This window comes from Streptomyces sp. NPDC002306, assembly GCF_053593435.1.
This window is the reverse complement of the sequence record NZ_JBSFCK010000007.1, coordinates 1-56,411: the sequence shown is the minus strand read 5'-3', so window position 1 is coordinate 56,411 and position 56,411 is coordinate 1. Positions and strand designations below refer to the sequence as shown.

Annotated in this window: 51 protein-coding genes (1 of these 51 running past the window's edge); 27 read left to right on the top strand and 24 right to left on the bottom strand. The window is 71.3% G+C overall.

Going from position 1 to position 56,411, the window contains the following annotated elements; genetic code table 11:
• Nucleotides 1-132: the start of a gamma-glutamylcyclotransferase family protein gene (locus tag ACWCQK_RS16080; RefSeq protein WP_451155760.1), read on the bottom strand. The gene continues 303 nt to the left of window position 1, outside the view; only the first 132 of its 435 coding nucleotides appear in the window; the start codon lies at nt 130-132; the stop codon falls past the left edge of the window.
• Nucleotides 133-334: 202 nt separating this feature from the next.
• Between ACWCQK_RS16080 and ACWCQK_RS16075 the strand changes: the two genes are divergently transcribed.
• The 3 genes from ACWCQK_RS16075 to ACWCQK_RS16065 all read left to right on the top strand — a co-directional run bounded on the left by ACWCQK_RS16075 (nt 335) and on the right by ACWCQK_RS16065 (nt 4,031).
• Nucleotides 335-1,993, top strand: a complete 1,659-nt coding sequence (locus ACWCQK_RS16075; protein WP_451155759.1) for a M4 family metallopeptidase — start codon at nt 335-337, stop codon at nt 1,991-1,993.
• A gap of 709 nt (nt 1,994-2,702) precedes the next feature.
• The gene (locus tag ACWCQK_RS16070) at nt 2,703-3,230 is read left to right on the top strand and encodes a hypothetical protein (RefSeq protein WP_451155758.1); all 528 of its coding nucleotides are present in this window, start codon (nt 2,703-2,705) and stop codon (nt 3,228-3,230) included.
• 183 nt (nt 3,231-3,413) lie between these two features.
• The gene (locus tag ACWCQK_RS16065; protein WP_451155757.1) at nt 3,414-4,031 is read left to right on the top strand and encodes a class F sortase; all 618 of its coding nucleotides are present in this window, start codon (nt 3,414-3,416) and stop codon (nt 4,029-4,031) included.
• A 51-nt stretch (nt 4,032-4,082) separates the two neighbouring features.
• Here the strand turns inward: ACWCQK_RS16065 and cpt are convergent, their stop codons facing one another.
• The 3 genes from cpt to ACWCQK_RS16050 all read right to left on the bottom strand — a co-directional run bounded on the left by cpt (nt 4,083) and on the right by ACWCQK_RS16050 (nt 6,703).
• Nucleotides 4,083-4,616 (bottom strand): chloramphenicol phosphotransferase CPT, encoded by a 534-nt coding sequence (gene cpt, locus ACWCQK_RS16060; protein WP_451155756.1) that lies wholly within the window; start codon nt 4,614-4,616, stop codon nt 4,083-4,085.
• A complete protein-coding gene (locus ACWCQK_RS16055; protein WP_451155755.1) occupies nt 4,613-5,545 on the bottom strand; it encodes an oxidoreductase in 933 nt (310 codons plus the stop codon). Before ACWCQK_RS16055 ends, cpt begins: the two co-directional genes overlap by 4 nt.
• Nucleotides 5,546-5,815: 270 nt before the next feature.
• Nucleotides 5,816-6,703, bottom strand: coding sequence for a serine hydrolase (locus ACWCQK_RS16050; RefSeq protein WP_451155754.1), 888 nt, complete (start codon nt 6,701-6,703; stop codon nt 5,816-5,818).
• A gap of 329 nt (nt 6,704-7,032) precedes the next feature.
• On the opposite strand from ACWCQK_RS16050, the gene ACWCQK_RS16045 reads away from it, so the two are divergent.
• The 4 genes from ACWCQK_RS16045 (at nt 7,033) to ACWCQK_RS16030 (ending at nt 9,608) form a co-directional block, all read left to right on the top strand.
• Nucleotides 7,033-7,500 (top strand): excalibur calcium-binding domain-containing protein, encoded by a 468-nt coding sequence (locus ACWCQK_RS16045; RefSeq protein ID WP_451155753.1) that lies wholly within the window; start codon nt 7,033-7,035, stop codon nt 7,498-7,500.
• Nucleotides 7,501-7,689: 189 nt separating this feature from the next.
• Nucleotides 7,690-7,941 carry a hypothetical protein gene (locus ACWCQK_RS16040; protein ID WP_451155752.1) on the top strand — a complete coding sequence of 84 codons (252 nt, stop codon included), beginning with the start codon at nt 7,690-7,692 and terminating at the stop codon, nt 7,939-7,941.
• 195 nt (nt 7,942-8,136) lie between these two features.
• Entirely contained in the window at nt 8,137-8,574 is a 438-nt protein-coding gene (locus ACWCQK_RS16035; RefSeq protein ID WP_451155751.1) for a DUF4259 domain-containing protein, read from the top strand.
• Between the two features lie 518 nt (nt 8,575-9,092).
• On the top strand, nt 9,093-9,608 hold the full coding sequence (locus ACWCQK_RS16030) for a hypothetical protein (protein WP_451155750.1): 516 nt from the start codon (nt 9,093-9,095) through the stop codon (nt 9,606-9,608).
• 184 nt (nt 9,609-9,792) lie between these two features.
• Here ACWCQK_RS16030 and ppdK read toward each other — a convergent pair whose 3' ends face one another.
• Nucleotides 9,793-12,540, bottom strand: coding sequence for a pyruvate, phosphate dikinase (gene ppdK, locus ACWCQK_RS16025; RefSeq protein ID WP_451155749.1), 2,748 nt, complete (start codon nt 12,538-12,540; stop codon nt 9,793-9,795).
• A 415-nt stretch (nt 12,541-12,955) separates the two neighbouring features.
• Nucleotides 12,956-14,185 carry an ROK family protein gene (locus ACWCQK_RS16020; RefSeq protein WP_451155748.1) on the bottom strand — a complete coding sequence of 410 codons (1,230 nt, stop codon included), beginning with the start codon at nt 14,183-14,185 and terminating at the stop codon, nt 12,956-12,958.
• Between the two features lie 121 nt (nt 14,186-14,306).
• Between ACWCQK_RS16020 and ACWCQK_RS16015 the strand changes: the two genes are divergently transcribed.
• From ACWCQK_RS16015 to ACWCQK_RS16005, 3 genes are all read left to right on the top strand, one after another.
• Nucleotides 14,307-15,737, top strand: a complete 1,431-nt coding sequence (locus ACWCQK_RS16015) for an MGH1-like glycoside hydrolase domain-containing protein (protein ID WP_451155747.1) — start codon at nt 14,307-14,309, stop codon at nt 15,735-15,737.
• A complete protein-coding gene (locus ACWCQK_RS16010) occupies nt 15,734-17,668 on the top strand; it encodes an amylo-alpha-1,6-glucosidase (RefSeq protein WP_451155746.1) in 1,935 nt (644 codons plus the stop codon). The genes ACWCQK_RS16015 and ACWCQK_RS16010 overlap by 4 nt, the downstream gene beginning before the upstream one ends.
• Nucleotides 17,669-18,426: 758 nt before the next feature.
• The gene (locus ACWCQK_RS16005) at nt 18,427-19,989 is read left to right on the top strand and encodes a CDP-alcohol phosphatidyltransferase (protein ID WP_451156027.1); all 1,563 of its coding nucleotides are present in this window, start codon (nt 18,427-18,429) and stop codon (nt 19,987-19,989) included.
• On the opposite strand, the gene dusB is transcribed toward ACWCQK_RS16005, so the two are convergent.
• Complete coding sequence (gene dusB, locus ACWCQK_RS16000; protein ID WP_451155745.1) at nt 19,990-21,132, bottom strand: tRNA dihydrouridine synthase DusB; 1,143 nt, start codon at nt 21,130-21,132, stop codon at nt 19,990-19,992. It abuts the gene before it with no gap.
• 117 nt (nt 21,133-21,249) lie between these two features.
• On the opposite strand from dusB, the gene ACWCQK_RS15995 reads away from it, so the two are divergent.
• From ACWCQK_RS15995 to ACWCQK_RS15985, 3 genes are all read left to right on the top strand, one after another.
• Nucleotides 21,250-22,701 (top strand): MFS transporter, encoded by a 1,452-nt coding sequence (locus ACWCQK_RS15995; RefSeq protein WP_451155744.1) that lies wholly within the window; start codon nt 21,250-21,252, stop codon nt 22,699-22,701.
• Nucleotides 22,702-22,951: 250 nt separating this feature from the next.
• Nucleotides 22,952-23,170 (top strand): hypothetical protein, encoded by a 219-nt coding sequence (locus ACWCQK_RS15990; RefSeq protein ID WP_451155743.1) that lies wholly within the window; start codon nt 22,952-22,954, stop codon nt 23,168-23,170.
• 127 nt (nt 23,171-23,297) lie between these two features.
• On the top strand, nt 23,298-24,446 hold the full coding sequence (locus ACWCQK_RS15985) for a serine hydrolase domain-containing protein (RefSeq protein WP_451155742.1): 1,149 nt from the start codon (nt 23,298-23,300) through the stop codon (nt 24,444-24,446).
• A gap of 87 nt (nt 24,447-24,533) precedes the next feature.
• Here ACWCQK_RS15985 and ACWCQK_RS15980 read toward each other — a convergent pair whose 3' ends face one another.
• On the bottom strand, nt 24,534-25,124 hold the full coding sequence (locus ACWCQK_RS15980) for a TetR family transcriptional regulator (protein ID WP_451155741.1): 591 nt from the start codon (nt 25,122-25,124) through the stop codon (nt 24,534-24,536).
• A gap of 29 nt (nt 25,125-25,153) precedes the next feature.
• Entirely contained in the window at nt 25,154-26,161 is a 1,008-nt protein-coding gene (locus tag ACWCQK_RS15975; protein ID WP_451155740.1) for an aldo/keto reductase, read from the bottom strand.
• A 214-nt stretch (nt 26,162-26,375) separates the two neighbouring features.
• Here ACWCQK_RS15975 and ACWCQK_RS15970 point away from each other — a divergent pair, with 214 nt between their 5' ends.
• Entirely contained in the window at nt 26,376-27,428 is a 1,053-nt protein-coding gene (locus ACWCQK_RS15970) for a chitinase (protein ID WP_451155739.1), read from the top strand.
• 90 nt (nt 27,429-27,518) lie between these two features.
• Here ACWCQK_RS15970 and ACWCQK_RS15965 read toward each other — a convergent pair whose 3' ends face one another.
• On the bottom strand, nt 27,519-28,901 hold the full coding sequence (locus ACWCQK_RS15965; RefSeq protein WP_451155738.1) for a glycine--tRNA ligase: 1,383 nt from the start codon (nt 28,899-28,901) through the stop codon (nt 27,519-27,521).
• Between the two features lie 183 nt (nt 28,902-29,084).
• Here ACWCQK_RS15965 and ACWCQK_RS15960 point away from each other — a divergent pair, with 183 nt between their 5' ends.
• From ACWCQK_RS15960 to ACWCQK_RS15945, 4 genes are read left to right on the top strand one after another with little or no spacing between them, the layout of a single operon-like run.
• The gene (locus ACWCQK_RS15960) at nt 29,085-30,044 is read left to right on the top strand and encodes a metal ABC transporter substrate-binding protein (RefSeq protein ID WP_451155737.1); all 960 of its coding nucleotides are present in this window, start codon (nt 29,085-29,087) and stop codon (nt 30,042-30,044) included.
• A 20-nt stretch (nt 30,045-30,064) separates the two neighbouring features.
• Nucleotides 30,065-30,832 carry a metal ABC transporter ATP-binding protein gene (locus tag ACWCQK_RS15955; protein WP_451155736.1) on the top strand — a complete coding sequence of 256 codons (768 nt, stop codon included), beginning with the start codon at nt 30,065-30,067 and terminating at the stop codon, nt 30,830-30,832.
• Nucleotides 30,832-31,734, top strand: a complete 903-nt coding sequence (locus ACWCQK_RS15950) for a metal ABC transporter permease (protein ID WP_451155735.1) — start codon at nt 30,832-30,834, stop codon at nt 31,732-31,734. Before ACWCQK_RS15955 ends, ACWCQK_RS15950 begins: the two co-directional genes overlap by 1 nt.
• Before the next feature lie 59 nt (nt 31,735-31,793).
• Complete coding sequence (locus ACWCQK_RS15945) at nt 31,794-32,225, top strand: Fur family transcriptional regulator (protein ID WP_451155734.1); 432 nt, start codon at nt 31,794-31,796, stop codon at nt 32,223-32,225.
• Between the two features lie 12 nt (nt 32,226-32,237).
• Here ACWCQK_RS15945 and ACWCQK_RS15940 read toward each other — a convergent pair whose 3' ends face one another.
• The 4 genes from ACWCQK_RS15940 to recO are packed head-to-tail and all read right to left on the bottom strand — an operon-like array spanning nt 32,238 to nt 35,851.
• A complete protein-coding gene (locus ACWCQK_RS15940; RefSeq protein ID WP_451155733.1) occupies nt 32,238-32,771 on the bottom strand; it encodes a YcxB family protein in 534 nt (177 codons plus the stop codon).
• A gap of 35 nt (nt 32,772-32,806) precedes the next feature.
• Complete coding sequence (locus tag ACWCQK_RS15935; protein ID WP_451155732.1) at nt 32,807-34,144, bottom strand: histidine-type phosphatase; 1,338 nt, start codon at nt 34,142-34,144, stop codon at nt 32,807-32,809.
• Between the two features lie 60 nt (nt 34,145-34,204).
• Nucleotides 34,205-35,044: an isoprenyl transferase gene (locus ACWCQK_RS15930; RefSeq protein WP_451155731.1), complete on the bottom strand. Its 840-nt coding sequence runs from the start codon at nt 35,042-35,044 to the stop codon at nt 34,205-34,207.
• Between the two features lie 60 nt (nt 35,045-35,104).
• Nucleotides 35,105-35,851: a DNA repair protein RecO gene (gene recO, locus ACWCQK_RS15925; RefSeq protein WP_451155730.1), complete on the bottom strand. Its 747-nt coding sequence runs from the start codon at nt 35,849-35,851 to the stop codon at nt 35,105-35,107.
• A 150-nt stretch (nt 35,852-36,001) separates the two neighbouring features.
• Between recO and bla the strand changes: the two genes are divergently transcribed.
• Nucleotides 36,002-36,901 (top strand): class A beta-lactamase, encoded by a 900-nt coding sequence (gene bla, locus ACWCQK_RS15920; protein WP_451156026.1) that lies wholly within the window; start codon nt 36,002-36,004, stop codon nt 36,899-36,901.
• Nucleotides 36,902-37,012: 111 nt separating this feature from the next.
• Here bla and ACWCQK_RS15915 read toward each other — a convergent pair whose 3' ends face one another.
• From ACWCQK_RS15915 to ACWCQK_RS15890, 6 genes are read right to left on the bottom strand one after another with little or no spacing between them, the layout of a single operon-like run.
• Nucleotides 37,013-37,999, bottom strand: coding sequence for a hypothetical protein (locus ACWCQK_RS15915; protein ID WP_451155729.1), 987 nt, complete (start codon nt 37,997-37,999; stop codon nt 37,013-37,015).
• A 36-nt stretch (nt 38,000-38,035) separates the two neighbouring features.
• Nucleotides 38,036-39,016 (bottom strand): SCO2521 family protein, encoded by a 981-nt coding sequence (locus ACWCQK_RS15910; protein WP_451155728.1) that lies wholly within the window; start codon nt 39,014-39,016, stop codon nt 38,036-38,038.
• Nucleotide 39,017: 1 nt separating this feature from the next.
• The gene (locus ACWCQK_RS15905) at nt 39,018-40,001 is read right to left on the bottom strand and encodes an SCO2522 family protein (RefSeq protein WP_451155727.1); all 984 of its coding nucleotides are present in this window, start codon (nt 39,999-40,001) and stop codon (nt 39,018-39,020) included.
• Nucleotides 39,998-40,915, bottom strand: coding sequence for an SCO2523 family variant P-loop protein (locus tag ACWCQK_RS15900; RefSeq protein ID WP_451155726.1), 918 nt, complete (start codon nt 40,913-40,915; stop codon nt 39,998-40,000). The genes ACWCQK_RS15905 and ACWCQK_RS15900 overlap by 4 nt, the downstream gene beginning before the upstream one ends.
• A 3-nt stretch (nt 40,916-40,918) precedes the next feature.
• Nucleotides 40,919-42,757, bottom strand: a complete 1,839-nt coding sequence (locus ACWCQK_RS15895; protein ID WP_451155725.1) for an SCO2524 family protein — start codon at nt 42,755-42,757, stop codon at nt 40,919-40,921.
• A gap of 40 nt (nt 42,758-42,797) precedes the next feature.
• Nucleotides 42,798-43,604 (bottom strand): SCO2525 family SAM-dependent methyltransferase, encoded by an 807-nt coding sequence (locus ACWCQK_RS15890; protein WP_451155724.1) that lies wholly within the window; start codon nt 43,602-43,604, stop codon nt 42,798-42,800.
• A gap of 157 nt (nt 43,605-43,761) precedes the next feature.
• On the opposite strand from ACWCQK_RS15890, the gene ACWCQK_RS15885 reads away from it, so the two are divergent.
• The 3 genes from ACWCQK_RS15885 to ACWCQK_RS15875 all read left to right on the top strand — a co-directional run bounded on the left by ACWCQK_RS15885 (nt 43,762) and on the right by ACWCQK_RS15875 (nt 45,883).
• Nucleotides 43,762-44,214, top strand: a complete 453-nt coding sequence (locus ACWCQK_RS15885) for an N-acetyltransferase family protein (RefSeq protein ID WP_451155723.1) — start codon at nt 43,762-43,764, stop codon at nt 44,212-44,214.
• Between the two features lie 185 nt (nt 44,215-44,399).
• Entirely contained in the window at nt 44,400-44,948 is a 549-nt protein-coding gene (locus ACWCQK_RS15880) for a SigE family RNA polymerase sigma factor (protein WP_451155722.1), read from the top strand.
• The gene (locus ACWCQK_RS15875) at nt 44,945-45,883 is read left to right on the top strand and encodes a hypothetical protein (protein WP_451155721.1); all 939 of its coding nucleotides are present in this window, start codon (nt 44,945-44,947) and stop codon (nt 45,881-45,883) included. The genes ACWCQK_RS15880 and ACWCQK_RS15875 overlap by 4 nt, the downstream gene beginning before the upstream one ends.
• An 18-nt stretch (nt 45,884-45,901) precedes the next feature.
• On the opposite strand, the gene ACWCQK_RS15870 is transcribed toward ACWCQK_RS15875, so the two are convergent.
• Nucleotides 45,902-46,627, bottom strand: coding sequence for a FadR/GntR family transcriptional regulator (locus tag ACWCQK_RS15870; RefSeq protein WP_451155720.1), 726 nt, complete (start codon nt 46,625-46,627; stop codon nt 45,902-45,904).
• Between the two features lie 317 nt (nt 46,628-46,944).
• On the opposite strand from ACWCQK_RS15870, the gene ACWCQK_RS15865 reads away from it, so the two are divergent.
• Genes ACWCQK_RS15865 through ACWCQK_RS15845 form a run of 5 tightly spaced genes read left to right on the top strand, consistent with a single transcriptional unit; the run spans nt 46,945 to nt 53,587 of the window.
• Nucleotides 46,945-48,576, top strand: coding sequence for an ABC transporter substrate-binding protein (locus tag ACWCQK_RS15865; protein ID WP_451155719.1), 1,632 nt, complete (start codon nt 46,945-46,947; stop codon nt 48,574-48,576).
• A gap of 19 nt (nt 48,577-48,595) precedes the next feature.
• Nucleotides 48,596-49,555 (top strand): ABC transporter permease, encoded by a 960-nt coding sequence (locus tag ACWCQK_RS15860; protein ID WP_451155718.1) that lies wholly within the window; start codon nt 48,596-48,598, stop codon nt 49,553-49,555.
• Complete coding sequence (locus ACWCQK_RS15855; protein ID WP_451155717.1) at nt 49,552-51,636, top strand: dipeptide/oligopeptide/nickel ABC transporter permease/ATP-binding protein; 2,085 nt, start codon at nt 49,552-49,554, stop codon at nt 51,634-51,636. Before ACWCQK_RS15860 ends, ACWCQK_RS15855 begins: the two co-directional genes overlap by 4 nt.
• Nucleotides 51,633-52,655: an oligopeptide/dipeptide ABC transporter ATP-binding protein gene (locus ACWCQK_RS15850; protein WP_451155716.1), complete on the top strand. Its 1,023-nt coding sequence runs from the start codon at nt 51,633-51,635 to the stop codon at nt 52,653-52,655. The genes ACWCQK_RS15855 and ACWCQK_RS15850 overlap by 4 nt, the downstream gene beginning before the upstream one ends.
• Entirely contained in the window at nt 52,652-53,587 is a 936-nt protein-coding gene (locus ACWCQK_RS15845; protein WP_451155715.1) for a dihydrodipicolinate synthase family protein, read from the top strand. The genes ACWCQK_RS15850 and ACWCQK_RS15845 overlap by 4 nt, the downstream gene beginning before the upstream one ends.
• Nucleotides 53,588-53,611: 24 nt before the next feature.
• On the opposite strand, the gene ACWCQK_RS15840 is transcribed toward ACWCQK_RS15845, so the two are convergent.
• The 3 genes from ACWCQK_RS15840 to ACWCQK_RS15830 form a co-directional block, all read right to left on the bottom strand.
• A complete protein-coding gene (locus tag ACWCQK_RS15840) occupies nt 53,612-54,793 on the bottom strand; it encodes a sialidase family protein (RefSeq protein ID WP_451155714.1) in 1,182 nt (393 codons plus the stop codon).
• 129 nt (nt 54,794-54,922) lie between these two features.
• Nucleotides 54,923-55,618: a TerB family tellurite resistance protein gene (locus ACWCQK_RS15835; RefSeq protein ID WP_451155713.1), complete on the bottom strand. Its 696-nt coding sequence runs from the start codon at nt 55,616-55,618 to the stop codon at nt 54,923-54,925.
• A gap of 187 nt (nt 55,619-55,805) precedes the next feature.
• On the bottom strand, nt 55,806-56,411 hold a 606-nt coding region (locus ACWCQK_RS15830; protein ID WP_451155712.1), incomplete at its 5' end, for an alpha-isopropylmalate synthase regulatory domain-containing protein.

Sequence of the window (56,411 nt, the reverse complement as noted above, 5' to 3'; positions counted from 1 at the left end):
CACGGCGCCCGCGAGCCGGGCCGGGTCCTCGGACCGTGTCCGGCCGCGCAGGAACACGTCGTGGTTGACCTCGCCGGGCCGGAGCGTCCCGTAGACGAAGAACGGCAGCCGGCCGCGCACCCGCGCTCCCACTCGTACTCCCCCTCCCCCCTGCGCTCTCACTCGCTCTCCCACCTGCACATCTGCACTACCGAAGCGTCGCAGAAACGATTCTCACCCCTCACACACAACCGCGTAGGCGCTATGGACATGACATGTCATGGCCCCTTAAATCTTCGTCAGCATCCCGCGCAGCCCCCCACACGCGCCCGATGGCGCCTTCCCGAGGAGTCCGATGCATCGGATACGGCAGCACGTCAGCACGGTCCGCAGGTCCCGCCGTCTCGCCGCCGCCTGCGTGGCCGCCACCACCGCGACCCTGCTGGCCGCCGCGCTCTCCCCCACCGCCGACGCGGCCGACAGACCGACCCGGGCCACCGCGATCGGCAACGCCGCCTCGGCCGTCGCGGACCACGCGGCCGCACTCGGCCTGACCTCCGTCCAGGGCACCACCGTCCGGGACGTCGTCGTCGACAAGGACGGCACCCAGCACGTCCGCTACGACCGGACCTACCATCAACTCCCGGTTCTGGGTGGTGACTTCGTCGTCCACCTGGCCTCCGACGGCGCGTACCGCAGCGCGGACCGGGCGACGCGGACCGCGATCGCCCTCCCCACGATCACCCCGGTCGTCACCGCCCCGAAGGCCGCCGACGTCGCGGTGAACGCGCTGCGCGCCGCGAACCTCGGCGAGACCCTGAAGAAGGTCACGGCCAAGCCCCGGCTGGTCGTGGACGCCCTGCACGGCACGCCGAGGCTCGCCTGGCGCACCGACGCGGTCGCACTGGACTCGCTCGGCAACCCGGTGGCCCGCGCGGTACTGACCGACGCCCGCACCGGCGCCCAGATCGACGCCTGGGACACCATCGAGACGGCGACGGGCGACGGCAGGTCGCTGTACGGCGGCACGGTGGCGCTGGAGACGACGGCGTCGGGCTCGACGAACCAGCTGAAGGACCCGACCCGCGGCAACACGTACACGGGTGACGCCGCGAACAAGACCGACCTGTGCATCTTCGGCATCTGCATCAGCCGGGCACCCTCGACGGTCTTCACCGACACGGACAACCACTGGGGCACCGGGGCCACTTCCGACCGCTCCTCGGCCGCGGTGGACGCCCAGTACGGCACGAACGAGACCTGGGACTACTACAAGAACGTCCACGGCCGCAACGGCATCGCGGGCGACGGCAAGGGCTCGTACAACCGCGTCCACTACGGCAACAACTACAACAACGCCTTCTGGGACGACAGTTGCTTCTGCATGACGTACGGCGACGGTGACGGGACGACGTTCGGCCCGCTGGTCGCGCTGGACGTGGCCGGCCACGAGATGTCGCACGGCGTCACCTCCAAGACCGCCGCACTGACGTACTCCGGCGAGCCGGGCGGCCTGAACGAGGCGACCTCCGACATCTTCGGCACGCTGGTGGAGTGGTACGCGAACAACTCCTCGGACCAGGGCGACTACCTCATCGGCGAGAAGATCGTCCGCTCCGGCTTCGGCAAGGCGGCCCTGCGCTTCATGGACCAGCCCTCGAAGGACGGCAACTCCGCGAACTGCTGGAGCTCGTCGGTCGGCAACCTCGACGTCCACTACTCCTCGGGCGTCGCGAACCACTTCGCGTACCTCCTCGCGGAGGGCAGCGGCGCGAAGACGATCAACGGGGTGAACTACAACTCGCCCACCTGCAACGGGTCCACGGTCACGGGCATCGGCCACGACAAGCTGGGCGCGATCTGGTACCGCGCCCTGACGGTGTACATGACCTCCTCGACCAAGTACGCGGGCGCCCGCACGGCGACCCTGAACGCGGCGAGGGACCTCTACGGCGCGACCAGCCCGGAGTACGCGGCGGTGGCCGCGGCTTGGAGCGCGGTGAGCGTGGGCTGACCTCGGGCTCCGCGTTTCGCGGGGCGTGAGTCGCGTTTCGCGGGGCGTGAGTCGCGGTCTGCGGCTCGCGGCTCGTAGTTCGCGGCCGGGGCGTCCGACGGACGGACGGAGGAGGCCGGTGCCCGCACCCAGGGCATCGGCCTCATCCGGACCGCTTCGGGTGGGTCGGACCGCCCGGCCCGCCACGGTCACCGGCCACGACGGTCGCCCGGCCCACCGCTGTCGCACGCCCCGCCGGATCGCCCCCGCCCGAGACGGCTGTCTCCCCCGAGACGGCCGCCCCGAGCGATCCCGCCACCCCGGCCGGTCCACCGCCGTTCCCCGGCCCGCCCCTCGGCCCGTTCCCCACCCCCGACTCGGCCGCCGCCCGGCCGCGATCCGCGGCACCCGGTGCGCCGCGCCCCACTCCCGTCCGGAGGCCGTCCTCGGTGGGCCCGCTCCGGTCGCCTCACCCGTTCACCCCCGCGCCGCGTGCCCTTCGGGTTTCTTCCCTCGGGGGTCTTCCGCACGCCTGTGACCTGGCAAAACGGGTCGACACAGGTTTCCGTGGCGGCCCTTCTGACACCCATTCATCCCAAATCTGACACTCCCTCAGGGAGCGGGCTCGGCTCGCTGCCACTTACCTCGGAAGAGCAGGGGCACGACCGACGCAGCGGCACTTGGGAGTGTCGCCGGCCGTCGCCCCACCGCTGAGCTCGAGGGAGCACCGATGCGACGTACGGCCCGTCTGCTGACCGGCACCGCGCTCGCCGTCGTCGCCGCGGGCGGGATCGCCGCGCCGGCGTACGGCGACACCTCCGGCAGCCTGGAGGTGTACCCGTCCACCACGGTGCCGGGTGGTCACGTCACGGTGAACACGTCGGCCTGCGGCGGCGGCACGGCGATCGGCGACGCCGGCTCGTTGGACGCCGGGCGGTTCACGCTGGCGCCCAGCACGCACGAGAACGACGCGATCGGCCAGTTCCAGGTACCGCGGACCGCGCAGCCGGGAACGTACGAGATCGTCGCGGCGTGCGCCGAGGGCAGCCGGCAGGTGAAGGGTGACCTCACGGTCACCATGACCGCCCTGTCCGGCCCGCAGGGGCAGGTGCAACCCAGAGGAAGCGTAAAGACGGGGGTCGGCGGCGCACTTGGCGCCGACCCCGTGCAGACCGCGGCCGGCGTGGCGGCTCTCGCCGTCGCCGCCGCGGGCGGTACCTGGCTCCTGCATCGCCGGGCGAGAGGCGACGGGATCTGACGGACACCCTCCGCTGTCCGTCCGCCGGTACCGCATGTCCCCTCCCCCTCCGGGTCCGACGCCCCTCGCGGCCCGGAGGGGGCACGGGGATTATTTCGGAAGAAAAGCTAGAAAAGTTGTAATAGCTGTAATAGCGGGAAAAGAGGGAGAAGAAGCGGGGAAGAGGGACAAGAGGAGGCTGGCATGCGCAGGGTCGGCAACACCGCCATAGCCACGGTCAGCGCCGTCGCGCTCTGTTCGGGCGTATGGCTGCTGCACGGCACCGGGGTCCAGGCTCCGCCACAGCCGTCCGCCGCGCAGGCGCACGCCGACCTGGGCGACACGCGCGCCGCCGCCCCCGCGCTGCCGCCGTCCCCGCCCGACCGCATCCGCATACCGTCGATCCGCGTGAACGCCCCCCTCGTGGGACTCGGGCTCACCAGCACCGGCAGCCTCGACGTCCCGCCCGCCGGGGACAAGAACCTCGCCGGCTGGTACGAGGCGGGCACCACCCCCGGCGAGACCGGCACCGCGATCGTGGCCGGCCACGTCGACAACACCGACGGTCCCGCCGTCTTCTACGACCTCGGCGCCCTGAAGAAGGGCAGCACCGTCGAGGTGGACCGGCGGGACGGCAGCGTGGCCCTCTTCTCCGTCGACACGGTCGACGTGTACGAGGCGAAGGACTTCCCCGACGAGAAGGTGTACGGGGCCGCGGACCGGCCCGAGTTGCGGGTGATCACCTGCGGCGGGGGCTACTCGCGCGCCACCGGGTACCAGGGGAACGTGGTCGTCTTCGCCCACCTCACGGGGACCCGCTGACCCCGCTGACCCCACTGAACCCGCTGACCCCGCTCAACCCACTGCACCCGCTCACGTGACCCGCGCCGCGATGGCCCGCGCGCACACCAGGGACTCGGCGCGTGTCGTGTCCACCTCGAAGTCGTAGACCACTCCCTTGTGGACGATCTCCGCCTGTTCCGCGGCCATCCCCGGGACCCGGTCTCCGCGCACGATCTCCCGGCCCTCCGCGACCTCGCCCGCGCAGCGGACGCCGACCCACAGGACGTCCAGGCCGTCCAGGGCCCGCCGCCACCGTTCCTGGGAGGCGGCCCCGCCGAGGAACACGTCGTCGACGATGATCCGAGCGCCCGCGCTGACCGTCGCGGCGATCCCCGTCATCCACGCCGCCTCCAGCGCGCGGAACCGAGGGCCGACGCTCACCCCGCCGTCCGGCGCGAAGTCGATCCCGGCGGGCGAGGTCTTCAGGGACGCGGGCATCGAGTCGACCAGCGAGTCGATGCCGACGCTCAGCCAGGGCTCCGGCAGAACGGCCTGAAGGCACCGGGCGATACCGGACTTGCCCGAACTGGAACCGCCGTTCAGCACGATCACCTGCGTGCTCACCGCTGCGCCTTCAGCCCGGCGTACGTCACCCCGGTGAGCTCCTCGGACGCCTCCCACAGACGGGCGCTCACCCGGTCGTCGCGGGTCCAGCGGGCCCGCCGGGACGGCGCGGGGGCCCCGCGCCACATCGCGAGGGACGGGCCGGTGAAGGAGTCGGGGCGCACGCCGGGTGCGGTGGCGGCGTGGAGGCTGGGCAGGGCGCCCGCCTCGGCCGGCTGGGCGATCACACGGTTGCCGAGCTCCATGAGCCGTTCGGCGCCCCGGCGGCCCTCGGCCCGTGGGCCGGCGGTCTGGAGGTTGGTGGCCGCGTAGCCGGGGTGGGCGGCCGCCGCGACCACGTCCGAACCGGTGGCCTCCAGCCTGCGCGCCAACTCGTGCGTGAACAGCAGGTTGGCGGTCTTGGAGCGGGCGTAGGCGATCCAACGACGGTAGCGGCGTGTGCTGTTGAGGTCGTCGATGTCGATGTTCGCCAGCACGTGCATCATGCTGGAGACGGTCACGACGCGCGCGCCGGGGGTGGCGAGCAGCGCGGGCAGCAACAGCCCGGTGAGGGCGAAGTGTCCGAGGTGGTTGACGCCGAACTGCGTCTCGAACCCGTCCGACGTCGTCCCGTGGGGCAGCGCCATCACCCCGGCGTTGTTGACGAGCAGATCGAGCCGCTCGTACGGCAGTCCAGCCGTGAACTCCCGCACGGATTGCAGGTCTCCGAGGTCCAGCCGGGCGAACTCGGCCTGCGCGTCCGGCACTTCGGTACCGAGCCGCGCCACCGCCGCCCGTCCCCGCGCCTCGCTCCGGCAGGCCACGACCACGCGTGCGCCCTTGCGCGCGAGTTCCCGCGCGGTGACGTACCCGAGCCCGCTGTTGGCGCCGGTGACGACGGCCGTACGACCGGTCTGATCGGGAATGTCGTGCGCGCTCCAGCCTGACATGCGGTGTCCCTCCACGGATGCCCTGGGTGTCGGGACCCACCCTAGGTCCGCGCGGGGTTCCCGGGGATCTCCGGGGAGCCGCCATGGGGACCGGGACGGTCGGGGCCTCTGGGGAGAGTGGGGAGCCCGGTGAGAGCGCAGGTCCCCGCTCGGCCCCGCCCCGCACCGCCCCGAACCCCCGCCGTCATCCCGCCGCCGCCCCCGGTCATCCCATCGCTGGGAGCGGTCTCGCCATCGCTGGGGGCGGCCTCAGTCCGTCGCCGGGGCGGCTCAGTCCGTCGCCGACGGCTTCAGGTCGCGGTTCACGACCCGGGACGCGGCCTCGATCGTGGCTATGCCCTCGGCCATCGTCTTGCTGCCGCGCGAGAGCACGGCCATCCCGTAGTCGCGTCCACCGCCGGTGAAGACACCCACGCTGTGCACCCGCCAGCCGTCGGTCGCCAACGGCAGCCAGCCGTTCTTGACGTGCACCGTGACCGCCGCGGGCGCCCCTGCCGGGGTTCCCCACCGCTGGTCGGCTTCGACCCGGTTCATCAGTCCGAGGGCATAGGCGCGGGCGCTCCGGTCGAGGACCGTGTTGTCCGAGGTGAGCAGTCGCAGCAGCTTCAGCTGGTCGGCCGCCGTGACCTGGGTGCGTCCCCAGTGGCCGTTCACCGGGGGAACGGTGTCCCGCATACCCGCCAGGGCGAGGAAGTGCCGGATGCCGGTGAGCCCGACCTCATGCCACAGGGCACTGGTCGCGTCGTTGTCCGACTTGGTGATCATGGCGGTGGTGAGCTTCACCTCGCGCGCGGTCAGCTCACGATGCTCGTCCGCCACCTGCCGCAGCAGCGACCCCAGTACCGTGACCTTGATCACGCTCGCCGAGTCGAAGGGCGTACCCGCCCGCAGCGTGCACGAAGTGCCGGTGGAGCGGTCGTACAGGGCGAGCGCCGAGACGCCCTCACGGCCGCGCAGGGCGCCGGCGATGTCCCGCGACAGCCGGTTCGCGAGCCCCGGGCTGTTCGAGGTGCACGTCACGGGTGAGCCGCCGACGGTCGTGCCGCCGGTGCTCGCCCCGGCCGGGGCCGCGGTGGCGAGTGCGGCGAACGCCGCCCCCGCGGCCACGGCCGCGGCAAGTCCCCGTCGGGTGCGGCGGATGGTGTGCGTTGCGGGCATGGAGGCTCCCGTCCTGCTCGGTGTCTGTGGTCACATCGGCAACCCGCCCGCCTGGGCTGCGGGGTGCGACGAATGACGGCGACGCTACAGGGGCGAAGAGACCCATGACGTGGAGAAAGTGTCGCTATGTCTGAATTGCGCAGTTTCTATGCGTGTGACATTCATCAAGGCATTCGCCGGAAGAATTCCGGACCGCACCCCCTGCCCTGCCCCAGGTGGCGCCTGGATCCCGCCCCCTCCCTTCCGTCACAAAACCATCACTCTGCCTCCACACACGGTGATCCGGCATTACGGTCATCCCCGCATCTGGCACACCTTGGGGGATTGCGATGACCAACCCGTACGCCGCTCCGTCCGCCTCGCCCGCCCCGCGCTGGGCGCGCAAGCGCTACCTGCTCCCGGCGCTCGGCCTGGCCCTGTTCATCGGCGTCGGCATCGGCAGCAGCGGTCAGGAGACGTCGACCGCCGACGCCAAGTCCGCCGCGGCCGAGCCGCGCCCGACGCTCACCGTCACGGCCACGGCGACCATGACCGAGACCGCGACTCCGGAGCCGGCCGCCACGGTGACCGCCACGAAGACCGTCAAGGTCACGAAGACGGTCACGGCCGAGCCGGCGGCGGACAACGGCTCCGACGACAGCGCGGATGTCACGGGAGGCTCCGGCGGGGGCGACGACAGCGCCTACTACGCCAACTGCACCGCCGCCCGGGCCGCGGGCGCCGCCCCCGTCCGCGTGGGCGACCCCGGCTACGGCCGCCACCTCGACCGCGACGGAGACGGCGTCGGCTGCGAGTGAGGACGGAACTCACACGCGGGCGTACGGCTGACTTCCGGTCGCGAACGGCTTCGAACGTGCGGGTCGCCTGCCGAAGCACCCGGTCCAGGCGCCGAATGTCGGGCTTGCTCATGTGCGGCCCCCGCAAAGGAAGTTGATCGGGGCGGGTGGTGAAGTGCGTGGCCCGCGGAACGCGCTAACCTCGCGCGCATGGGTGGGGAGATCAAGGCGCAGAGCGCCACCGAGGCTGCGGGCCGCACGTGTCTGAGATGCGACGACGTACTGCGGGAGCGGCGAATACCGCGCTTGTTCTGCTCCCCCGGGCACGCGGCCCAGGCGGCGTTCGCGGCGGTCCTGTTCGTCTTCGCCGCCGAGCGGTTCGGCCTGCGCTTCATCCTGCACGTCGTCCGTGCGGTCCGATACGTCGGACACCTGCTGGGCTGGCTCGGATCCCCGGACTGAGCTGGTGCTCCTCGGATCGAGCGGGAACAACGGGGAATCACGGTGAACGCGGCCGAGCCGGACGAGGCACACCTCGACCATTCGCCCGGATCAGCGCCCGATCTCGCCCCAAATGCCCGTGGCTTCCCAAGCTGATACACCTCGTTGTCAGTGGCCACTGCGAAGATCCCGGTCAGCCAACTGAGTGGGGGATCCATGGGCACATGGAACATTCATCCGTTCGACAACGACACAGCCGCGGACTTCGCCAACGACCTGGACGACGCCGTCATGGCGGAGCGTGAAGCCCTTATCCGCAGGGCCCTCATACGCGCTGCCGACAATCAGGACTACCTCGAGGCCCCGGAAGCCGAGGAGGCAGTTGCTGCTGCCGCCTTGGTCGCCGCCCAATGCTCGGGGAGCGGGCCGACCAGCATTCCGTACGGCCCTGAAGAGCCGATCCCGGCCCTGCCCGCGGACCTCAGACCGCTGGCCGTCGATGCCCTGGACCGAGTCCTCGCGGACGAATCCGAGCTCTCCGACCTGTGGGAAGAGTCGGAAGGCGGCGGAACATGGCGAGAAGGTATCGGCCGACTGCGCCATGCACTTGATCCGGTGCCTCAGATACACGGGAACACGCTGTTCGAGATCTGAGCCGCGCCCGTCGCCGCCGTGTGGCTGACGTGACGGCATCTGGAGGGGTGAACCGACTGCCGAGCCTGGGCGGTCTCTGGGGCGTCCGACTGGCACTTTCGTTCCGGAATGCAGGAGGCTCGCGCGGCCTGTTCGACTTCCAAGGCATGCGCACCCGCGCGGCACGGTTGGCCGCAAGTATCAACCCCTATCGCGCCAGCGAGACGCCCTACTGCTGTCGTCACGGTCCGGCCATCGCGGCTCGCTCCGGACGACGACAAGTCCGCCCTTCGGGCCCGCACCCGGTTCATCCCTCCTCAGGAGGACGAACCACATCTCATTTACAACGACGCTACTGCGGCCGAGATTGCCGCTCCAGTAACTTCTCACCTCTGACATTCGACGGGGAATCAAGAGGCTTCCGGTGGGCCGCAGGTCCTCCAACGCTTGCCTCGCTAGATCATGAAGACCGCGCCGGGGCGTATACTTCGAGGACATTGCGGAGCCTGGGCATCTGCTTGGCAGTGGATTGGTGATCGATGACCGCTCTTGATCTGGGTCCCCTCGAACTCGTTGCAGACGAGTGGATCATCGGCGACCCGACGGCCCGCAAAAGCAAGTACTTCAAGCTTCAGCAGCAGGGACTGAGTTACTGGGTCCAAGGGGTGCAAACCCAAGTCATTCCCTGGTCGCGGTTTATGAATCTCCTCCTCTCGGTCCACCCCACCAGGCTCGGCAACTCCCGCGCGATGGTGATTCTCTCAGCCATTAGTCTGGCTCCGACCGGCGGAGCCAGGGAGGCATTTCTCGGGGCTACCCTCAGGAATCCCTACGAGGACTGGAGCGAGATTTTCACGCATCCTGCGAGGAAGTTCGGAAGGCGGGATATCCGCAAGGCCGAGGAATTCCTCCAGCAGACCGTTGAATTCGGACGGGCGGGAAAGCTCGGTGATCCACTGTGGGTGTCCCAAGCGGTTGAAAAGATCGCAGGCCTCACAGGGAAACCCCGAGACATGAAAGCCGCCATCGGGGAAATCGTGAAGCGTGAGATCTGATGACGACGGTCCATCACGACCGCTCACTCTGCTCAGAGGCCAGGAATTCCTGGCAGCCCCGACAACGCACGCCCGAAGGGGCGGCACCCCCGCACAGGGTGTCGCCCCTTCTCTTTCGAGCACCGGTGCCGCCGCCGATCGGTGAGGGTCGGGGAACAGCGGCGGCGCCGGATCCACGGGAGGGTCAGCGGTGGTCGCTGCCCGCCGACTGGGTGGCGGCCCGGCCCGCTTCCAGCCGGGCCACCGGGATACGGAACGGGGAGCAGGAGACGTAGTCGAGCCCCACCTCGTGGAAGAAGTGGACCGACTCCGGGTCGCCGCCGTGCTCGCCGCAGACGCCGAGCTTGAGGTCGGGGCGCGTGGCACGGCCGGCCTGCGCGGCGGACTTCACCAGGGAGCCGACACCGTCCCGGTCGATCGTCTCGAAGGGGCTGACGCCGAAGATGCCCTTCTCCAGGTACGCCGTGAAGAACGAGGCCTCCACGTCGTCCCGGCTGAAGCCCCACACCGTCTGGGTGAGGTCGTTCGTGCCGAAGGAGAAGAACTCCGCCGCCTCGGCGATCTGGCCGGCGGTCAGCGCGGCGCGCGGCAGTTCGATCATGGTGCCGATCGCCAGCTTCAGCTGCACGCCGGTGGCCGCCTCGACCTCGGCGATGACCTGGTCGGCCTCCTCGCGGACGATCTCCAGCTCCTGGACGGTGCCGACGAGCGGGATCATGATCTCGGCGCGCGGGTCGGCCTTGGCGTTCTTGCGCTCGGCGGCGGCCTCGGCGATCGCCCGTACCTGCATGGTGAACAGTCCGGGGATCACCAGGCCGAGGCGGACACCGCGCAGGCCCAGCATCGGGTTCTGCTCGTGCAGCCGGTGGACGGCCTGGAGCAGGCGCAGCTCGTTCTCGTGCGGGTCCTTGCGGGCCTCGGCGAGCGCCACGCGCACGGACAGCTCGGTGATGTCGGGCAGGAACTCGTGCAGCGGCGGGTCGAGCAGCCGGACCGTCACCGGGAGGCCGTCCATCGCCTCGAACAGCTCGACGAAGTCCTGCTTCTGGAGCGGGAGCAGCTCCTTCAGGGACTCCTCGCGTTCGAGGTCCGTGTCGGCCAGGATCAGCCGCTCCACCAGCTCGCGCCGGTCACCGAGGAACATGTGCTCCGTACGGCACAGGCCGATGCCCTGGGCGCCGAAGCGGCGGGCGCGCAGCGCGTCCTCGGCGTTGTCGGCGTTGGCGCGCACGCGCAGCCGGCGCTTGCGGTCGGCGAACGCCATGATCCGGTGCACGGCCTCGACCAGTTCGTCGGCGTCGTCGGCGCCCGCGTGCATCCGGCCCTCGAAGTACTCCACGACCGGGGAGGGCACGACGGGTACCTCGCCGAGGTACACCTTGCCGCTGGAGCCGTCGATGGAGATGACGTCGCCCTCCTCGACGACGTGCCCGCCGGGGACCGTCATCCGGCGGCGCTTGGTGTCGACCTCGAGCTCCTCGGCGCCGCACACGCACGTCTTGCCCATGCCGCGCGCGACGACGGCCGCGTGGGAGGTCTTGCCGCCGCGCGAGGTCAGGATGCCCTCGGCCGCGATCATGCCGTCCAGGTCGTCGGGGTTGGTCTCCCGGCGGACCAGGATGACCTTCTCGCCCGAGCGGGACCACTTGACGGCCGTGTACGAGTCGAAGACCGCCTTGCCGACCGCCGCGCCCGGCGAGGCCGCGATGCCCCGGCCGACCTGTTCGGTCTTCGCCTGCTCGTCGAAACGCGGGAACATCAGCTGGGCCAGCTGGGCGCCGGTGACGCGCTGGAGCGCCTCGGTCTCGTCGATGAGGCCCTGGTCCACCAGCTGGGTGGCGATGCGGAAGGCGGCGCCCGCCGTGCGCTTGCCGACGCGGGTCTGGAGCATCCACAGCTGGCCGCGCTCGATGGTGAACTCGATGTCGCAGAGATCCTTGTAGTGGTTCTCCAGGGTCTCCATGATCCGCATCAGCTGGTCGTACGACTTCTTGTCGATCGCCTCCAGCTCGGCCAGCGGGACGGTGTTGCGGATGCCCGCGACCACGTCCTCGCCCTGGGCGTTCTGGAGGTAGTCGCCGTAGACGCCCTGGTGGCCGGAGGCGGGGTCGCGGGTGAAGGCGACGCCGGTGCCGGAGTCCGGGCCCAGGTTGCCGAAGACCATCGAGCAGACGTTGACGGCCGTGCCCAGGTCGTGCGGGATGCGCTCCTGGCGGCGGTAGAGCTTGGCGCGTTCGGTGTTCCAGGAGTCGAAGACCGCGTGGATGGCGAGGTCCATCTGCTCGCGCGGGTCCTGCGGGAAGTCCCGGCCGGCCTCGGTCTTGACGATCCGCTTGAACTTGGTGACCAGCTTCTTGAGGTCCGCGGCCTCCAGCTCGGTGTCGACCGTGACCTTCTTGGCGTCCTTGGCCTTGTCCAGCGCGTCCTCGAAGAGCTCGCCGTCGACGCCGAGGACGGTCTTGCCGAACATCTGGATGAGGCGCCGGTAGGAGTCCCAGGCGAACCGCTCGTCGCCGGCCTGCTGGGCGAGGCCCTGCACGGACTTGTCGGAGAGGCCGATGTTCAGGACGGTGTCCATCATGCCGGGCATGGAGAACTTGGCCCCGGAACGGACCGACACGAGGAGGGGGTCGTCGGCCTGGCCGAGCTTCTTGCCCATCGTCGCTTCGAGGGCGTCGAGGTGCGCACTCACCTCGTCACGCAGTGCCGCGGGCTCCTCGCCACTGTCGAGGTAGGTCTTGCAGGCCTCGGTGGTGATCGTGAAGCCCGGGGGGACCGGAAGGCCCAGGTTGGTCATCTCGGCGAGGTTGGCGCCCTTGCCGCCGAGAAGGTCCTTGAGGTCCTTGTTGCCCTCGGTGAAGTCGTAGACGAACTTCACGCCCTCAACGCTGGTGCCGTGTCCGGCTCCCAGGAGATCTTTGTTTTCCGACACGGGTCTCGACTCCTCGAGGACGCGGTGGCTGCCCTGACGGCCAGGAACATACCCAGATCGAAGGCGTCTGGGTACGTCCACTCGTGCGTCATGCGCCTGTAACGCAACGTCCGCCAGCGGATCGAAAGTCAAAGCTTGGCAAGCGTCAGGCAGCGGATGTTTTCACTTGTTGAACACATCGGAGCGGCCAGACCCCTCAAAACGCTCACCTGAGCGACTCAGGGCACGTCTGATTTCGATCGATGAACGATCAGAGCGTGGCACTCAGTGCCACTCCTTGGAGAAGTGCAGTCGCCCAAGATCCGCTCATCTGAGCGGATCCCTTATCAAGGGTGGCGAGAATCACGCTTCCACAGGCGACCGGATTTCACCATCCGGACGTCCGCCCGGACCGGAAACACGCTTGTCATCCGCTTCACATACCGAGCGCGAGCAGGCGTTCCTCCACCCGCTCCGGCGCGTACAGGTACTCGACGACCATCGCACCGGCCCCCACCAGCCCGGCCCGCTCCCCGAGCCGCGAGGTCACCACATCGAGCCGGGCCGTGGAGCGTGGCAGCGCGCGCTGGTACAGCAGCTCCCGCACGCCGGTGAGGAAGGCGGTTCCGGCCAGATCTCCGGCGATCATCAGCACGCCGGGGTTGAGCAGGGTCACGACGGTCGCGAGAACGTCCCCGACCTGGCGCCCGGCCTCGCGCGCCAGCGCCGCCGCCTCCGGATGCCCGGACGCGAGCAGGTCGCGCACGTCCGAGCCCGACGCCGTCGGCAGGCCCGCCTCGGCGAGCCGCCGGGCCACCGCGCCACCGCTGGCGACCGCGGCCAGACAGCCGTAGGAGCCGCACCGGCACAGCGCCTCGGCGCCCACCCGGATGTGCCCGATGTCGCCCGCGCCGCCGTCGACGCCCCGGTAGACCGAGCCGTCCACCACGACACCCGCGCCGATCCCGGTCGACACCTTCACCAGCATGAACGCCGAGCACTGCGGGTATCCGGTGCGCTGTTCGCCGTACGCCATGAGGTTGGCGTCGTTGTCGACGAGCACCGGGACCGGCGGGGCACCCGTGTGCTCGGTGAGGGCGCGGGCCAGCCGGCCCCTGATGTCGTAACCGTCCCAGCCGGGCATGATCGGCGGCTGGACGACCCGGCCGGTCTCGCTGTCGACCGGGCCCGGCACCGCGAGCCCGATGCCGCAGACCTCGCCCGCCGGGCGCCCCGCCGCCTCCAGCAGGTCGGCGAACCACCGGCCCAGCTCGCCCAGCACCGCGTCCGGGCCGTCCTCGACGACCAGGGTGCCGGAGTGCTCGGCGAGGAGCTCGCCGGTCAGCGTGAGGACGGCGGCGCGCGCGTGCCGGGTGTCGAGATCCGCGACGAGGACGACCGCGTGGGCGTCGTCGAACTCCAGGGTGATGGAGGGGCGGCCGCCCAACGGGGAGTCCACGGGGCCGCCGGCGCCCTCGCGCAGCCAGCCCGCGCGGAAGAGGCGTTCCAGGCGCTGGCCGACGGTCGCGCGGGACAGCCCGGTCACCTGCTGGAGGGCTCCGCGGGTGATGGCGCGGCCCGTGCGCACCAGTTCGAGCAGCTCGCCGGCGCTCGCCTGGCCGCCCGTCCTCGTGGCCCTGCCCGTCCTGCCCGGCCGTCCGGTCATGCGCACCCCCTTGTGTTTCTCAACCTTGCATTACATATTGAGTTTTGCGTGTTAAATAGACGTAACCCTACGGTAGCCACTGCCGAACCGGTCCGCCCTACGACGTCTTCGGGGAGCCCGAGTGGATCGCACCGTCCAGCTGACCGCCCGTCCCGCGGAGCGCGCCGTTGCATACGATCCGCCGTCCTCGGCGCGTTCGCTGCACCTCAGGGCCGCGCGCGTGCTGGACGGCAACTGGACGGGAACGTCGACGGTGCCCTCGCGCGGCCTGTATCCGCACCAGTGGTCCTGGGACTCGGCGTTCATCGCGATCGGCCTGCGGCACGTCTCGCCGCTGCGCGCCCAGACGGAGCTGGAGACGCTGCTGGCCGCCCAGTGGGGTGACGGACGGATCCCGCACATCGTCTTCAACCCCTCCGTACCGCTCGACGCCTATTTCCCGAGCCCGGACTTCTGGCGCTCCTCGACCGCGGGGCGCGCCGCGGGCGCCCCGCGCACCGTACAGACCTCGGGCATCGTGCAGCCACCGGTCCACGCGCTGGCCGCGTGGCTGGTGCACTCCGCCGACCCCGGACTGTCCCGGGCGCGCGGCTTCCTGCCCAGGGTCTACCCGGGTCTCGCGGCCTGGCACCGCTACCTGCTGCACCGCCGGGACCTGGGCGGCGGCGGGCTCGTGTCCGTCGTGCACCCCTGGGAACAGGGCATGGACAACAGCCCCTGCTGGGACGCGCCCCTCGCCCGCGTCACCCCGGCCCCGGCCCGCTCCTTCCGCCGCGCCGACCTCGACCACGGCGCCGCCGAGGACCGGCCCACCGACCTGGACTACGGGCGGTACGTGCGGCTGGCGACGGACTACCGGGACGGGGAGTACGCGGACGGCGCCGGGGAGTTCGCCGTGGAGGACCCGGCGTTCAACGCCCTGCTGATCGCCTCCGAGCACGCGCTGGCCCGGATCGCGCACGAACTCGGCGCGACCGGGACCGCCCGGCACGCGCGCGCTCAGCGGCTGACCGCGGCGCTGGTGGAGCGGCTGTGGGACCCGGCGGAGGGGATGTTCCTCTGCCGGGACGTCCGCGGGGCACGGACGATCCCCGAGCGCGGCGTCTCCGGACTGGTCCCGCTCCTGCTGCCGGGCCTCCCCCGCGACATCGCCGCCGCCCTCGTCCGCACCGTCCGCGGACCCCACTTCGGGCTGGGCGCCGGCACCCGTCTCGTACCGAGCTACGACCTCCTCGGCGAGGCCTTCGACCCGCACCGCTACTGGCGGGGTCCGGCCTGGTTCAACACCGGCTGGCTGCTGGAGCGCGGGCTGCGGCTGCACGGCGAACAGACACGGGCCGACGCGCTGCGGACGGCGATGCTGGACATCGCCGACGCGACCGGGTTCGCGGAGTACGTGGATCCGTACACCGGCGAGGCCTGCGGCGCGGCCGGCTTCAGCTGGACCGCGGCGCTCGCGCTCGACCTGCTCCACCGGCCCTCGGGACACCGCGTGTCCACCACGGGCATCGGCACGTTCGACATGGGTGACATGGGAGGGGACCGAGGATGACGGACCGGCTTCATCTGCTGGTGTACGGCGGCACGTTCGCCGCCGTGGGCGACGGCGGGGACATCAGCGGCGTGCGTGGCGGCTCTCCCGACGGGTTATTCGTGCGCGACGCCCGTCACCTCAGCCGCTGGCAGCTCACGGTGGACGGCGCGGTGCCGGAGGCGCTGTCACCGGTCGCGGACGGGGACACGGCGCAGTGTGTGCTCGTACCGCGCGGCGGGCGCGCCGAGCCGCCGGCGTGCACGCTCTTTCGTGAACAGGCCGTCGGTGACGGCTCGTTCGTCGAGACGGTCCGGGTCACCAGCAACCGTCCGGTGCCCACCACCGTCCGCCTGGCGGTCACCGCGGACGCCGACTTCACCGACCAGTTCGAGCTGCGCTCCGACCATCGCACCTACGCCAAGTCCGGTGCCCTGCGCTCCCGTCAGATCCTCGACGACGGAGTGGAGTTCACCTACCGGCGCGGGGAATGGCGTTCCTGTACGACGGTGACGGCCGAGCCCGCGCCGGACGGCATCGAGGAGACCGGCACCGGCGCCCGCCGTCTGGTGTGGACGCTCGATCTCGCACCGCACGGCACGCAGGAGCTGACGCTGCGGGTGATGGCCCGGCCGCACGGCGAGAGGCGGGCCCTGCGGGTGCCGAGCTCCCCGGCCGCCCTCAACAGCCGACTCCTCGCCCTGGAAGGACGTTTCGTGGAGGGCGTGGCCTTCCCGACCGGCTGGCCGGAGCTGGCGGCGGCCTGCGCCCGGGGCCTCGCCGACCTCGCCTCGCTCCAGGTCCCGGCGACCGGCCCGGACGGCGAGGAGCTGCGGGTTCCGGCGGCGGGGGCCCCGTGGTTCCTCACGCTGCTCGGCCGGGACGCCCTGCTGACCTCCCTCTTCGCGCTGCCCTACCGGCCGCGGCTGGCCGCCGACACGCTCCGGGCGCTCGCCGCGGCCCAGGCGACCGACACCGCCGTGGCGGCGGTCTCGCAGCCCGGCAAGATCGTGCACGAGCTACGGCACGGCGAACTGGCCCACTTCGGCCAGGTGCCGTACGGGCGTTACTACGGCTCGGTCGACGCGACCCCGTTGTTCCTCGTCCTGCTCGGCGCGTATGTCGAGCACACCGGGGACGGCGCGCTGGCCCGCCGGCTGGAGCCGCACGCCCGCGCGGCGATCGGCTGGATGCTGGACCACGGCGGGCTGACGTCCCGCGGCTACCTGGTCTACCGCGCCGACCAGGGCGGCCTCGCCAACCAGAACTGGAAGGACTCCCCCGGCGCCATCTGCTCGGCCGACGGCACCCGCGCCCGCGGCACGGTGATGGCGGCGGGCGCCCAGGGGTACGCCTACGACGCCCTGCGCCGTACGGCCTGGGTGGCGCGCACGGTCTGGGCGGACGAGGTGTACGCGGCCCTGCTCGAACAGGCGGCCGCCGACCTGCGCGACCGCTTCCAGCGGGACTTCTGGATGCGGGAGCGCGCCTTCCCGGCGCTGGCGCTGGACGGCGAGGGCCGCCAGGTCGACGCGCTGGCCTCGGACGCCGGACATCTGCTGTGGTCGGGGCTGCTGGACAAGGAGTACGGGGAGGTCGTCGGCCGGCGTCTGCTCGAACCGGACTTCTTCTCCGGCTGGGGTGTCCGCACGCTCGCCTCCGGGCAGTCGGCGTACCACCCGTTGTCGTACCACCGGGGTTCGGTCTGGCCGCACGACAACGCGCTGATCACCCTGGGCCTCGCCCGCTACGGCCTGCACGACGAGGCCCGTACGGTCGCCCACGCCCTGGTGGACGCGGCCACCGCGAAGGGTCACCGCCTCCCCGAGGTCCTCGCGGGGTACGGCCGGGACACCCACGCGGAGCCGGTTCCCTACCCGCACGCGTGCGTACGGGAGTCCCGGTCGGCGGCCGCCCCGCTCGCGCTGCTGACGGCCGTCGGGGGCGCGTAGGCTTCCGTCCGGCGGAGCCCTGCGGCACTGTTGACGAGGCGTTTGCCGGGTGTTTGCCCTGTCTCGTGAACGGACCCGGAGGAGGGGCCGTACGGGATGGTGGCGGGCCCGGCCTCCCCGAGCATGGCCCGCCACTCCGTCACGCGCCTCGCACGGAAGGACCTCCGTTGCCCCAGCACACGAGCATTCGCCAGGAACCGGACACGGCAGGGGTTGCCGCGGGCGAGCTCCCGACCCCGGACGTCGACGAGGGGTCACCTGCGGCGACACAGGACGAGCCCACGGCCCCGGAGGGGACCGAGGCCGAGAGCTCCGCGAGGGCCGAGGACGAGAGCCCCGCGGGGGCCGAAGACGGAAGCCCCGCAAAGGCCGAGGGCGACGAGTCCGGGACAGCGGAGGACGACGAGTCCGAGGCAGCCGCAGCGACATCGGCAGCAGTAGCAGCGGCAGCCGACGCGTCCGACGCCCCGTCAGCCGGTGCTCCCCGCAAGGCGACGGCCGAGACGGCCACGGACCCAGCGGACGCGGCGGACCCGGCGGACCCGGCGGACAAGGCCGCCCCGGAAGAGGTCGCCGCCGAACCGACGGAGACCGAGACCGAGACCGAGCCCGGCACCCCCGACCGCCCCGACCGCCCCACCCGCCCCGGAATCCGGGGCCGTTGGCGGGGCTGGCGGGCGAAGCACCCCGGTGCCTCGCGGGCGCTGTCCCTCACCGTCACCGTCCTCGCCGCGCTGCTCGTGCACGTCTGTCTCCAGATGCCGAGCACGCTCAGCAGCCTGAAGTGGGAGGAGTTCCTGCGGCTGCCCGCGGAGGCGGTGATGCTGGCCGTCGTGCTGCTGAGCCTGCCGCGCCGCCCGCGGCTGGTGGTGTCCGCGGTCGTCGGTGCGCTGCTCGGTGCCGTGACCGTCCTGAACATGCTGGACATGGGGTACAACGACTACCTCGGCCGGCGCTTCAACATCGTCCTCGACTGGGGCCTGCTCGACGACGCCCGGTCGTACCTGGCGGACTCGCTCGGCGGGACGGTCACGCTCCTGCTCACGATCGGCGTGTTCGCCGTCGTGGTGCTGCTGCTCGTCCTCGTCGCGCTCGCCCTGGTCCGGCTCGGCAACCTGCTCGACCGGCACCGCGCCGGGGCGACCCGGGCCACGCTCCTCGTCGGCACCGTCTGGATCACCTGCACCGCCCTCGGCCTCCAGTTCGGCGGCACCCCGATCGCGTCGCAGCACACGGCCGGCGTCTTCAAGTACCAGGTCCGCGCGGTGCAGGAGACCCTCCAGGACGAGGCGGCGTTCGCGAAGGAGGCCGGGCGGGACACCTTCGGCAACACCCCGCCCGACCAGCTGGTGCCCGATCTGCGCGGCAAGGACGTGATCTTCACGTTCATCGAGAGCTACGGCCGCAGCGCGATCGAGGATCCGGTCATGGCGCCCGGCGTCGACAGCACGCTCACCACCAGCACCGAGGCGCTGGCGAAGGCCGGCTTCCACGCCAAGAGCGGCTGGCTGACCTCGGCGACGTACGGCGGCAGCAGCTGGCTCGGCCACTCCACCACCCTGGCCGGCCTGTGGATCGACAACCAGCAGCGCTACCGGACCGTCATGTCCAGCGACCACCTCAGCATCACCAAGGCGTTCCAGAAGACCGGCGACTGGGACACGATCGGGGTCATGCCCGGTGTGCAGAAGGCCTGGCCGGAGCAGAAGTACTACGGCCTCGACAAGGTCTACAACGCCTTCCAGATGGGCTACCGGGGCCCGAAGTTCAGCTGGTCCACCATGCCCGACCAGTACACGCTGGAGGCGTTCCAGCGGCTGGAGCACGGCAGGAAGCGCGACAAGCCACTGATGTCGGAGATCATCCTGACCTCCAGCCACCAGCCGTGGGCGCCCATCCCGAAGATGGTCGACTGGGACACCCTCGGCGACGGTTCGGGCTTCGAGAGCATCGAAGAGGCGGGCAACAAGGCGGCGGACGTCATCGCCGACGCCACCAAGTCCCGTGAGGAGTACGGCAAGTCCGTGCAGTACTCGGTGACCGCCCTCACCCAGTGGCTGGAGCGCTACGGCAGCGAGGACACCGTCCTCGTCTTCCTCGGCGACCACCAGCCGATCTCCCGGGTCAGCGGTACCCACGCCAGCCGTGACGTGCCGATCTCGATCGTCGCCAAGGACCCGAAGGTCCTCGACAAGATCGCCGGCTGGAACTGGTCGGACGGGCTGCGGCCCGCTCACGACGCGCCGGTGTGGAAGATGAGCGCGTTCCGCGACCGCTTCCTGACGGCGTACGGCTCGACCCCGCACCCCAGCGCGGGCTGATCAGCCCCCGGAGGAGTCGAGTTCCGCGTCCTCGCTGATGCCCGAGCAGTCGTACGGGTCGTCCAGCCAGCCGTCCGGCAGCACCACCCGGTTGTTGCCGGACGTACGGCCGCGGGGCCCGTCGGCGCCGGTCGGCCAGGCCTGGTCGAGGTCCAGCTCGTCCAGGCCCGCCCTCAGGTCCGCCAGGGACGAGGTGATCGCGAGCCGCTTGCGCATCTCGGAGCCGACCGCGAAGCCCTTCAGGTACCAGGCCACGTGCTTGCGGAAGTCGATGACCCCGCGCGCCTCGTCGCCGATCCACTCGCCGAGCAGGGTGGCGTGCCGGACCATGATGTCGGCGACCTCCTTGAGGCCGGGCCGGGCGAAGTCCTCCACCCGGCCCTCGAAGGCGGCCACCAGGTCCCCGAACAGCCAGGGGCGGCCCAGGCAGCCACGGCCCACGACGACGCCGTCGCAGCCGGTCTCGCGCACCATGCGCAGCGCGTCCTCGGCCGACCAGATGTCGCCGTTGCCGAGCACCGGGATCTCCGGGACGTGCTCCTTCAGCCGGGCGATGGACTCCCAGTCGGCGGTGCCGCCGTAGTGCTGGGAGGCGGTGCGGCCGTGCAGGGCGATCGCGCTGACGCCCTCCTCGACGGCGATGCGGCCCGCCTCGAGGTAGGTCATGTGGTCGTCGTCGATGCCCTTGCGCATCTTCATCGTCACCGGCAGGTCCCCGGCCCCGTCGACCGCCTCGCGCAGGATCGCCCGCATCAGGTTGCGCTTGTAGGGCATGGCCGCGCCGCCGCCCTTGCGCGTCACCTTCGGCACGGGGCAGCCGAAGTTCAGGTCGATGTGGTCGGCGAGGCCCTCCTCCGCGATCATGCGGACGGCCTTGCCCACGGTCGCCGGGTGGACGCCGTACAGCTGGATCGACCGCGGGTCCTCGCTCGCGTCGAACCGGATCAGCTGCATGGTCTTCTCGTTGCGTTCGACCAGCGCGCGAGTCGTGATCATCTCGCTGACGAACAGCCCTTTGCCGCCGCTGAACTCCCGGCACAGGGTGCGGAACGGCGCGTTGGTGATCCCGGCCATGGGGGCCAGTACGACGGGCGGCCGGACGGTGTGCGGGCCGATCTGGAGAGGCGATGCGGGCGTGGGCATTCCCCCATTGTCCCGCACGCCCGCGGGTACTCGGGCACCCGCCCGGTGAAACCTCCCGCCGACCATGTAACAACCATTAGTTAGCCGCACTATCGAAATGCGCGTACGATGGATCGCATGCCCGAGCTCAGCCATCGCCGACGTCTGCTCGTGCTCGCGATCTGCTGTATGAGCCTGCTGATCGTGAGCCTCGACAACACCGTCCTGAACGTCGCCCTGCCCTCCCTCCAGCGCGACTTCCACGCTTCGACGTCCGGGCTCCAGTGGACGATCGACGCGTACACGCTGGTGCTGGCCGCGTTGTTGATGCTGGCGGGCTCCACGGCCGACCGGATCGGCCGGAAAAGGGTCTTCATGGCGGGCCTGATCATCTTCTCGGTCGGCTCACTGCTGTGCTCCCTCGCCCCGAACCTGGACGCGCTGATCGCGTTCCGCATGGTGCAGGCGGTGGGCGGCTCGATGCTCAACCCGGTCGCCATGTCGATCATCACCAACACCTTCACGGAACCGCGCGAGCGCGCCCGGGCGATCGGCGCCTGGGGCGCGGTCGTCGGCATCTCCATGGCGGCCGGACCGCTGGTGGGCGGGCTGTTGGTGGACTCGGTCGGCTGGCGGTCGATCTTCTGGATCAACCTGCCGGTCGGACTCACGGCCCTGCTGATGACCCTCCGCTACGTCCCCGAGTCCCGTGCGCCGAAGGCCCGCCGCTTCGACCCGCTCGGCCAGTTGCTGGTGATCGTGCTGTTCGGCTCGCTGACGTACGCGATCATCGAGGCGCCGAACGCGGACCTCGCCTCGGTCCTGCCGTTCGCGGCGGTCGCCGTCGCGGCCCTGGCCGGGCTGCTGTGGTTCGAGCCCCGACGCCCGGAACCCCTCATCGACCTGCGCTTCTTCCGGTCGGCGCCGTTCAGCGGGGCCACGGTCGTCGCGGTCAGCGCGTTCGCCGCGCTCAGCGGCTTCCTGTTCCTGTCGACGCTGTACCTCCAGAACGTCCGCGGGCTCGACGCCCTGCACGCGGGTCTGTGGATGCTGCCGATGGCGATACCGGCGTTCGTGTGCGCGCCGCTGTCCGGCCGGCTGGTGGGCAGCCGGGGCCCGCGGCTGCCGCTGCTGATCGCCGGTCTCGCGATGACGGCGAGCGGGGTGCTGTTCGGGGCCTTCGAGGCGGAGACGTCGAACGCCACCCTGTTCCTCGGCTACGCCCTGTTCGGCATCGGCTTCGGCTTCGTGAACGCGCCCATCACCAACACGGCGGTGTCCGGCATGCCGCGCACCCAGGCCGGTGTGGCCGCGGCCGTCGCCTCCACCAGCCGCCAGCTCGGGCAGACGCTCGGTGTCGCGGTGATCGGCGCGGTGCTGGCCTCGGGCGTGGGAGCGTCGTCGTACGCGCAGTCGTTCGTGTCCGCGGCCCGGCCCGGCTGGTGGATCCTCACCGGCTGCGGCTTCTGCGTCCTCGTGCTCGGCGTGCTGACCAGCGGGCGGTGGGCACGCCGCACCGCCGAGCGGACGGCCGAGCGCCTGGAGTCCGTGGAGGTACGGGACATGGTGGGCGCGGGCGGCCGCGCCTAGAAGCGCCCGGACGTACCCAGGGCCCGCCCGGCGGTACCCAGGGCCCGCCCGGCGGTACCCAGGACCACCCGGCCGAGCGGGTCCTCGGTCCCGCTCGCCCTCCCCCGCTTCCCCGTCCGCTCCCGCGACGCGGGGGCCCCGGCGAGGGCACGGCTTGGCGAACTCACCGTGAAGAATCCCCTGTTGATGTTGGTCTTGCTGCACACTCCTTGCTGGCCGAGGTTTGCCCGGAGTGACCGTCGGAGGCGTCATGCCGATCAACGCGAGCAAGGTGTCCCGCTGGGACCAGCACGGGCGCGAGCACGTGGTCACGGTGCGGCGTGCGGGCGGCCGGCGCACGATCAGGTGCGAGACGTGCGGCTGGCGGCAGGGCGCGCAGTTCCTGCCCTGGCTGAAGGCGCAGGAGCACCTGGCGGAGGCCCACCAGGCCACGGTGGACCCGTCGGAGACCCAGGAGGCGTCACGATGAGCTTCCGGAGCGCGGCGCTCTCGGCGAGATGACTCTCGGGAGCGCGGGGAACCCGGCGACGCGATGACTTTCCGCGGCGCGGGGAGTCGTCGTCCGCACGATGCCCCGCTCCACCGGAAGGCCCGCCATGAGCGCTCTGTACGACATCCTGCGACGCCGCGTCGAGGACGGCACGGTGCCCGGTGCCGTGGGCCTGCTGGCCCGCGGCGAGGACGTCGAGGTGGTGGCCGTCGGTTCCGCCGACACCGAGGGCACCGCCCCGATGGCCCGGGACTCGATCTTCCGGATCGCCTCGATCACCAAGCCGGTCACGGCGGCGGCGGTGCTGATGCTGGTTGAGGACGGCCGGATCGGCCTGGACTCGCCGGTCGAACGGTGGCTGCCGGAACTGGCGAAGCCGATGGTCGTACGCACCCCGTCCAGCCCCGTGGACGACGTGGTGCCCGCGGCCCGTCCCGTCACGGTCGAGGATCTGCTGACCTTCCGGGCGGGCTGGGGCTTCCCCTCGGACTTCGCCCTGCCCGCCGCCCGCGCCCTGTTCGAGGTCCACGGGGACGGCCTCGCCCCGCGGGGCCGCCCGGACCCGGACACCTGGGTGGCCGCGCTCGCCGAGGTGCCGATGCTGCACCAGCCGGGCGAGGCCTGGCTCTACCACACCTGCTCCGACCTCCAGGGCGTGCTGGTGGCCCGGGCGTCGGGCGGCACGCTCCCCGACTTCCTGGCGGAGCGGGTCTTCGAGCCGCTGGGCATGCGGGACACGGCGTTCGCGGTACCGGCGGCCGAGCGCGGCCGCTTCACGACCTCGTACCGGCCGGGTCCGGTGCCCGGCGCCCTGGAGCGGGCGGACACCCCGGACGGTGCCTGGAGCCGGGTCCCCGCGTTCCCGTCGGGCGGCGGCGGGCTGGCCGCCACGGCCGACGACTGGCTGGCCTTCGCACGGCTGCTCCTGGCAGGCGGTGAGGCGGGCGGCCGCCGGCTGCTCTCCCCGGAGTCGGTGAGCCGTATGACGACCGACCACCTCGCGCCCCGCCAGCGCGAACGGGCAGCCCTCTTCCTGGAGGGACAGGGCTGGGGCTACGGCGGCCAGGTCGACATCGCTCCCCTGGCTCCCTGGAACGTCCCCGGCCGCTACGGCTGGGTCGGCGGCACCGGCACGACGGCGCACCTGGTCCCGGCCACGGGCTCGGTCGCGATCCTCCTCACGCAGGTCGCCATGGCGAGTCCGACTCCGCCCGCGCTGATGCGGGAGTTCTGGCGGTGCGCGGCGGGCGGCTGAGCGTGGCCGGGACCACCAGGATGGGCGGCTGAGCGGGCCCGGGACCACCACGGCGGGCGGCTGAGCGGGCCCCGGGGCGACGGTGGTTCAGGCGGTGCGCAGGCCTCGTACCAGCAGGTCCACGACCGCTTCGAACTCCGTCTCCGCGCCCGGCTTCGCCCATTCGCGGGCGTAGCACGGGTCGTGGAAGCGGGCCGTGGCCTGGAAGACCGCGCCGGCGGCGGCCCCGGGGTCGGGGGCGGTGAAGGTGCCCGCCGCGACACCCGCCGTCACGATCCGGGCCAGCTGGCCGGTCAGGTCGGTGACGTGCTCGCCGACCGCCTCGCCGTTCTCGTCGACCAGCACCATGTAGGTGGCGAACAGCTCCGGGTCGTCGCCCGCCTTGCGGCGCTTGGCGTCGAACAGACCCCGGAGCCAGGCGCGCAGCCGGTCCTCGGGGTCACGGTCCTCGGACACGATCGCAGAGAGGGTCTGCGCGGTACGGTCCAGCCACCGCTTCGTCACGGCCTCGCGCAGCGCCGCCTTCGTACGGAAGTGGCGGTAGACACTGCCGTGGCTGACGCCGAGCGCGCGGGCCACGTCCACCACGGTGGCCTTCGCCGGGCCGTGGCGGCGCAGCACGTCCTCGGTGGCGGCGAGGATGCGCTCCGCGGTCAGGGTTTCGCTGGTGGGAGACATGACTCCGACCGTACCCGGCGGCCCGGACGCTACTTGCTGCCGAGGTGGCTCATCGCCGCGGCCGGGTAGCGGTCGCCCGCCGCCGCGTCCGCCGGGACGGCCTCCTCGATCGCCGCGAGGTCCGCCGCGTCCAGCGTCACGTCCAGCGCGTCCAGCGACTCGCTCAGCCGCTCCCGGGTGCGGGCGCCGATCAGCGGCACGATGTCCTCGCCCCGGGAGAGCACCCAGGCGATGGCGATCTGCGCGACGGTGGTGCCCTTCTGCTCGGCGATCTTCCGCAGCGCGTCGACGAGGTTCAGGTTGTGCTGGAGGTTCTCGCCCTGGAAGCGCGGCGAGTGCGCCCGGTAGTCGTTCGCGGCGAGCTGCCGGTCGCGGGTGAAGTGGCCGGAGATCAGACCGCGGGAGAGCACGCCGTACGCCGTGATGCCGATGCCCAGTTCTCGGGTGGCGGGCAGGACCGACTCCTCGATGCCCCGGGACAGGAGCGAGTACTCGATCTGGAGGTCGGCGATCGGGGCGGTGGCGGCGGCCCGGCGGATGGTGTCGGCCCCGACCTCGCTCAGCCCGATGTGCCGGACGTACCCCTTCTCGACGAGTTCCGCGATCGCGCCGACGGTCTCCTCGATCGGTACGGCGGGATCGAGCCGGGCGATGCGGTAGACGTCGATGTGGTCCACGCCGAGGCGCTGGAGGGAGTAGGCGGCGAAGTTCCGTACGGCGGCCGGACGCCCGTCGTAGCCGGACCAGGTGCCGTCCGGGTCGCGCAGCGCGCCGAACTTCACGCTGACCAGGGCCTGTTCGCGCCGGGCCGCGGGGGCGGAGCGCAGGGCCTCGCCGACCAGCATCTCGTTGTGGCCCATGGCGTAGAAGTCGCCGGTGTCGAGCAGGGTCACACCGGCCTCCAGGGCCGCGTGGACGGTGGCGATGGACTCGCCGCGGTCCGCGTCCCCGTAGAGCGCGGACATGCCCATGCAGCCGAGGCCGAGGGGGAAGACCTGGGGGCCGGTGGTTCCGAGGGTTCGGGTGTGGATCGTCATGTCCTCCACTCTGCCATGACAGCTGACAGATTTCAATATCTGTCAGCTGATACCTGTCAGCCGGCAGCCTGATATCTGCCGGGGCCGGCCCCCGTCGGCGGTCGCCGCCACCGGCGTTCGCTCCGTTTTGGTCCAGACCCATTGACGAGAGGTCTGGACCACGAGCACTGTCATGTCTACGACACCTCACCGACCCCCCACCGGGAGGCCCCGTATGCTCCGCCGCACGCTGCGCCTGTTCACCGCCGCGCTGACCACGGCCGTCCTCGTCCCCCTCTCGATCGCCGCCGCCCCCACCGCGTCCGCGGCCGACACCTGCGCGGTCAAGTCCCGCCCGGCCGGCAAGGTGCTCCAGGGCTACTGGGAGAACTGGGACGGCGCCGCCAACGGCGTCCACCCGCCCTTCGGCTGGACCCCGATCACCGACTCCCGGATCGCCGCGCACGGATACAACGTGCTCAACGCGGCCTTCCCGGTCATCCGCTCCGACGGCACGGCGCTGTGGGAGGACGGCATGGACGCGGGGGTCAAGGTGGCCACACCCGCCGAGATGTGCGCGGCCAAGGCGTCCGGCCAGACGGTCCTGCTCTCCATCGGCGGGGCGGCGGCCGGCATCGACCTCAGCTCGTCGGCCGTCGCGGACCGGTTCGTCGCGACGATCGTCCCGATCCTGAAGAAGTACAACTTCGACGGCATCGACATCGACATCGAGACCGGCCTGGTCGGCAGCGGCAGCATCGGACAGCTCTCCGCGTCGCAGGCCAACCTGATCCGCGTCATCGACGGCGTGCTCGCGAGGATGCCGTCGAACTTCGGCCTGACGATGGCCCCGGAGACCGCGTACGTGACCGGGGGCAGCGTCGCGTACGGCTCGATCTGGGGCGCGTACCTGCCGATCGTGAAGAAGTACGCCGACAACGGCCGCCTGTGGTGGCTCAACATGCAGTACTACAACGGCAGCATGTACGGCTGCTCCGGCGACTCGTACCAGGCCGGCACGGTGGCCGGGTTCACCGCGCAGACCGACTGCCTGAACCGGGGCCTGGTGGTGCAGGGCACCACCGTCCGGGTCCCCTACGACAAGCAGGTGCCGGGCCTGCCCGCCCAGTCGGGCGCGGGCGGCGGCTACATGTCACCGAGCCTGGTCTCCCAGGCCTGGCGCCACTACGGCACCTCGCTCAAGGGTCTGATGACCTGGTCGGTGAACTGGGACGGCTCGAAGAACTGGACCTTCGGCGACAACGTCAGGTCCCTTCAGGGCCGTTGACGCACGACGTCCGGGGCGGCCGCCACGCCCCGTGAACGCGCCGGTGCCGGGCCCCGAACGGGACCCGGCACCGGTGTGTGTCGCGAGGTGTCAGGCGCCGATCAGACGGCTCGCCAGGTAGCCCTCGATCTGGTCCAGCGACACGCGCTCCTGCTTCATCGAGTCGCGCTCACGCACCGTCACGGCGTTGTCGTCCAGCGTGTCGAAGTCGACGGTCACGCAGTACGGGGTGCCGATCTCGTCCTGACGGCGGTAGCGGCGGCCGATGGCGCCGGCGTCGTCGAACTCGATGTTCCAGTGCTGCCGCAGGGCCGTGGCGAGGCCCTTGGCCTTCGGCGACAGCTCCGGGTTGCGGGACAGCGGCAGGACCGCGACCTTCACCGGGGCCAGCCGGTGGTCGAGGCGCAGCACCGTGCGCTTCTCCAGCTTGCCCTTGGCGTTCGGGGCCTCGTCCTCGATGTAGGCGTCGAGGAGGAAGGCGAGCATCGCGCGGCCCACACCGGCCGCGGGCTCGATGACGTAGGGGGTCCAGCGCTCGCCGGCCTCCTGGTCGAAGTAGGAGAGGTCCTGGCCGGAGGCCTTGGCGTGGGCGCCCAGGTCGTAGTCCGTGCGGTTGGCGACGCCCTCCAGCTCACCCCACTCGTTGCCGCCGAACTGGAAGCGGTACTCGATGTCGGCGGTGCGCTTGGAGTAGTGGGAGAGCTTCTCCTTCGGGTGGTCGTACCACCGCATGTTCTCCTCGCGCAGGCCCAGGCCGGTGTACCAGTTCCAGCGCTGCTCCATCCAGTACTCCTGCCACTTCTCGTCCTCGCCCGGCTTGACGAAGAACTCCATCTCCATCTGCTCGAACTCGCGGGTGCGGAAGATGAAGTTGCCGGGCGTGATCTCGTTGCGGAAGGACTTGCCCATCTGCGCGATGCCGAACGGCGGCTTGCGGCGCGAGGTGGTCTGCACCTGGGCGAAGTTGGTGAAGATGCCCTGGGCGGTCTCGGGGCGCAGGTAGGCGACGGAGCCGCTGTCCTGGGTCGGGCCCAGGTGGGTGGAGAGCAGGCCCGAGAACTGCTTGGGCTCGGTGAACTGGCCCTTGTTGCCGCAGTTGGGGCAGTTCACGTCCGTCAGGCCGTTCTCCGGCAGGCGGTGGTGCTTGGCCTCGTAGGCCTCCTCCAGGTGGTCCGCGCGGAACCGCTTGTGGCACGAGGTGCACTCGGTCAGCGGGTCCGTGAAGGTGGCGACGTGGCCGGAGGCGACCCAGACCTCGGGGGCCAGGATCACGGACGAGTCGATACCGACCACGTCCTCGCGCGACGTCACCATGTAGCGCCACCACTGGCGCTTCAGGTTCTCCTTGAGCTCGACGCCCAGCGGTCCGTAGTCCCAGGCGGCGCGCTGGCCGCCGTAGATCTCACTACAAGGGAATACGAAGCCACGGCGCTTGCTCAGGCTGACGATGGTGTCGATCTTGTCGGCGGCCACGGTGCTCTCTTCATAACGACGACGGGCGACGAAGCGAGATGCTTCCAGCGAATGCTTCAGCGTACCGGCGCAGGCTCCCCCTCAATCAAATCGGGCCGGGGTCCGGACGTCCGCCGGACCTCACCGAGCCGTTACCGAGCCGCTTGTTGACAACGGTTTCCATATTTGTTGAAAATGAGTGTCATGAACGTACGACGACAGCACATATCCGGGGTCGCGGTCGCGGCGGCCACCGCCCTCGGCCTCGGGACCCTCTCGGCCTGCTCCACCGACAGCGTGGCCATGGGCAACACGGACAAGTTCGACGTCGTCGCGTCGTTCTACCCCATGGCCTTCCTCGCCGAGCGGATCGGCGGAAATCATGTGCACGTCACCAGCCTCACCAAGCCCGGCCAGGAGCCGCACGACCTGGAGGTCAGCGTCCGGCAGCGGGTGGGCATGGAAGCCGCCGACGCGGTGCTCTACCTCAAGAACCTCCAGCCCGCCGTGGACGACGCCGTCGCCCAGTCCGAGGTGCGGACGAAGATCGACGCCGCTTCCCTGACCACGCTGGAGCGGCACGGCAACGAGGTCGGCGGCCACGCGGCCGAGCACGACACCCACGAGGACGGGGAGTCGGCCGGCGCGGACCCCCACATCTGGCTCGACCCGGTGAAGTACGCCGAGGTCGCCAAGGGCGTCGGCGCCGCCTTCGAGAAGGCCGACCCCGACCACGCGGCGGACTACCGGAAGAACACCGCCGCCCTGGTCGGCAGGCTCGACGAGCTGAACACCCGGTTCGAGGACGGACTGGCGCACACCGGCTCCAAGGTCTTCATCACCACGCACGCCGCCTTCGGCTACCTCGCCGAGCGCTACGGCCTGACCGAGGAGGCCATCAACGGCCTGGACCCCGAGTCGGAGCCGAGCGTGAACCGTGTGAAGGACCTGGAGCGGCTGGCGAAGGCCGACGGCGTCACGACCGTGTTCTACGAGACGCTCGTCAGCGACAAGACCGCCCGGACGGTCGCCCGGGACGCGGGCCTGAAGACGGACGTCCTCGACCCGATCGAGGGCATCACGGACAACTCCCGCGGCACCGACTACTTCTCGGTCCAGGAGGCCAACCTCAAGGCCCTGCGCACCGCCCTGGGCGCCAAGTGATCTCCACGGAGGAGGCAGGCATGAGCGAGCCCGTCATATCGCTGCGCGGCGTCCGCGCCGAGCTGGGTTCGCGCCCGGTCCTGCGCGGGATCGACCTGACCGTGCGCCGCGGTGAGGTCGTCGCGCTGCTCGGCGCGAACGGCTCGGGCAAGTCGACGGCCGTGCGCAGCGTCATCGGCCAGGTGCCGGTCAGCGCCGGCGAGATCGAGCTGTTCGGCACCCCGCGCGCCCGCTTCCGCGACTGGCGGCGGGTGGGTTACGTACCGCAGCGCACCACGGCCGCCGGCGGGGTGCCCGCGACGGTCACCGAGATCGTCGCCTCGGGGCGGCTGTCCCGGGCCCGCTTCGGCGTCCTGCGCAAGGCCGACCACCAGGCCGTCCGGCGGGCCCTGGAGCTGGTCGGCATGGCGGACCGGGCGAAGGACTCGGTCAACGCCCTCTCCGGCGGCCAGCACCAGCGGGTGCTCATCGCCCGCGCCCTCGCCTGCGAACCCGAACTGCTGATCATGGACGAGCCGATGGCGGGCGTCGATCTGGTCAGCCAGGAGGTGCTCGCGCACACACTCGCCGAACAGGTCTCCCGGGGGACGACGGTCCTGCTGGTGCTGCACGAACTGGGCGCCGTGGAGCCGCTGATCGACCGGGCGGTCGTGCTGCGCGACGGCTGCGTCCTGCACGACGGGCCGCCCCCGCAGGCGGTCGGCCAGCACGCGCTGCCCGGCCACGACCACGTACACCCGCACGCTCCGGCGGGCGCGGAACCGATCCGCACGGGACTGCTGAGCTGATGGAACTCCTCGACTACGCCCTCGTCCAGCGAGCCCTGCTCGCCGCCGTCCTGGTCGGCCTCACCGCCCCCGCCGTCGGCATCTATCTCGTCCAGCGCCGCCAGGCCCTGATGGGCGACGGTCTCGGCCATGTCGCGATGACGGGCGTCGGCCTCGGCGTGCTGCTGAACACCTCACCGGTGTGGATGGCGACGGCGGTCTCCGTCCTCGGCGCGATCCTGATGGAACTGATCCGCTGGTACGGCAAGACCCGCGGCGACATCGCCCTCGCGATGCTCTTCTACGGCGGCATGGCCTGCGGCGTGATGTTCATCAACCTCGCGCCGACCGGCTCGAACGCCAACCTGATCTCGTACCTCTTCGGCTCGCTCTCGACGGTGTCCGTGTCCGACGTGACGGCGATCTGTGTGCTCGCCGCCTTCGTCCTGCTGGTCACCCTGGGACTGCGCCGCCAGCTCTTCGCGGTCAGCCAGGACGAGGAGTTCGCCCGGGTGACGGGCCTGCCGGTGCGCGCCCTGAACCTGCTGACGGCGGTCACGGCGGCGGTCACCGTGACGGTCGCGATGCGCGTGGTCGGCCTGCTGCTGGTGTCCGCCCTGATGGTGGTCCCGGTCGCGGCGGCCCAGCAGCTCACCCGCAGTTTCGCGGCGACCTTCGCGATCGCCGTCGCCATCGGCGTGACCGTGACCATCAGCGGCACGATCACCTCGTACTACCAGGACGTGCCGCCCGGCGCGACGATCGTGCTGCTCACCATCGGGGCCTTCGTGGCCCTGACCGCGCTGGCCGCTCCGCTGGCCCGGCGGCGCGCCCGGGCGCTGGCCGCCGCGCAACCCGCCGGAGACCCGGCAGAGTGTGCGATTCCGGCCGGACGGGGGGCCGAGGGCACGGTCGGCGTCTGACCGGTGACACGCCGGACTGGCACAATGGCCCGGCAGGCGCAGACGTGAGGAGGCAACCCGTGACCACCGCTGGACCGCCCGTGAAGGGCCGCTCCACCCGGCAGCGTGCGGCCGTGGCGGCGGCGCTCGACGAGGTCGACGAGTTCCGCAGCGCGCAGGACCTGCACGACATGCTCAAGCACAAGGGCGACTCGGTCGGCCTGACCACCGTCTACCGCACGCTCCAGTCCCTCGCCGACGCCGGCGAGGTCGACGTGCTGCGCACCTCCGACGGCGAGTCCGTGTACCGTCGCTGCTCCTCGGGGGACCACCACCATCACCTGGTCTGCCGGGTGTGCGGCAAGGCGGTGGAGGTGGAGGGCCCGGCCGTGGAGAAGTGGGCGGAGGCCATCGCGGCGGAACACGGCTACGTCAACGTGGCCCACACCGTGGAGATCTTCGGCACCTGCGCGGACTGCGCGCAGTGCGCGACGGCACCCCGACAGGACTGAGCGGGCCGCCGTCTACAGGCGGGTCAGATGGCGGTCGAGGATCGCCCGCAGCCGGTCCGCGTCGGCGGGGTCGGCCAGACCGCGCTTGGGCAGCAGCGTGAAACAGGTCGCGTTCTTGTCGTCGCTGTAGAGCACGAACAGTTCGCGGCTCTCCCGGTAACGGGGCTGCCCCGCCCAGTTGGCCGTGGCCGAGCCGATGTCGTGGGTCACCGTCACCCCGGTTTCCGTCACGACGGTCCGGAAGACCCCTCTGGCCGCGACCGTGCGCTGCACCGCGCGCCCTTGTATCTGCGGCATGAACAGCAGCAGGACCGCGGTGAGGGCCGGCCAGGGCAGGAAGAACAGGTCCGTCTTCGCGCCCGCGAGCCCGGCGGCGGCCTGTACGGCGGTCAGGCAGAACAGCGTGCCGATGATCCAGTACCCCCGGCGCCCCGCCCTGGTGAAGCGCCGGCGCTCCCACAGCACCGTCGTGAAGTCCTGCGCGGTCGGCCGGAAGTCCAGCTCGACCGTCTCCTGTACGGCGTCCCGCCCCATGTCCATGACCATGAGGCGGGATCGTACAGGGGGTGATCAGGTGTCGATCACACGCGGCCGAAGCAGCGTTCCAGCTCGTCCAGGTCGTAGAACGTGCTGCCCTTCGACACCGGCCGGCAGCCGGCCCTGAACGCGGTCTCCTTCTCGTTGTAGAGCATCCGGACCAGGTACCGGCCGCCCTTGCGGAAGACGTCCCACTGGATGTTCCCGCCCAGCGGCGCCACGGACGCGCCCCGCCAGGGGTTGCCGTCGCGGGTGTACGGCCGGTCGGCGGTGACCGGCCGCGTGCTGCCCGGCAGGCCCATCAGCACGGCCAGCGGGATGATCTCCTCGGCGTGCGTGAAGCGGAGTTCGGCGCCCAGCGTGCTGGTGCCGTCCCGCTTGGCCTCCACCTGTGCGAAGAAGTCGTCGAGCAGCACGTCGGCCATCCGGTACGTGATGTCGCTGTCGGCGAAGCCGGGCCCCTTCTCGTAGAAGTCCTCGACATCGCTCAGGTAACCGAACCAGGCCGCGTCCGAGGCCGAGAGGTACCGCCGCATCCCCCAGTCCCCGTCCGGGCTCTCCTGGCTCATCGCGGGCGCGATGGCGTAAAGGTGGTAGACGGCCTGGGCCGCGGCGACCCGGTCGGCGTCGGAGAGCGTCTCGACGAACGCGTCCTTGAAGATCTTCCGGAGCACCCTGCGGGCGGCCGCGTGGGTCTTCGGCTGGTCGGTGATGCCCGCCAGTGTGCTCGCCAGGCGCTGGTCGTTCTCGAGGTAGTCGCGGTAGGCGGCGCCACCGGCGGCCTTGTGGAAGTAGAGCAGGTCCTTGTCGGTGCGGGTCGGGCCGATGAGCGGCTTCAGGGCCGGGTCGGTGCCGGCGAGGGCGGCGGCGAACAGGTCGCCGCTGTCGACCGCGCGGCCCTGGCCGGAGCTGACGACGTCGATCTTCTCGCCGTTCGCCACGATCCGCGCGAAGAGGGACGGCAGACGGCCGGCCGTGCGGACGGCCGTGTCCTGGATCTCCTGCTTGCCGCGGGCGCTGAGGTCGCCGTACCCGACCTTCTCCATCGCGGCGAGCAGAGCCCGCACCTTCGGGCCGAACTCCGCTCCCCTACGGGTGAGTTGGCCGGACGCCCGCGCCTTGTCCCACTGCGCGAGGATCAGGTCGCCGTCCTCGCTGTCGGTGGCGGCGCGGGAGCCGTGGCGGGAGACGTTCTCCGTGAAGACGGGGGTGAACCCCGCCGGGGGCCGCTGGTAGGAGCGCGGGCTCTGCAGCGGGGCGTACGGCGCCTTGGTGCCGTAGCTGTCGAGGTGCGCCGGCTGCCGGTCCGCGGCCTGCGTGGGCAGGGCCGTGACCAGCAGGGCGCACACGGCGAGCGTGAGGAGGGGGGTGACGCGTCTCATGAGCGGATCGTCGACGGTCCGCGTGAACCCCCGGTGGCCGCGAGGTGGCCGCCGCCGAGGCTACTCGGGGCCCGACTCGCCTTCCATCGCGAGCAGTTGCTCGTTCGGGATCGCGCCGCCGAAGCGGCGGTCCCGGGAGGCGAACTCGATGCAGGCCCGCCACAGGTCACGCCGGTCGAAGTCGGGCCACAGCACGTCCTGGAAGACCATCTCGGCGTACGCGCTCTGCCAGAGCAGGTAGTTGGAGGTGCGCTGCTCGCCGCTCGGGCGCAGGAACAGGTCCACGTCCGGCATGTCCGGGAAGTACATGTACTTCGAGAGGGTCTTCTCGTCGACCTTCGACGGGTCGAGCCGGCCCTCCTTCACGTCCCGCGCGAGAGCCTGCGCCGCGTCGGCGATCTCGGCACGGCCGCCGTAGTTCATGCAGAAGTACAGGGTGAGCTTGTTGTTGTCCTTGGTCTGCTCCTGGGCGACCTGGAGTTCCTTGGCCACCGACTTCCACAGCTTGGGCATCCGGCCCACCCAGCGCACCCGGATACCGAGCTCGTCGAGGGTGTCACGGGTCTTGCGGATGAAGTCGCGGTTGAAGTTCATCAGGAAGCGCACCTCGTCGGGCGAGCGCTTCCAGTTCTCGGTGGAGAAGGCGTACAGGGAGATGCTGCCGACGCCGATCTCGACCGCTCCCTGGAGCACGTCCAGCACCCGCTCGGCGCCGACCTTGTGCCCCTCGGTGCGCGGCAGCCCACGCTCCTTGGCCCAGCGGCCGTTCCCGTCCATGACGATCGCCACGTGCTTCGGGACCAGCTCGCCGGGGAGCTTCGGCGCGCGGGCGCCGGACGGGTGCGGCTCCGGCGTCCTGTACTCGCGGCGCTGGCGCCCCAGGATCCCGCGTACGACCATGTGCTTCTCGTCTCCTCTGACGGGTTACGGCTTCATTCTGCACGCACCGGAGCGGGCGGCCTACTTCTCCACGTACCGGAGCGAGCGCAGTCCGCGCTCCAGGTGCCAGTGCAGGTAGGCGGACACCAGCCCGCTGCCCTCCCGGACGTGCCGCAGCTCGCAGGCGTCCGCGGTCTCCCAGTCTCCCGTAAGCAGCGCGCCGAGCAGTTCGAGGGTCGCCGGCGAGGGGACGACACAGCCCGGCACCCGGCAGTCCACGCACAGGGAGCCGCCGGACGCCACCGAGAAGAAGCGGTTCGGACCGGGCATCCCGCACTTCGCGCAGTCGCCGAAACTCGGCGCGTAGCCGTTGACGGCGAGGGAGCGCAGCAGGAAGGCGTCGAGCACGAGGTGCGGTGCGTGCTCGCCGCGGGCGAGGGTGCGCAGGGCGCCGACGAGCAGCATGTACTGCTGGACGGCGGGCTCCCCCTCGTGGTCGGTGAACCGCTCGGCGGTCTCCAGCATGGCGGTCCCGGCGGTGTACCGGGTGTAGTCGGTGACGATCCCGCCACCGTACGGAGCGATGGTCTCGCTCTGTGTGCACAGCGGCAGCCCGCGCCCGATCAGTTCGCTGCCCCGCGCGAAGAACTGCACGTCCACGTGGGAGAAGGGTTCGAGGCGGGCCCCGAACTTCGACTTCGTCCGCCGCACGCCACGGGCCACCGCCCGGACCCGGCCGTGACCACGGGTGAGCAGCGTGATGATCCGGTCCGCCTCACCCAGCTTCTGGGTGCGCAGCACGATGCCGTCGTCGCGGAACAGACTCATGCCGCCCATTGTCGCGTACGTCCGCGGCGGCCGTACGCGGGTCGCCGTCCGCGCACCGCGTCCGCCGGGGATTCGCGTCCGCAACCGTGCTCGGCGGCCTCGCGTCCCTGAGGGAAAGATCGTCACAGAGCCCGAGCGAAGGAGAGCGAGATTTCCGGATCCAAGGGATTACCGACGACCACCCGTCGCACCGTCCTGACCGCCGGCGCCGCCGGCACCGCCGCCGCCCTGCTGGCCGCCGCGCCGGCCAGCGCGGCGAAGGACGGCGTCACGGCCCGGCTGCGCGCCGTCGAGGAGGCGCACGGCGCCCGCCTCGGCGTGTTCGGGTACAACGTCCGCACCGGCCGGACCGTGCGCCATCGCGCCGACGAGCGCTTCCCGATGTGCTCCCTGTTCAAGACGCTCGCCGCGGCGGCCGTGCTGCGCGACCTGGACCGGCACGGCGAGGTCCTCGGCCGCCGCGTCCACTACACCGCCGACGACCTGGTGGACGGCTCCGACCACACCCGGGAGAAGCTGGCCGAGGGCATGACGGTGGCGGAACTCGCCGACGTGGCCATCCGCTACAGCGACAACACCGCGGGCAACCTGTTGCTGCGCGAGCTGGGCGGCCCCACGGGCGTCACCCGCTTCGCCCGCACGCTCGGCGACCGGGTGACCCGGCTCGACCGCTGGGAGACGGAGCTGAACTCGGCCGAGCCGTGGCGGCGTACGGACACGACGAGCCCGTACGCGATCGGGCGCTCGTACGGCCGTCTCGTCCTCGGCAGCGCCCTGTCCCGCCCGGACCGCGCGACGCTGACGGACTGGCTGCTGCGCAACACGACCAGCGCCAACCGGTTCCGCCTCGCGCTGCCGAAGTCCTGGGTGATCGCCGACAAGACGGGCACCGGCTCCTACGGCACGAACAACGACGTGGGTGTGGCCTGGACGCCGGACGGCACCCCGCTGGTCCTGGCGGTACTGACCACGAAGCCGGACCGCACCGCCGCCGCCGACCACGACCTGGTGGTGCGGACGGCCGAACTGCTCGCGGAGGCCCTGGGCTAGGTACGCGGCGAAGCGAGCGGAGTACGAGCCGGGGCGCGGGCCGTCGCGGGCCGCGCCCCGGTGGACGCTCGCCGGCCGGGGCGCCCGCCACGCGTGGGGGTGCGGTGGGCGTCAGGACGCGCCCGGCTCGGGCGGGGCCGTCGCCGTCCGGGCGGGGGCCGGTGATCCGTTCGGGCTGATGTTCCACAGCTCGGCGAAGCGCTTGACCCGCTCCTGCACTTCCTTCTCCGTCGCGTCCACCGTCGTCCAGGAGGGCACGCCCATCTGGTCCGCGGTGATCTCGTAGGACAGCGCCCCGTCGAAGATGATGAAGTCGATCATCTTCCCGCGCTGGGCGTTGATCGGCAGCTGCGGCAGGGCCACGACCCTCACCTCGATACCGATGCTCCGCTGCTCCTCGCAGAGTGCGTCCAGCGTCGCGATGTCCTCGGGCTGCTTCACGACGAACAGGCGCCGCACCTTGACCCGGCGCTGCGGGTCGTCGATCGCCACGCGCTGCGCCTCCAGGTACCGGCCGGCGGGCTCGCTGTTCCAGAAGTCGCCGTCGACGGGGGAGGTGCTGATGGCGTCGATGGACGTCGTGGCGCATTTGGTGAGCGTCAGCAGCCAGTCGTGGTTCTCGCCCGGGGACTTGGCGTTGAGGTTGGCGAAGTTGTACATGTAGCCGGCGAGGCGTTCGATCTCCTGGCCCGCGAAGTCGTGCAGGATCTTGGGCCCGTTCACGACCACTTTCGTGGCGTACTCGGCCAGCCGGGGCACCCCGTCGCCGCGCAGCTGCTCCACCTCGTTGAAGAGCTTGGTCGCCTCGCCGATGTCGACGAAGCGCTGCTCGACGACGCCTCTCAGCTCGCCCAGCTGCTGCGCGAAGGTGATCATGAACTGGACGATGAGGATCGCCCCGCCGAACAGGACGGACACGACCACCCGCCACAGGTCGTCCGGCCCCGGGGAGATGACGTTGGTGAGCACGTAGGCCCCCACGCCGGTCGCCACGGTGATCAGGAGCTTCCACAGCAGCGACCGCGCGTTGTCGTCGTTGCCCCGGTCCCCCCGGCCGGGCGTTCCGCCGTTGTTTCGCGTAGATATCGGAGCGTTCATCTCGCTTCTCCCCCGTCGGGATCGAGCTGTGCGCGTTCAGGGCGCCGCAAGGGACTCTCGCCGCGCCGCGGTCCCCCACAGGGCGAGTTGGTCACGGACGCGCTGAACCTGGGTGTGCCACTGCCGGCTGTACCCGGAGCCGTCTTCGAGAACGTCCCACAGGGCGGCGAGCCGTCGGTCCGTCCGCGCTCCCGGCATCCACAGATGCAGCAGATGCTCGACGAGCGGGCCCAGCACCTTCAGCGCGGCTGCCTCGTCCGCGGATCCGAGCCGGATACCGTCGAGTTTGTCAATGACTGTCGTCAACAGCCAGTCATGAACGGCGAAATCCTCGGCGAGGCCGGCCACGGCGGTGATCCCGATGTCGTCCGGAACCCTCAACTCGACCAGCCGCAGTCCTCCTTCGGCGACCGTGAAGCGCTTCAGCGACACACCCGCGCCCGGCGCCGCGGGCAGCGCGGCCCAGCGCAGGCTGGTGGTGCGGGAGGTGAGGGGGACGTCGTAGTCGACGAGCAGACGGTTGCGGGAGATCGTGCCGAGGAGGCTCTCGGCCACGGAACCGACATCCAGTTCGTCACCGCCGCCCGGCTGGTCCTGTGCCAGGAAGCCGTCGCCGGCGGCGGGGGCGGGAAGTCTGCCGACGGGGACCAGTACGCCGGGTCGGACCAGGTAGTAGCCCCACGGCCGGCGCCGGTCCGGGCCCGCCGCCGGGGCCGAGAAGTACGCCGACGCCTGGAGGACACGGCCGTCGGTGAGTCCTGCGCGGGCCGCGACCGTGCCGACCACGCGGACCTTGGCCTTGTTGGCGGTGGGCAGCCGGCAGTCGACGCCGGTGAGCACCTCGGGAGACACCACGTACAGGTTGGGGTGCCTCGACGTGCTGACCTGTTCGTCGGCGCGCAGCCGCAGCAGCCGTTCGGCGACGGCCGCGCTCACCGCGTCCCGGCACGGCAGCAGGCAGGTGCGCACCTCACCGCAGGCGAGGGCAGGACGCGCCGTCTCCCCCGTCGCGCCCACGTCACAGCCCCGGCGGGAACACGTAGGACGTGCGCTCCACGACACCCTCCGGCACGGCGCACCGCTCGGCGGCGGCGCGCGCGACCACCTGGGCCTGCGCGCCGGCGTCCACCTGGGTCTGTTCGAGGACGACCCGGACCGCGTGCTCGACGGGCAGGAAGCGGGACGGCAGCACGCTGCACGTGTAGTACGCCGCGAAGGGCGCCGCCGACGGGTTGAGCCGCAGCAGGAACGGCAGGGCGTCCCAGTCCTCGGGGAAGGCGGCCGTGCCCCAGGCGGTGGGGACGAGGACGGCACTGCCCTTGTCGCGCAGCAGCCCCAGGCGGGCCAGCTGCCATACGGCGGCCAGGAAGGCGCACGACCAGACGCGGCTGCCGGTGCGCTCGTCCCACAGCTCGACGTCGACGAAGACGGAGTGGCCGCGGGCGCCGGTCTCGCTGGGCGGCTGCCAGACGGCGGCGGCGCTGAGAGCGGCCGTGGTGCGGCGGTCGGGGGCGCGGCGCCCGTTGCTGAGCCAGCCGGTCTGCCCGAGGGGTGGCCGAAAACCCCTGCTGCCGGGCGGGGGTGTCTCGACGAGCCGGCCCAGGACGGCCTCGGCGAGTCCGCCGCCCTCGGGCCGCTTCGGGTCGGTGCGGGCGCAGCCGGACTCGCGGGCCAGGTAGTCGATGGTCAGTCCGGCCCGCTCGGCCGCCTTCAGCAGGGGCGGCAGGAGCTCGGCGGGGGTGGCGAGGCGGCTGAAGTAGTCGTCGATCAGGAAACAGGTGCTGACCCGGGGCGGTCTGCCGTCCGCGAGCGCGGACACCGAGGCGCGCGCCGCCTCCACCCAGGGACGTACGGAGGTGAAGTGGTGGTACAGCCGCTCGGGGCCCTCCGCGAAGTCCTCCATGTACAAGTGGCCTAATTCCAGGGAGAGATGGGAGAAGGGCACGGCCTCGGTGCGCGGCTGGGCGCTGGTCTCCTGGAAGACGGCTCCGGTTCCGCTCACAACTGCCCCCAGTACTTGTCGTCGGCCAGCCGCTCGGCGAGCACCCCCATCGCCTGCCAGGTCTCGATGTTGGCAATCCGGCTGTCGAGCACGTCCTGGTCGGTGATGAGCTGTTCCCGCAATTGCAGGACCGGTTCCAGCGGCACCGATCCGAGAACCCTGCTCCTGCCGATACCCAGGTCCGCGGCAATCGTCTCCAGTTGTTTGTTGTACTGGCGCATCCACGCCGACTGGGCGGGCGGCAACTGCGACCACAGCGGCGATTCGAGATCGGGCACGGCCGCCCGTACGAAACGGATGGCGCCGAGCAGCGTCTGCCGGTCGTGCCCCAATTCCTCGCCGGCGCTGACGATGCCCTGTTTGCCGCCGACGAGTTCGGCGGCGGCCATCACGTGCTGGCGGGTCCAGCGGTGGTAGATGAGCCAGCGGGCTTTGATGCGCCGCAACTCCTCCCCGGCGGTGGCGGCCAGTGCCAGGTCCATCGCATAACTGCGGCCGGCGCTGAGGTCCACCACGATCACGTTGAATTCGCGCTTCAGCCGAAGGATCAGATCCACGCAGCGGTGGAGGTTCTCCGTGTCGGTGACGAATTCGCCGCCGCCGCGGTCTCCGGGCAGCAGAACGAGCCGTCCGGAGCGGTCGGGTTTGTCGCGCAGGACGTAATGCTCCGTACGGGCCCAGATGTCGACGCGCAGGGGTTCCCCGGTATCGCCTTTCAGATACGAGTGCAGGCCGCGTCCTTCGGCCTCCTTGAGGACGTCGGGTATGTCGAAGACGGCCGGGGCGGTGGGCGAGCCGAAGTCGAAGTCGAGGTAACAGACGTCGTCACCGTCGAGGGCCCTGCGGTAGGCGAGGTTGGCGCTCGTGACCGAGCGGCCGGTGCCTCCCTTGTCGGAGGCGGCGAAGACGAGCACGATTCACACCCCCGAGCCGGTGTCCCTGGCCCGGGCCAGGATGTCGAGCCTGCGCAGCACTCCGTAGGCGAGGGCGCAGGCGGTGCCCGGTTGGTTGTCGAGGACCAGCCGGGCGCGGCGCAGGTCCGCCGCGACGCTCTGCAGCTCCTCACCGCCACGGCTCTTGGCCGGCGGGGCGGGCTTCATCTGTTCCTTGCCCAGGAGATGGGTGGCCTCGCTGAGCAGGGCCCGGGCCAGCGCGCTCAGTTCGGCACTGCGGATCGGGGCCTGGTTGTAGAGCTGGGACGCGGCGACCATGCACTCGGTGACGCGCTCGGTGATGCTCCAGGACAGCGGTCCGGTGCGCTCCTCCGAACTGGGGTAGGCCGCGTGGACGTTGTCCCACAGGCCGCTGCCCTCGCCCTCGCTGACCCGCCGCAGCCACAGGTGGCCGAGGATGTCCTCGGCGAGCTGGAGCAGCCGGTCGCGGGAGGAGAGGTTGCGGGACAGGGAGCACAGCTGGATGGTCCGCTTGAGCAGCTGCGCCGAGAAGTCGGTCATGGCCCACTGCATGGCCGGGCCGTGACGGTCGCTGCCGAGCAGGGGCAGGAAGACGCCCGGGTTGTGCAGACGGACCGCCGGATCGCCTTCGGTGGCCCGGCTGGTGATGCGGCCGCGTTCGGCGAGGCGCTCCATGACGTCGACGGTACGGGCGAGGTCGTCGTCGGTGGCCCGGCGGCGGACCAGGTCGTGGACGAGGATGGAGGCCACGCAGAGCGAGAAGTACTCCGACTCCAGCTGCTGGCCCGTGGTCCGCCAGGGGATGTCCTCCAGGGGCCAGCGGTCGTCCCCGAAGCGGGCGATGCCCGACCAGTACTGCTGGGTGATCTCCCACCGCAGCCGCAACGCCTCCGCCAGCCGCTGCTGTTCGGGGTTGAGCAGGGCGAGGGTGAGGGTGCGGTCGGAGAACAGGTCCTGGATACCGTCGAGCGCGACGACGGTGAAGTAGAGGTAGGGGACGGGGTCGGCCGCGCCGTCGGGCTGGCCGCCGATGTCGTCGGTGGTCTCCACCTCGGGCGCGTCCTTGACCAGGCTCCAGGCCCAGCCGCACTCGAACAGGCGGTTCTCGTTGCGGAGTTGCTCCTCGACCTCGACACCGAGGATCAGGCTCTCGCCGATGACGGCGCGCAGGGCCTTGAAGCGCTCCTGGAACCGCTGGAGGACCACCCGTTCGGACACCCGTCCGCGGCCGAGGAGGCGGCTCATGGCCTGGCCCTGGGAGGACTCGACGTCGAAGACGTTGACGGTGAAGGAGCGCAGCAGGCTCACCATGGCGGAGGTGAGCCGCCGGCTGGTCGTGTCCCAGAGCCCCTGGATCAGTTTCTGCGTCTCGGGGCGGGTCGTTCTCGTCCGGTAGACCCGGAGGAATCCGAGGGTGGCGAGGCACAGGGTGACGGACATCGAGAAGGAGTCGACGACCCCGAATTCCCGTTGCTCCTTGGTGAGTTCCTGCTCGGGGTCCTCCGGCAGGAAGTAGTAGCCGCCGGCGAACGTGGGACCCAGGTCGCCCCCGTGGTGCTTCGCCATGAACTCGTTGAGCACCCGGACCAGACTTCCGGGAATCTCCGTGGCGTCCCCCACCTCTTTGAGGGCCTTCTCCACGTCCTCCTGGGTGATGTCCGGGTTGTCCAGGCCGAATTCGGGGATCTCGGTGGCGGGATACATGAGACAGAGCAGGCGTTCGGCATCGGCGACGCTGCTGCGGCCGCCCCACTCACCCCAGCTCCATTCGCCGCTCCTGAAGGAATGGCCGGCGATGGCCTGCCATACGTCGAGAAGCTGTAGGCGCGGTTTGATCTGCATTCCCCATGCCCCCTCACACAGGTAAGAAAAGCAACCGCGGTCAGTCGTTCCGGTGACCGCAGGCCAGGATCATTCCCGTGTAGCCGTCGCGGAGATCGTCCGGTTTTCCGATGTGCAGGGGATCGACATCACCCGCGAAGCCCTTCAGCAGGTTCCGGATCTCCACGGCGCCGACATAGCTGGCCGGAAAGTCCTGCCCGCCCACGGGATATCCGCGGGAATTCTCCATGAACGCGGCGGCGAACGGAGCGCCCGGTTCCAGAGCGTTCATGAAGCAGGTGACGCCGCGCGTGAACTCCTCGCGCGACTCGGTGATCGACTCCGCGACGAAGAACATCGTGCCCATCGCCCAGCGTTCCGCTTGGCCGTCGGCACCGAGGTCGTACAGGTTCCCCGACCGGACGGTGACGACGTCCCTGTACCGCTCCCTGGGGTTCGGTCCGAGCGCGGCGTACCCCTCGCCGCCCTCGCCCTCGCACAGGACGTCCCAGAACGGGTCCCAGGTGGGGGCGTAGTCGAGGCGCTGCTCCCGCAGATGCTCCACATTGGAGGCCGACCACTCGTACTGGGTGATGGCGTCGCACCAGGGGAGCATGGTGAGGGTGGGGTAGAGGTTCGGCCCCGCTCCCACGTCGATACCGGAGGAGACGCGGCCCGGATTCCTCCGGAAATGATCACCGAAGTGAGCGCGGACGATCGACAGGATCTGCTTGTCATCGGGATGAAGCGCGAGGTAGTTGCGGCTGATGTATTCCTGTGGGTCAAATTTGTCCCAGTCGACATCAGCGTTCATCTTATCCGCGTCAGTTAGCGATCCCGAGGTCATTGGCTCAATGTAGCGCACCACGCCCGTGGACCGGCCCAGCCAATCACGTCAAGTCCAGTTCTTGCCTTGAATGACCAGAAGATGTCGGGCAAAGATAGGGAATCGTGCGCGCCCATCCCAGTCGGTATGCATATCGCATCATTGGTATGCATCTTCGAATCCTCCACAAAGGGACGACATGCCTCCTCTTCTGCGGATCAGAGCGGTCACCGAAACGGATCTGCCGGAACTGGTCCGCCTGGACACGCAGGCCTTCCCCTCCGGTCCGTACCCCTACTTCGTCCTGCGTCAGTTCCTCGACGCGTACGGCGACCACACGCTCGTCCTGGACGACGGCGCGAACATCCTCGGCTACGTGCTCGCCACCGCGCCGAACCGCGACGTGAGCTGGATACTCAGCCTCGCCATCACCCCGGGCCTCCAGCGCCAGGGGCTGGGCCGCAAGATGATGGCCGGGATCCTGGACCACCTGCGCTCCGAGGGCGTCAAGGAGGTCCGGCTCACCGTCGAGCCCGACAACGACTCGGCCGTCGTGCTCTACCGCTCCCTGGGCTTCACCCCGGAAGGCGCGCCCCGCAAGGACTACTTCGGCCCGAATCAGCACCGCCTGCTCATGATGCTCTTCCTCTGAGCACCTGCTGGGGCCAGGCCCTCCGCACCGCTCCCCTCACTCCCCTCCGCCCCGCCGGTCCGGCTCCCCGCCCGCCCCGCCGGTCCGGCTCCCCGCCCGCTCCGCCGGGCCGTTCGCGCCCGGCCGCCCGGCCCGGGCAACCGAATCCGCCGAGCCGGTGGTCTGGGGGACGAGGAGGGTGCTTGATGCAGGCCGAAAAAGAGGCCCAGTACGAGGAGTTCGTCAGAGCGCGGTGGTCACGTTTGGTACGGACCGCGTACCTGCTCACGGGAGACGTGCACCATGCCGAGGACCTGACGCAGACCGCGCTGGCGAAGGCGTACCGGTCGTGGTGGCGCGTGTCGCGCAGCGACAACCCGGAGGCGTACGTCCGCCGGATGCTCGTCACCTGCAACAGTGACCGATTCCGCAAGCGGCGGGTCGGGGAGGCGCTGACCTCGGCGCCGCCGGAGCGGGCGGGGCGGGACGAGGCGGTGCGCCGGGTCGACGAGCGGGGCGCCCTGCTCGCCGCGCTGGCCGAACTGCCGCCCCGGCAGCGGGCCGTGGTGGTCATGCGCTACTGGGAGGACCTGTCCGAGGCGGAGGTCGCCGACGTGCTCGGCTGCTCGCCCGGCACGGTCAAGAGCCAGGCGTCCAAGGCGCTGGCGAAATTGCGCGGGTATCCGGGACTGGGCCCGGTCGTGGACGGACCGGAGCACAGCCGTACGTCGTCAGGGCGGGGAGGCAGCAGGTGAACGACGAGCAGAGGGAGCCGGCCGAAGGGGACTTCGGCACCGGGTCCGACTTCGAGGAGCGGGTGCGCGGCCTGCTGACCGAGGACGCGTACACCGTCCGGCCGTCACCGGTGCCGTATCCGGCGATCCGGCGCAGGGGCACGCTCGAACGGCGCCGACGGGTGGCGGCGGCCGGAGCCGCGCTGGTGACGCTGGCCGCGCTGCCCGTGGGGGCGTACGCGCTGAACGGCGGCGAGATCTCGGGCACGGCCGCGCCGCGGCCTTCCGTCAGCGCTCCGGCCGCCCCCACGACGACACCGGCCGCGCCCCCGGCGCCCGGCCGGCCGGCCACCCCGGGCCAGCTGCTGGACGGGATCACCTGGGCGCAGGCCGAGGACGGGCTGGAGAAGTGCGTCGCCTTCGACAGGTCGGGCCCGTACGGCTCCGGGCGGTCGGAGCTGGGGAAGGCGTCGGACTACCGGATCATCCTGGCGATGCACAGCACCGGCGACTCCAACGCGCCCGGTGACGGCATGTTCGTCGTCGCGGTCCCGAAGGACGCGGGCCCGCAGGAGGTCCGGCTGATCTGCACCCTCAAGGACGGCAGGGCCGATGGCCTGAACACCAGCTCGGGCGACGCGCCGAACGACGCCGGCGCCGTCTTCCCCGATATGAACGGCGGCAAGCTCTACCAGCAGTCGATCCTGGACCGCGGCAACTGGAAACTGCCGTTCCGCTGGGGTGCCATCGGTACGGTCGACCCGTCGGTGGCCAGGGTGACCGTCTCCTACGGTGGCGGCACCGTCGAGGGCGTGCTGGACCATGGCTGGTTCGTCGCCTACGGCATCCTGGACCAGCAGGTCACGAAGGCCCCCCACGTCAAGGGCTACGACGCGGCCGACCGGCTCGTCTACGACTCCGATCAGGACAAGTACTACGAGAAGACCCTGCCCTAGGGCTCCAGGTCAATACACCTAGTCCCGGTCGCGGGGCGGGGCCGGGCCGCGGTCGTACACCTGCCCCGCCCGGGCCTCGATGCCGTGGAAGTGGACGGCCATCGCGCGCTGCGCGCCCTCGACGTCGTGGGCGCGCAGCGCGGTCACGATGTCGCGGTGACGGCGGACGGTGAGCCCGGGGGCGGGATCGGCGGGGCGGCCGCGGGCACCCGAGACGCGCCGCAGCACCGTCCAGAACGCGCCGAGCAGCTGCGGCACGAGCGCGTTGCCGAGCGGGGCGTAGAGCAACTCGTGGAACTCGCGGTCGAGTTCGGGGAAGGGCCGGCCGGCCCGTCCCGCCTCCTCCATCCGGGCCACCACCGCCTCCAGCCGGTCCAGCTCCGGCTCGGAGAGCGTTGCCGCGACCCGGCGGATCAGCCCCTCCTCCAGCACCTCGCGCACCTGGAGGATCTCCGCGAGGGCACCCGTGTCGTCGTCGTGCCGGGCGAGGGTGCGGAAGGTCAGCCCGTCGACCAGCGGGGTCAGCGAGGCCTGGCCGACATAGGTGCCGTAACCGTGTCTGATCTCGACGATGTCGAGCGCCTGGAGCGCCTTGAGGGCCTCGCGCACGGAGTTGCGGCTGACCCCGAGACCCTCCATCAGCTCCGCCTCGGTGGGCAGCGGCGCACCGGGCCGGAGCTTGCGGTCCAGGATCAGCTGGACGACCTCGCGCCGGATCCGACTGTTCCTGGGCTCCCCGGGCATGCGCCGCATCGTACGGGCATCGGACGTCCCACGTCCCACGTCCGGCGGTATCCAGGGGGCCGTAGAGCCTGATAGAGCATCAACTCAGGCCATTTCACCGTGCCATTGGTCGGACCTCTGACGGATACCGCCATTCGTGTGCGATCCCTTGACCGCCCCCACAGCCCCTCCTATGGTCGCGCTGACCGACAGGACGTAGGACGTCGTATCTCCTCGGCGGCTCACCCTTCCCGCTCCGCCTGCCCACCCCGTCCCCACCCCTTTGTCACCCCTCTGTCACCCTTTTCCGCTCCTCGAACTCCTTCGCTGGAGGAATCGTGCGCGACGTGACCAACGACGTTCCGGCGCCGCACCGCCGGTCGTTCCTGAAGTACACCGGCGCGCTGGGCGCGGCCGCGGCGCTCTCGTCGTCGCTGTCGGCCTGCTCGTCGGGTCCGGAGTCCACCAACGACACCGGCGGCGGGGGCACCGGCGCGAGCCGCACGCTGACCGCGGTCATCGGCTACGGCAACGACGGCAGCTGGGACCCGACGCAGACGGCGTCCGCCTTCGCCATGGCCGCCAACAACCACATCTACGAGGGCCTGCTCGACACCGACCCGATCTCCCGGGAGCCGTACGCGGCGCTGGCCACCCAGGTGCCGGCGGACCTGTCCGGCACCTCGTGGAAGTTCTCGCTGCGGCCGGGCGCGACGTTCCACGACGGAAAGCCGGTCACCGCCGACGACGTCGTGTTCGTCTACCAGCGGATCCTCGACCCGGACACCCAGACCCTCGCCAAGGGGTTCTTCGCTAGCTGGCTGAAGGAAGTCCGCAAGATCGACGCGCAGAACGTCGAACTGGTCCTGAAGTTCCCCTTCCCTGAGGGCGTCTCCCGGCTCACCCTCGCCAAGATCATGCCGAAGCACGTCTACTCACGGCCCGGCGCCTGGGACGACGCGATCAAGGGCAAGGCGGTGGGCTCGGGACCGTACCGGCAGAGCGCGCACCACCCGAAGTCCAACACCACCTTCGAGGCGTTCGCCGGATACAACGGCCCGCGCAAGCCCGCCTTCAAGAAGATGAACTGGCTCACGATCGTGGACGCCGCCCCGCGCGTCGCCCGGATCTCCGGGGCGAGCGCGGGCGCGCAGATCTCCGACAACATCCCCTACGCCAACATCCGACAGCTGGAGAAGGGCGGCCTGTCGGTGGCCGGCGGGGCCGGGATGAACAACCTGTTCCTGATGTTCAACACCCGGCACAAGCCGTTCGACGACGTGCGCGTCCGCCAGGCGCTGCACTACGCCATCGACACCGGGAAGATGGTCGAGGTCGCCCTCAAGGGCCACGGCAAGCCGTCCTCGTCGTTCCTCAACGAGGGCAACCCGTCCTACCGGCGGGCGAAGACGGTCTACGACTACGACCCCGAGAAGGCGAAGGCGCTGCTGAAGGCGGCCGGGGTGAGCGGGCTGGAGATCGAGATCCTCTCGGTGAACGTGAGCTGGATCGTCGACTGCCTGCCGACCATCAAGGCCTCCTGGGACGCGATCGGTGTGCGCACCACGCTCTCCCCCCAGGAGACCACGGCCGTCTTCACCAAGATGGACCAGAAGCAGGACTACCAGGTCGTCGCGGCCGCCTCGAACCCCAACCAGTTCGGCCTCGACGCCGACCTGATCATGCACTACAACTACGGGCCGCAGAACCTCTGGATGCAGTACGCCCGCTGGGCCGGGGATCCCGCCGCCAAGCAGCTCTTCAAGGACATGGACCGGGCCACCCAGGAGCCGGACGCCGACCGGAAGAAGGCGATGATCCAGGACTACGTCGACGTCGTCGCCGAGCAGGCGGTGCTCTACCCGGTCGTCCACAACGAGCTGATGACCGCCTGGGACCCCGGCAGGCTCAGCGGCATAAGGGCCCAGCCGTATCCCGGCGTGAACCTGCTCCAGGCCAAGTGGGCCTAGGGCCCGGGGAGTCGCCTCCGTGATCGCCGTCGTCAGGATCCTGGCCCGCCGTGTCGCCCTGCTCGTCCCGCTGATGCTCGGCATCGTGCTGTTCGTGTTCCTGGTGATGCGCTTCTCGGACGTCGACCCGGCGTCCGCGTTCTTCCAGGGCGCCAACCCCACCCCGCGGCAACTGCACGACTTCCGGGAGCGCAACGGCCTGCTGGACCCGCTGCCCGTCCGTTACGTCGACTTCATCGGCGACCTGCTCCACGGCGACCTGGGCACCAGCGCCCTGACCCGGGCCCCGGTCGTCGAGCAGGTCACCACCGCGCTGCCGCTCACCCTCCAGCTGACCTTCCTGGGGCTGGGTATCGCGGTGGTGCTGGCGCTGGCCGGCGGGGTGACCGCCGCGATCTACCGGGACCGGCTGCCCGACCAGATCATCCGGGTCGTGTCCCTCACCGGGGTCGCGGCGCCCGCCTTCTGGCTGGCGCTGCTGATGATCCAGTACCTGGCCGTCGATCTGGGCTGGTTCCCGGCCGGCGGCTACATCAACCCGGCCGACTCCTTCACCGGCTGGCTGAGGACGATGACGCTTCCGGCCCTCGCGCTGTCCCTGCCGGTGGCGGCGCAGCTCACCCGCATCGTGCGCACGGCCGTGGTGGAGGAGCTGGACAGGGACTACGTACGGACGGCGATCGGCAGCGGGCTGCCGCCACGGGTCGTGGTGGGCCGCAACGTGCTCAGGAACGCGCTCATCAACCCGCTGACCGTGCTCGGCCTGCGCGTCGGCTATCTGCTGGGCGGCGCCGTCGTCATCGAGACCATCTTCTCGCTGCCCGGCATGGGCAAGCTGATGATCGACGCCGTGCAGAACGGCGACCCGGCCGTCGTCCAGGGCGTGGTCCTGACCACCGCGACCGGCTTCGTCGTCGTCAACCTCGTCATCGACGTCCTCTATCTGCTGGTCAACCCGCGTCTGAGGGAGGCCGCATGACCTTCACCCGCAAGAGCCTCGCCCAGGCCCTGGCCCGGCCCGGTGTCCGGCTGCGCGGCTGGCGCCGGCTGCCGCCGCTGTCGAAAGCCGCCGTCTGTTTCCTGGCCGTGGTGGTGCTGACGGCGCTGCTCGCGCCGCTGCTCTCCCCGCACGACCCGCTCGACCAGCAGCCGGCCGTCGACGGCACCGGACATCCCTCGGTCCATCACTGGATGGGCCAGGACAGCCTCGGCCGGGACATCCTCAGCCGGCTGATGTACGGCGCCCGCTGGTCGCTCGCGATCGGCCTCGGCGCCACCGCGCTGGCCCTGGTCGTGGGGGCGCTCCTCGGCGCGGTCGCGGCGACCTCCCGCAAGGCGGTCGACGAGACGCTGATGCGCTGCCTGGACGTGGTGATGGCGTTCCCGGGGATCGCGCTGGCCGCCGTCCTGGTCGCGGTCTTCGGCGGCGGCATCACGGTCCTGATCTGTGCCATCGCGTTTCTGTTCACCCCGCCGGTGGCCAGGGTCGTCCGCGCGAACGTGCTCGACCAGTACGGCGAGGACTACGTGACGGCGGAACGGGTCATCGGCGCCCGCACCCCGCACATCGTGCTGCGCCATGTCGCCGTCAACTGCGCGGCGCCGGTGCTGGTGTTCTGCACCGTCCAGGTCGCCGAGGCGATCGTCTTCGAGGCGTCGCTGTCGTTCATCGGCGCGGGCGTGCGGCCGCCCGACCCGTCCTGGGGCAGTGTGATCGCGGACGGCAAGAACATGGTGCTGACCGGCGGCTGGTGGGCGACGGTCTTCCCCGGGCTGCTGATGCTGGTCACCGTCCTGTCCCTGAACATCCTCTCCGAGGGCGTCTCCGACGCGTGGGCGGCTCCGGCGGCGCGCGAGGTGGCGCCGGACGCGCGCGAGGACCGGCTGGAGAAGCCCGAGCCGGGCAGCGGCGAGATCCTCCCGCTGCCCTCCCTGGCCGAGGCCGCCGACCGGCTGCGCGCCCGTGCCCGCCCGCTGCCCGAGGGGCCGCCGGTGCTCGCGGTGGAGAACCTGGCCATCGGCTTCCCCGGCCGCCACCGGGGCGTGGACATCGTCGACGGCATCAGCTTCGAGGTGCGGCCCGGCGAGGTCCTCGGCCTGGTCGGCGAGTCGGGCTGCGGCAAGTCGCTCACCGCCCTCGCGATCATGGGACTCCAGCCCAAGGGCGCCCGGGTGCGCGGCCAGGTCCGCTTCAACCAGCGGGACCTGCTGGCCGAACCGATGCGGGTGCGCCGCAGGCTGCTCGGCCACGAGATGGCGATGATCTACCAGGACGCCCTGTCGTCGCTCAACCCGGCGATGACGATCCGCGCCCAGCTGAAGCAGGTCGTCCGGCGCGGTGGCCGGCGCGGCCCCGCCGAACTCCTGGGGCTGGTCGGCCTGGACCCCGACCGCACCCTGCGCAGCTACCCCCACGAACTCTCCGGCGGCCAGCGCCAGCGGGTCCTGATCGCCATGGCCCTCTCCCGCGAGCCGAAGCTGATCGTCGCCGACGAGCCGACGACCGCCCTGGACGTGACCGTGCAGGCGCAGGTCATAGAGCTGCTGCTGCGACTGCGGGCGGAGTTGGGGTTCGCGCTGATCCTCGTCTCGCACGACCTGGCGCTGGTCGCCGACGTCACGGACCGGGTCGTGGTGATGTACGGCGGACAGATCGTGGAGACGGGGGTGACCGCCGACCTGGTGGAGGCCCCCGCCCACCACTACACGCGCGGGCTGCTCGGCAGCGTGCTGTCCCTGGAGTCGGCGGCCGAGCGCATGACGCAGATCAGGGGCGTGGTCCCCTCCCCCGCCGACTTCCCGCCCGGCTGCCGCTTCGCCGACCGCTGCCCGCTGGCCGGGGACGTCTGCCGGACGACGGCACCGGATCTGGTGGGCCCGCGCACCCACACGGCGGCCTGCCACCACCCGGCGGTGGACCTGACGGCCGCGGAGAACGCGACCGGCACGACCCGCGCAGAAAGCACGGTCGGCACGGCGAGCACGGTCGGCACAACACCCACGGCCCGCACGGCCGGCGCGAACGACTCGGAGACCTCGGAGAGCGAGCCGGTGACATGACAGCCCTGGTGGAACTGTCCGACGTGCACGTCGTGCACAAGGCCCGCAGCGGCGGCCTGTTCACCCGGGACCGGGTGTACGCCCTGACCGGCGCCGCACTCACCATCGCGCCCGGCGAGACGCTGGGCGTGGTCGGCGAGTCCGGCTGCGGCAAGTCGACCCTGGCGAAGGTGCTGGTGGGCGTCCAGCGGCCGACCGCGGGAACGGTGTCGTTCCGGGACCGCGACCTGTGGGCCATGCCGCCCGCCGAACGCCGGACGGCCGTCGGGGCGGGCACCGGCATGATCTTCCAGGACCCGTCCACCGCGCTCAACCGCCGCCTGACCGTACGCCGGATCCTGCGCGACCCGCTGGACGTGCACGGCCGGGGCACGGCGGCGGGGCGCGAGGAACGGGTACGGGAACTCATGTCCCTGGTCGGTCTGCCCCGGGCGCTGGCCGACGGCCTGCCCGGGCAGCTCTCCGGCGGCCAGCGCCAGCGCGTGGCCATCGCCCGCGCCCTGGCCCTGGAACCGGACCTGGTGGTGGCCGACGAGCCGACGAGCGCGCTGGACGTGTCGGTGCGCGCGCAGATCCTCAACCTGCTGCTGGACCTGAAGGAACGCCTGGGCCTGGCCATGGTCTTCGTGTCGCACGACATCCAGACGGTACGGCGGATGAGCGACCGGGTGATCACCATGTATCTGGGCCGGATCGTCGAGGAGTGCCCGGCCGGCCGGGTCACCGACGGCGCCCGGCACCCGTACACCCGCGCCCTGTTCTCCGCCACCCCCGGCCTGCTGGACCCGATCGACCCGATCCCGCTCACCGGCCCGGTCCCGTCGGCGACCCGGCCGCCGAGCGGCTGCCCCTTCCGCACCCGCTGCTGGAAGGCGGACGAACTCTGCGCGTCCGACATGCCGGACTTCTCGGCCGCGTCGAGCCCCGCGCACCGCTTCCGCTGTCACCATCCTGTGGAGGAGGACCGGCCCACCCGCGACCTCGTCCATCAGAGCCAGCACCCCAGGGAGCCTTCATGACGATCCCCACCCCGCTCACCGGTGTCGTCCCGCCCGTCTGCACCCCCCTGACACCGGACCGCGAGGTGGACGTCCGCTCGCTCCGCAGACTGGTCGACCATCTGCTGGACGGCGGAGTGCACGGGCTGTTCGTGCTCGGCTCGACGTCGGAGGCCGCCTATCTGACGGACCGGCAGCGACGGCTGGTCGTGGAGACGGTCGCCGCGCACGTGGGCGGCCGGCTTCCCGTGCTGGCGGGGGCGATCGACATGACGACACCCCGGGTCCTGGACCACGTGCGGTCGGCGACGGAGGCCGGCGCGGACGCCGTCGTGGTGGCCGCCCCCTTCTACACCCGCACCCATCCGGCGGAGATCGCCCGCCACTACCGCCTCCTCGCGGCCGCCGCCTCCGTCCCCGTCATCGCCTACGACATCCCCTCCGCCGTCCACACCAAGCTCCCCGCCGCCCTCGTCCTGGAGCTGGCGGCCGACGGCGTGCTGGCCGGCCTGAAGGACTCCAGCGGCGACCTCGCCGCCTTCCGCGAGGTCGTCACCGGCGCCCGCGCCCACCCCGGCATCACCGGATTCAGCGCCCTCACCGGCTCCGAACTGGTCGTCGACGCCGCGCTCGCGCTGGGCGCCGACGGGGCGGTGCCCGGGCTCGCCAACGTCGACCCGCACGGCTACGTCCGCCTCGACCGGCTCTGCCGCGCCGGCGACTGGCTGCGGGCGCGGGCCGAGCAGGAACGGCTGTGCGCGCTGTTCGGGATGGTGGGCGTGGGCGATCCCGCGCGGATGGGCGGCAGTTCGGCGGCGCTGGGCGCGTTCAAGGCGGCGCTGCACCTGCGGGGCGTCATCGACTGCCCGCTGACGGCGGAGCCGCAGGTGCGGCTGTCGCCGGACGAGGTGGAACGGGTGGGCAAGTTCCTGGCGACGGCGGGACTGCTGTAGCCGCCCCGCCGGCCCTGGACCCGGTCAGGGGAGCGCGACCCGGCGGAACACGATCCGCTCGTACGGCCCCGCCGCCCCCGTCTCGAACAGGATCCCCACCGTCCGGTGGCCCACCTGCACCAGATCCGAGTACGCCGCCCAGTCCGCCGACAGCGTCATCGCCCTGGTGAAGCTCGCCCCGCCGTCCGTGCTGCGCCACAGGGCCATGGACCGGCGGGCGGTCGGCACGGACGGGCCGGAGAACAGCAGGGGGGCGGCCGTGCCGCGCGGTTGCAGGACGCTCCCTTCGACCACCGGCACGTCGTTCAGCGTGGGCTGCACGGCGTAGGGCCGGGACAGGGTCCGCGCGCCGTCGGCGGAGTAGCTGTCGAGGCGGTTGCCGGGGCTGGTGCCGTTCTGGTCCCGGGAGCTGAAGTACAGCCGGCCGTCCGGGAGCTGCGTCGCGCTGGACTCGTTGGAGTTGTCCACGCCGTCGTAGGAGTCGTCCACGAAGCCGAGCCGCCAGTCGCGCCCGCCGTCGTCGCTGTAGAGCGCGTGCGCCCCGTAGTACCGGGCCTCCTGGCCCGTGTCGGGTGACCCCGCGGGCGGCGCGGCGGAGTGGTTGGCGGGCACGACCAGCCGGCCCGCGTGCGGGCCCCGGGTGAGGGCGACCGCGTGCCCGGGCCCGGTCGCGTACCAGCGCCAGCCCGCCGGCTTCACCGAGGCCGTGATGTCGCGCGGGGACGTGAAGTGCCCCCCGTCGTCCCAGCTGCGCTGCACGAACACCCGGCGGCTCTGCTCGGGCGTGACCTCCCCGCGCATGATCTGCGCCTCGGTCACGGCACCGCTGTTGTACGAGGTGACCAGCACGACCGCGCCGGTGCGCGGATCGACGACCGGCGCCGGGTTGCCCCGTGTGTCCCCGTCCCCGGCGGCGACGACGGCCATCGGGCCCCAGGTGCAGCCGCCGTCGCCGGAGCGGCGCAGCACGACATCGATGTCACCGGTGTCGGCGGCGCCGGTGTGCCGGCCCTCGGCGAAGGCGAGGAGCGTGCCCCGGCGGGTGGTGACGGCGGCGGGGATGCGGTACGTGTCGTAGCCGCCCGCGCCCGAGACGTACGGCACGGAGGAGGCGCAGCCGGTGGCGGCGGAGGCGGTCCGGGCCGTGACGGCGAGCGGGGCGAGGAGCACGGCGGCGGTCAGGAGTGTGCGGGTGAGGCGGGTCATCGCTCTCCCTTACGGAGGTGTCGTCCCCTGCGGGACACCGACCTGTCCGTCACATGCTCCCCGCCGTCACCGTCCCCGACCCGCGCGCCACGATGACCGGCCGCGCCCGGCGCCGTCCGCCGGCGGCCGCTACGACGGCGTCCTGGCCGCCGCCAGGAGGCGGGTGACGTCGTCCGCGCAGATCGACAGTGCCGCCCCCACCGTGGCGAGGACGTCCCGTTCGGCGGGGGTGTAGGGGCCGTCGGCCAGGGCGATCCCGGCGCCCTGGAGGAGGATCGACTCGCGGCCCACCGCGGCGAGGTGGGGGGTCAGCGGGTCCAGGGCCTCGTGGAGCTCTATGGCGAGACCGGCGCCGCAGGGCGGGCCGAGGACGCGGCCGGTGTCCGCCGCGAGGGCCTCGACGAGGGCGCCGAGCTGGTCCACCGTGCAGTCCTCGAAGCCCGCGGCGCGGACCGTGGCCGCGGCGGCCTCCAGGGACGTACGGGCGCAGCTGCCGCCGGCCGCCAGGACGGCGAGGGCGACGGTGTGGACGGCGTCGCGGAGCATCGCGGAGAAGCGGGTGGTGGTGGGGTGGTCCAGGACGTCGGCGCCGAAGTGGCGGCGGCAGGCGGCGCACTCGACGACCGGCCCGGTCTCGCCGCGCGGCAGCACGGGTACGCCCAGGAAGGTGACGCGCCGACGGCCGGTCAGCCGCTCGTAGTTGCGGTCGCCCCCGCAGCCGGGGCAGAAGAACTCGCCGTCGCCGACCGGCGTCCAGGCGGTACGTGTGCCCAGGATGCGCGCAAACCTGGCGGCACGGCCGTCTTGTCCCCGTACTGGCAGCACGTCGCACCTCCGTAATGCCACGGCAACATCGCCGCGCCTGCGTGATGTTAGCCACATCAGTGAGGCCGCGTCAGTACCCCGGACGAGACCTTTCCGTGACCTCCACGGTCGAATGGCCGAGAACCGACGGGGCCCCGGCCGCCGGTGCAGGCGGTCGGGGCCCTGAAATGGCCGGTCGGAGGGGTGATCAGCGGGTCGCGCGGTTGACGGCCGAGACGACCGCCTTCAGCGAGGCACGCGTCGTGTTCGCGTCGATGCCGATGCCCCAGAGCACCGTGTCGCCGATCGCGCATTCGATGTACGAGGCGGCCTGCGCGGAGGCGCCCTCGCTCATCGTGTGCTCCTGGTAGTCCAGCAGGCGTACGTCGACGCCGATCGACTCCAGGGCGTTGAAGAAGGCCGAGATCGGACCGTTGCCGGAGCCCGAGAGGACCGTGTCCTCGCCGTCGACGGTCGCCTCGACGGTGAGGGTGTCCACGCCGTCGGTGTCGGTGGTCGACTGGCCCGTGCGGACCTGGATGCGGCCCCAGGGGTTCTCCGGGTTCGGCAGGTACTCGTCCTCGAAGGTCGCCCAGATGTCCTTCGGGGTGACCTCGCCGCCCTCGGCGTCCGTCTTCGCCTGGATGAGCTTCGAGAACTCGATCTGCATCCGGCGCGGCAGGTCCAGCTTGTGGTCGTTCTTCAGGACGTACGCGATACCGCCCTTGCCGGACTGCGAGTTGACCCGGATGACGGCCTCGTACGAGCGGCCGACGTCCTTCGGGTCGATCGGCAGGTACGGGACGGCCCACTC

Coding starts and splice junctions, on each gene's coding strand:
- ACWCQK_RS16075 (WP_451155759.1), top strand. CDS start 335: ATGCATCGGATACGGCAGCACGTCAGCACGGTCCGCAGGTCCCGCCGT.
- ACWCQK_RS16070 (WP_451155758.1), top strand. CDS start 2,703: ATGCGACGTACGGCCCGTCTGCTGACCGGCACCGCGCTCGCCGTCGTC.
- ACWCQK_RS16065 (WP_451155757.1), top strand. CDS start 3,414: ATGCGCAGGGTCGGCAACACCGCCATAGCCACGGTCAGCGCCGTCGCG.
- ACWCQK_RS16055 (WP_451155755.1), bottom strand. CDS start 5,545: ATGTCAGGCTGGAGCGCGCACGACATTCCCGATCAGACCGGTCGTACG.
- ACWCQK_RS16050 (WP_451155754.1), bottom strand. CDS start 6,703: ATGCCCGCAACGCACACCATCCGCCGCACCCGACGGGGACTTGCCGCG.
- ACWCQK_RS16045 (WP_451155753.1), top strand. CDS start 7,033: ATGACCAACCCGTACGCCGCTCCGTCCGCCTCGCCCGCCCCGCGCTGG.
- ACWCQK_RS16040 (WP_451155752.1), top strand. CDS start 7,690: ATGGGTGGGGAGATCAAGGCGCAGAGCGCCACCGAGGCTGCGGGCCGC.
- ACWCQK_RS16035 (WP_451155751.1), top strand. CDS start 8,137: ATGGGCACATGGAACATTCATCCGTTCGACAACGACACAGCCGCGGAC.
- ACWCQK_RS16030 (WP_451155750.1), top strand. CDS start 9,093: ATGACCGCTCTTGATCTGGGTCCCCTCGAACTCGTTGCAGACGAGTGG.
- ACWCQK_RS16020 (WP_451155748.1), bottom strand. CDS start 14,185: ATGACCGGACGGCCGGGCAGGACGGGCAGGGCCACGAGGACGGGCGGC.
- ACWCQK_RS16010 (WP_451155746.1), top strand. CDS start 15,734: ATGACGGACCGGCTTCATCTGCTGGTGTACGGCGGCACGTTCGCCGCC.
- ACWCQK_RS16005 (WP_451156027.1), top strand. CDS start 18,427: ATGCCGAGCACGCTCAGCAGCCTGAAGTGGGAGGAGTTCCTGCGGCTG.
- dusB (WP_451155745.1), bottom strand. CDS start 21,132: ATGCCCACGCCCGCATCGCCTCTCCAGATCGGCCCGCACACCGTCCGG.
- ACWCQK_RS15995 (WP_451155744.1), top strand. CDS start 21,250: ATGCCCGAGCTCAGCCATCGCCGACGTCTGCTCGTGCTCGCGATCTGC.
- ACWCQK_RS15990 (WP_451155743.1), top strand. CDS start 22,952: ATGCCGATCAACGCGAGCAAGGTGTCCCGCTGGGACCAGCACGGGCGC.
- ACWCQK_RS15985 (WP_451155742.1), top strand. CDS start 23,298: ATGAGCGCTCTGTACGACATCCTGCGACGCCGCGTCGAGGACGGCACG.
- ACWCQK_RS15980 (WP_451155741.1), bottom strand. CDS start 25,124: ATGTCTCCCACCAGCGAAACCCTGACCGCGGAGCGCATCCTCGCCGCC.
- ACWCQK_RS15975 (WP_451155740.1), bottom strand. CDS start 26,161: ATGACGATCCACACCCGAACCCTCGGAACCACCGGCCCCCAGGTCTTC.
- ACWCQK_RS15970 (WP_451155739.1), top strand. CDS start 26,376: ATGCTCCGCCGCACGCTGCGCCTGTTCACCGCCGCGCTGACCACGGCC.
- ACWCQK_RS15960 (WP_451155737.1), top strand. CDS start 29,085: ATGAACGTACGACGACAGCACATATCCGGGGTCGCGGTCGCGGCGGCC.
- ACWCQK_RS15955 (WP_451155736.1), top strand. CDS start 30,065: ATGAGCGAGCCCGTCATATCGCTGCGCGGCGTCCGCGCCGAGCTGGGT.
- ACWCQK_RS15950 (WP_451155735.1), top strand. CDS start 30,832: ATGGAACTCCTCGACTACGCCCTCGTCCAGCGAGCCCTGCTCGCCGCC.
- ACWCQK_RS15940 (WP_451155733.1), bottom strand. CDS start 32,771: ATGGTCATGGACATGGGGCGGGACGCCGTACAGGAGACGGTCGAGCTG.
- ACWCQK_RS15935 (WP_451155732.1), bottom strand. CDS start 34,144: ATGAGACGCGTCACCCCCCTCCTCACGCTCGCCGTGTGCGCCCTGCTG.
- ACWCQK_RS15930 (WP_451155731.1), bottom strand. CDS start 35,044: ATGGTCGTACGCGGGATCCTGGGGCGCCAGCGCCGCGAGTACAGGACG.
- recO (WP_451155730.1), bottom strand. CDS start 35,851: ATGAGTCTGTTCCGCGACGACGGCATCGTGCTGCGCACCCAGAAGCTG.
- ACWCQK_RS15915 (WP_451155729.1), bottom strand. CDS start 37,999: ATGAACGCTCCGATATCTACGCGAAACAACGGCGGAACGCCCGGCCGG.
- ACWCQK_RS15895 (WP_451155725.1), bottom strand. CDS start 42,757: ATGCAGATCAAACCGCGCCTACAGCTTCTCGACGTATGGCAGGCCATC.
- ACWCQK_RS15885 (WP_451155723.1), top strand. CDS start 43,762: ATGCCTCCTCTTCTGCGGATCAGAGCGGTCACCGAAACGGATCTGCCG.
- ACWCQK_RS15880 (WP_451155722.1), top strand. CDS start 44,400: ATGCAGGCCGAAAAAGAGGCCCAGTACGAGGAGTTCGTCAGAGCGCGG.
- ACWCQK_RS15870 (WP_451155720.1), bottom strand. CDS start 46,627: ATGCCCGGGGAGCCCAGGAACAGTCGGATCCGGCGCGAGGTCGTCCAG.
- ACWCQK_RS15855 (WP_451155717.1), top strand. CDS start 49,552: ATGACCTTCACCCGCAAGAGCCTCGCCCAGGCCCTGGCCCGGCCCGGT.
- ACWCQK_RS15850 (WP_451155716.1), top strand. CDS start 51,633: ATGACAGCCCTGGTGGAACTGTCCGACGTGCACGTCGTGCACAAGGCC.
- ACWCQK_RS15845 (WP_451155715.1), top strand. CDS start 52,652: ATGACGATCCCCACCCCGCTCACCGGTGTCGTCCCGCCCGTCTGCACC.
- ACWCQK_RS15840 (WP_451155714.1), bottom strand. CDS start 54,793: ATGACCCGCCTCACCCGCACACTCCTGACCGCCGCCGTGCTCCTCGCC.